The 56,130-nt window shown below is 69.1% G+C and carries 53 protein-coding genes (1 of these 53 only partly in view); 24 read left to right on the top strand and 29 right to left on the bottom strand.

Features of this window, described 5'->3' with window-relative positions; all coding sequences use genetic code 11:
- Window positions 1-10, top strand: the 3' portion of a protein-coding gene (locus tag ACFY01_RS42535; RefSeq protein WP_390741131.1) for a diguanylate cyclase domain-containing protein. It extends 1,133 nt beyond the left edge of the window; the window shows 10 of its 1,143 coding nt (coding positions 1,134-1,143); its start codon lies off the left edge, out of view; it ends in the stop codon at window positions 8-10.
- 276 nt (window positions 11-286) lie between these two features.
- On the top strand, window positions 287-1,825 hold the full coding sequence (gene hutH, locus ACFY01_RS42530; protein ID WP_390741142.1) for a histidine ammonia-lyase: 1,539 nt from the start codon (window positions 287-289) through the stop codon (window positions 1,823-1,825).
- 78 nt (window positions 1,826-1,903) lie between these two features.
- On the opposite strand, the gene ACFY01_RS42525 is transcribed toward hutH, so the two are convergent.
- Together ACFY01_RS42525 and ACFY01_RS42520 are read right to left on the bottom strand one after the other, a co-directional pair.
- On the bottom strand, window positions 1,904-2,704 hold the full coding sequence (locus ACFY01_RS42525) for a hypothetical protein (protein ID WP_390741130.1): 801 nt from the start codon (window positions 2,702-2,704) through the stop codon (window positions 1,904-1,906).
- A gap of 41 nt (window positions 2,705-2,745) precedes the next feature.
- A complete protein-coding gene (locus ACFY01_RS42520; RefSeq protein ID WP_390741129.1) occupies window positions 2,746-3,063 on the bottom strand; it encodes a hypothetical protein in 318 nt (105 codons plus the stop codon).
- A gap of 111 nt (window positions 3,064-3,174) precedes the next feature.
- Between ACFY01_RS42520 and ACFY01_RS42515 the strand changes: the two genes are divergently transcribed.
- The 5 genes from ACFY01_RS42515 to ACFY01_RS42495 all read left to right on the top strand — a co-directional run bounded on the left by ACFY01_RS42515 (window position 3,175) and on the right by ACFY01_RS42495 (window position 10,954).
- A complete protein-coding gene (locus tag ACFY01_RS42515) occupies window positions 3,175-3,534 on the top strand; it encodes a hypothetical protein (protein ID WP_390741128.1) in 360 nt (119 codons plus the stop codon).
- Between the two features lie 219 nt (window positions 3,535-3,753).
- On the top strand, window positions 3,754-5,004 hold the full coding sequence (locus ACFY01_RS42510; protein ID WP_390741127.1) for an Ig-like domain-containing protein: 1,251 nt from the start codon (window positions 3,754-3,756) through the stop codon (window positions 5,002-5,004).
- A gap of 175 nt (window positions 5,005-5,179) precedes the next feature.
- The gene (locus ACFY01_RS42505; protein WP_390741126.1) at window positions 5,180-6,661 is read left to right on the top strand and encodes an ABC transporter permease; all 1,482 of its coding nucleotides are present in this window, start codon (window positions 5,180-5,182) and stop codon (window positions 6,659-6,661) included.
- A gap of 51 nt (window positions 6,662-6,712) precedes the next feature.
- Complete coding sequence (locus ACFY01_RS42500; RefSeq protein WP_390741125.1) at window positions 6,713-7,399, top strand: ABC transporter ATP-binding protein; 687 nt, start codon at window positions 6,713-6,715, stop codon at window positions 7,397-7,399.
- 246 nt (window positions 7,400-7,645) lie between these two features.
- The gene (locus ACFY01_RS42495) at window positions 7,646-10,954 is read left to right on the top strand and encodes a S8 family serine peptidase (RefSeq protein WP_390741124.1); all 3,309 of its coding nucleotides are present in this window, start codon (window positions 7,646-7,648) and stop codon (window positions 10,952-10,954) included.
- A gap of 76 nt (window positions 10,955-11,030) precedes the next feature.
- Here the strand turns inward: ACFY01_RS42495 and ACFY01_RS42490 are convergent, their stop codons facing one another.
- The gene (locus tag ACFY01_RS42490; RefSeq protein WP_390741123.1) at window positions 11,031-11,924 is read right to left on the bottom strand and encodes a helix-turn-helix transcriptional regulator; all 894 of its coding nucleotides are present in this window, start codon (window positions 11,922-11,924) and stop codon (window positions 11,031-11,033) included.
- Window positions 11,925-12,042: 118 nt separating this feature from the next.
- Between ACFY01_RS42490 and ACFY01_RS42485 the strand changes: the two genes are divergently transcribed.
- Window positions 12,043-13,083, top strand: coding sequence for an NAD(P)-dependent alcohol dehydrogenase (locus tag ACFY01_RS42485; protein WP_390741122.1), 1,041 nt, complete (start codon window positions 12,043-12,045; stop codon window positions 13,081-13,083).
- Between the two features lie 78 nt (window positions 13,084-13,161).
- Here ACFY01_RS42485 and ACFY01_RS42480 read toward each other — a convergent pair whose 3' ends face one another.
- Both ACFY01_RS42480 and ACFY01_RS42475 read right to left on the bottom strand, forming a co-directional pair.
- Complete coding sequence (locus tag ACFY01_RS42480) at window positions 13,162-14,439, bottom strand: ATP-binding protein (protein ID WP_390741121.1); 1,278 nt, start codon at window positions 14,437-14,439, stop codon at window positions 13,162-13,164.
- Window positions 14,440-14,552: 113 nt separating this feature from the next.
- Window positions 14,553-15,659 carry a serine hydrolase domain-containing protein gene (locus ACFY01_RS42475; protein WP_390741120.1) on the bottom strand — a complete coding sequence of 369 codons (1,107 nt, stop codon included), beginning with the start codon at window positions 15,657-15,659 and terminating at the stop codon, window positions 14,553-14,555.
- Window positions 15,660-15,910: 251 nt separating this feature from the next.
- Between ACFY01_RS42475 and ACFY01_RS42470 the strand changes: the two genes are divergently transcribed.
- The 3 genes from ACFY01_RS42470 (at window position 15,911) to ACFY01_RS42460 (ending at window position 18,647) form a co-directional block, all read left to right on the top strand.
- Entirely contained in the window at window positions 15,911-17,389 is a 1,479-nt protein-coding gene (locus ACFY01_RS42470; RefSeq protein WP_390741119.1) for a recombinase family protein, read from the top strand.
- Between the two features lie 156 nt (window positions 17,390-17,545).
- The gene (locus ACFY01_RS42465; RefSeq protein WP_390741118.1) at window positions 17,546-18,286 is read left to right on the top strand and encodes a toll/interleukin-1 receptor domain-containing protein; all 741 of its coding nucleotides are present in this window, start codon (window positions 17,546-17,548) and stop codon (window positions 18,284-18,286) included.
- Complete coding sequence (locus ACFY01_RS42460; protein WP_390741117.1) at window positions 18,276-18,647, top strand: hypothetical protein; 372 nt, start codon at window positions 18,276-18,278, stop codon at window positions 18,645-18,647. The genes ACFY01_RS42465 and ACFY01_RS42460 overlap by 11 nt, the downstream gene beginning before the upstream one ends.
- Before the next feature lie 248 nt (window positions 18,648-18,895).
- Here the strand turns inward: ACFY01_RS42460 and ACFY01_RS42455 are convergent, their stop codons facing one another.
- From ACFY01_RS42455 to ACFY01_RS42440, 4 genes are all read right to left on the bottom strand, one after another.
- A complete protein-coding gene (locus ACFY01_RS42455) occupies window positions 18,896-20,266 on the bottom strand; it encodes a replication initiator (RefSeq protein ID WP_390741141.1) in 1,371 nt (456 codons plus the stop codon).
- Between the two features lie 301 nt (window positions 20,267-20,567).
- Window positions 20,568-20,765: a hypothetical protein gene (locus ACFY01_RS42450; protein ID WP_390741116.1), complete on the bottom strand. Its 198-nt coding sequence runs from the start codon at window positions 20,763-20,765 to the stop codon at window positions 20,568-20,570.
- On the bottom strand, window positions 20,762-22,063 hold the full coding sequence (locus tag ACFY01_RS42445; RefSeq protein WP_390741140.1) for an FtsK/SpoIIIE domain-containing protein: 1,302 nt from the start codon (window positions 22,061-22,063) through the stop codon (window positions 20,762-20,764). The genes ACFY01_RS42450 and ACFY01_RS42445 overlap by 4 nt, the downstream gene beginning before the upstream one ends.
- The gene (locus ACFY01_RS42440; protein WP_390741115.1) at window positions 22,063-22,413 is read right to left on the bottom strand and encodes a hypothetical protein; all 351 of its coding nucleotides are present in this window, start codon (window positions 22,411-22,413) and stop codon (window positions 22,063-22,065) included. The genes ACFY01_RS42445 and ACFY01_RS42440 overlap by 1 nt, the downstream gene beginning before the upstream one ends.
- Window positions 22,414-22,578: 165 nt before the next feature.
- On the opposite strand from ACFY01_RS42440, the gene ACFY01_RS42435 reads away from it, so the two are divergent.
- Window positions 22,579-23,358, top strand: coding sequence for a GntR family transcriptional regulator (locus ACFY01_RS42435; RefSeq protein WP_390741114.1), 780 nt, complete (start codon window positions 22,579-22,581; stop codon window positions 23,356-23,358).
- Between the two features lie 410 nt (window positions 23,359-23,768).
- Here ACFY01_RS42435 and ACFY01_RS42430 read toward each other — a convergent pair whose 3' ends face one another.
- Together ACFY01_RS42430 and ACFY01_RS42425 are read right to left on the bottom strand one after the other, a co-directional pair.
- A complete protein-coding gene (locus tag ACFY01_RS42430; RefSeq protein ID WP_390741113.1) occupies window positions 23,769-24,065 on the bottom strand; it encodes a hypothetical protein in 297 nt (98 codons plus the stop codon).
- A gap of 318 nt (window positions 24,066-24,383) precedes the next feature.
- Window positions 24,384-24,941 (bottom strand): ATP-binding protein, encoded by a 558-nt coding sequence (locus tag ACFY01_RS42425; protein ID WP_390741112.1) that lies wholly within the window; start codon window positions 24,939-24,941, stop codon window positions 24,384-24,386.
- Between the two features lie 211 nt (window positions 24,942-25,152).
- On the opposite strand from ACFY01_RS42425, the gene ACFY01_RS42420 reads away from it, so the two are divergent.
- Window positions 25,153-26,526 (top strand): sporulation protein, encoded by a 1,374-nt coding sequence (locus ACFY01_RS42420; protein ID WP_390741111.1) that lies wholly within the window; start codon window positions 25,153-25,155, stop codon window positions 26,524-26,526.
- Between the two features lie 3 nt (window positions 26,527-26,529).
- On the opposite strand, the gene ACFY01_RS42415 is transcribed toward ACFY01_RS42420, so the two are convergent.
- On the bottom strand, window positions 26,530-27,444 hold the full coding sequence (locus tag ACFY01_RS42415; RefSeq protein ID WP_390741110.1) for a phosphotransferase enzyme family protein: 915 nt from the start codon (window positions 27,442-27,444) through the stop codon (window positions 26,530-26,532).
- 564 nt (window positions 27,445-28,008) lie between these two features.
- Here ACFY01_RS42415 and ACFY01_RS42410 point away from each other — a divergent pair.
- Complete coding sequence (locus ACFY01_RS42410) at window positions 28,009-29,541, top strand: PIN-like domain-containing protein (RefSeq protein ID WP_390741109.1); 1,533 nt, start codon at window positions 28,009-28,011, stop codon at window positions 29,539-29,541.
- Between the two features lie 162 nt (window positions 29,542-29,703).
- Here the strand turns inward: ACFY01_RS42410 and ACFY01_RS42405 are convergent, their stop codons facing one another.
- Together ACFY01_RS42405 and ACFY01_RS42400 are read right to left on the bottom strand one after the other, a co-directional pair.
- Window positions 29,704-30,006, bottom strand: a complete 303-nt coding sequence (locus ACFY01_RS42405) for a hypothetical protein (RefSeq protein WP_390741108.1) — start codon at window positions 30,004-30,006, stop codon at window positions 29,704-29,706.
- 451 nt (window positions 30,007-30,457) lie between these two features.
- A complete protein-coding gene (locus ACFY01_RS42400) occupies window positions 30,458-31,051 on the bottom strand; it encodes a DUF4291 domain-containing protein (RefSeq protein ID WP_390741139.1) in 594 nt (197 codons plus the stop codon).
- 106 nt (window positions 31,052-31,157) lie between these two features.
- Between ACFY01_RS42400 and ACFY01_RS42395 the strand changes: the two genes are divergently transcribed.
- Window positions 31,158-31,820 (top strand): hypothetical protein, encoded by a 663-nt coding sequence (locus ACFY01_RS42395; protein WP_390741107.1) that lies wholly within the window; start codon window positions 31,158-31,160, stop codon window positions 31,818-31,820.
- 65 nt (window positions 31,821-31,885) lie between these two features.
- Here ACFY01_RS42395 and msrA read toward each other — a convergent pair whose 3' ends face one another.
- Together msrA and ACFY01_RS42385 are read right to left on the bottom strand one after the other, a co-directional pair.
- On the bottom strand, window positions 31,886-32,599 hold the full coding sequence (msrA, locus tag ACFY01_RS42390; protein ID WP_390741106.1) for a peptide-methionine (S)-S-oxide reductase MsrA: 714 nt from the start codon (window positions 32,597-32,599) through the stop codon (window positions 31,886-31,888).
- A gap of 95 nt (window positions 32,600-32,694) precedes the next feature.
- The gene (locus tag ACFY01_RS42385) at window positions 32,695-33,813 is read right to left on the bottom strand and encodes a hypothetical protein (protein ID WP_390741105.1); all 1,119 of its coding nucleotides are present in this window, start codon (window positions 33,811-33,813) and stop codon (window positions 32,695-32,697) included.
- A gap of 130 nt (window positions 33,814-33,943) precedes the next feature.
- Between ACFY01_RS42385 and ACFY01_RS42380 the strand changes: the two genes are divergently transcribed.
- Window positions 33,944-35,098 (top strand): cystathionine gamma-synthase, encoded by a 1,155-nt coding sequence (locus ACFY01_RS42380; protein WP_390741104.1) that lies wholly within the window; start codon window positions 33,944-33,946, stop codon window positions 35,096-35,098.
- 49 nt (window positions 35,099-35,147) lie between these two features.
- Here the strand turns inward: ACFY01_RS42380 and ACFY01_RS42375 are convergent, their stop codons facing one another.
- From ACFY01_RS42375 to ACFY01_RS42365, 3 genes are all read right to left on the bottom strand, one after another.
- The gene (locus ACFY01_RS42375; RefSeq protein ID WP_390741103.1) at window positions 35,148-35,396 is read right to left on the bottom strand and encodes a hypothetical protein; all 249 of its coding nucleotides are present in this window, start codon (window positions 35,394-35,396) and stop codon (window positions 35,148-35,150) included.
- Window positions 35,393-35,896 (bottom strand): sigma factor-like helix-turn-helix DNA-binding protein, encoded by a 504-nt coding sequence (locus tag ACFY01_RS42370; RefSeq protein WP_390741102.1) that lies wholly within the window; start codon window positions 35,894-35,896, stop codon window positions 35,393-35,395. Before ACFY01_RS42370 ends, ACFY01_RS42375 begins: the two co-directional genes overlap by 4 nt.
- 113 nt (window positions 35,897-36,009) lie before the next feature.
- On the bottom strand, window positions 36,010-36,516 hold the full coding sequence (locus tag ACFY01_RS42365; protein WP_390741101.1) for a MarR family winged helix-turn-helix transcriptional regulator: 507 nt from the start codon (window positions 36,514-36,516) through the stop codon (window positions 36,010-36,012).
- Window positions 36,517-36,679: 163 nt separating this feature from the next.
- On the opposite strand from ACFY01_RS42365, the gene ilvA reads away from it, so the two are divergent.
- From ilvA to ACFY01_RS42350, 3 genes are all read left to right on the top strand, one after another.
- Complete coding sequence (gene ilvA / locus ACFY01_RS42360) at window positions 36,680-37,909, top strand: threonine ammonia-lyase (protein WP_390741100.1); 1,230 nt, start codon at window positions 36,680-36,682, stop codon at window positions 37,907-37,909.
- A 138-nt stretch (window positions 37,910-38,047) separates the two neighbouring features.
- Entirely contained in the window at window positions 38,048-39,073 is a 1,026-nt protein-coding gene (locus ACFY01_RS42355; protein ID WP_390741099.1) for an ATP-binding cassette domain-containing protein, read from the top strand.
- Entirely contained in the window at window positions 39,070-39,927 is an 858-nt protein-coding gene (locus tag ACFY01_RS42350; RefSeq protein WP_390741098.1) for an ABC transporter permease, read from the top strand. Before ACFY01_RS42355 ends, ACFY01_RS42350 begins: the two co-directional genes overlap by 4 nt.
- An 85-nt stretch (window positions 39,928-40,012) precedes the next feature.
- Here ACFY01_RS42350 and greA read toward each other — a convergent pair whose 3' ends face one another.
- Together greA and ACFY01_RS42340 are read right to left on the bottom strand one after the other, a co-directional pair.
- Window positions 40,013-40,513, bottom strand: coding sequence for a transcription elongation factor GreA (gene greA / locus ACFY01_RS42345; protein ID WP_390741097.1), 501 nt, complete (start codon window positions 40,511-40,513; stop codon window positions 40,013-40,015).
- Between the two features lie 169 nt (window positions 40,514-40,682).
- A complete protein-coding gene (locus tag ACFY01_RS42340) occupies window positions 40,683-41,081 on the bottom strand; it encodes a DUF4307 domain-containing protein (RefSeq protein WP_390741096.1) in 399 nt (132 codons plus the stop codon).
- Window positions 41,082-41,182: 101 nt separating this feature from the next.
- Here ACFY01_RS42340 and mca point away from each other — a divergent pair, with 101 nt between their 5' ends.
- Both mca and ACFY01_RS42330 read left to right on the top strand, forming a co-directional pair.
- The gene (gene mca, locus ACFY01_RS42335) at window positions 41,183-42,064 is read left to right on the top strand and encodes a mycothiol conjugate amidase Mca (protein WP_390741095.1); all 882 of its coding nucleotides are present in this window, start codon (window positions 41,183-41,185) and stop codon (window positions 42,062-42,064) included.
- 1 nt (window position 42,065) lies between these two features.
- Window positions 42,066-42,299 carry a hypothetical protein gene (locus tag ACFY01_RS42330; protein WP_390741094.1) on the top strand — a complete coding sequence of 78 codons (234 nt, stop codon included), beginning with the start codon at window positions 42,066-42,068 and terminating at the stop codon, window positions 42,297-42,299.
- Window positions 42,300-42,305: 6 nt separating this feature from the next.
- Here ACFY01_RS42330 and ACFY01_RS42325 read toward each other — a convergent pair whose 3' ends face one another.
- Entirely contained in the window at window positions 42,306-45,503 is a 3,198-nt protein-coding gene (locus ACFY01_RS42325; protein ID WP_390741093.1) for a tetratricopeptide repeat protein, read from the bottom strand.
- A gap of 32 nt (window positions 45,504-45,535) precedes the next feature.
- Window positions 45,536-45,934 (bottom strand): hypothetical protein, encoded by a 399-nt coding sequence (locus ACFY01_RS42320; protein WP_390741092.1) that lies wholly within the window; start codon window positions 45,932-45,934, stop codon window positions 45,536-45,538.
- Between the two features lie 98 nt (window positions 45,935-46,032).
- On the opposite strand from ACFY01_RS42320, the gene ACFY01_RS42315 reads away from it, so the two are divergent.
- Both ACFY01_RS42315 and ACFY01_RS42310 read left to right on the top strand, forming a co-directional pair.
- Entirely contained in the window at window positions 46,033-46,611 is a 579-nt protein-coding gene (locus tag ACFY01_RS42315; RefSeq protein WP_390741091.1) for an ArsR/SmtB family transcription factor, read from the top strand.
- Window positions 46,592-48,694: a thioredoxin domain-containing protein gene (locus ACFY01_RS42310; protein WP_390741090.1), complete on the top strand. Its 2,103-nt coding sequence runs from the start codon at window positions 46,592-46,594 to the stop codon at window positions 48,692-48,694. The genes ACFY01_RS42315 and ACFY01_RS42310 overlap by 20 nt, the downstream gene beginning before the upstream one ends.
- Here the strand turns inward: ACFY01_RS42310 and ACFY01_RS42305 are convergent.
- The 4 genes from ACFY01_RS42305 to ACFY01_RS42290 all read right to left on the bottom strand — a co-directional run bounded on the left by ACFY01_RS42305 (window position 48,691) and on the right by ACFY01_RS42290 (window position 52,588).
- Window positions 48,691-49,422 carry a Mut7-C RNAse domain-containing protein gene (locus ACFY01_RS42305; RefSeq protein WP_390741089.1) on the bottom strand — a complete coding sequence of 244 codons (732 nt, stop codon included), beginning with the start codon at window positions 49,420-49,422 and terminating at the stop codon, window positions 48,691-48,693. The genes ACFY01_RS42310 and ACFY01_RS42305 overlap by 4 nt on opposite strands.
- A gap of 33 nt (window positions 49,423-49,455) precedes the next feature.
- Window positions 49,456-50,091: a TetR/AcrR family transcriptional regulator gene (locus ACFY01_RS42300; protein WP_390741088.1), complete on the bottom strand. Its 636-nt coding sequence runs from the start codon at window positions 50,089-50,091 to the stop codon at window positions 49,456-49,458.
- 2 nt (window positions 50,092-50,093) lie between these two features.
- Window positions 50,094-51,764: a DHA2 family efflux MFS transporter permease subunit gene (locus tag ACFY01_RS42295; protein ID WP_390741087.1), complete on the bottom strand. Its 1,671-nt coding sequence runs from the start codon at window positions 51,762-51,764 to the stop codon at window positions 50,094-50,096.
- Window positions 51,765-51,874: 110 nt separating this feature from the next.
- Window positions 51,875-52,588 (bottom strand): hemolysin III family protein, encoded by a 714-nt coding sequence (locus ACFY01_RS42290; protein ID WP_390741086.1) that lies wholly within the window; start codon window positions 52,586-52,588, stop codon window positions 51,875-51,877.
- Between the two features lie 337 nt (window positions 52,589-52,925).
- On the opposite strand from ACFY01_RS42290, the gene ACFY01_RS42285 reads away from it, so the two are divergent.
- Window positions 52,926-54,749 carry a phosphoenolpyruvate carboxykinase (GTP) gene (locus ACFY01_RS42285; RefSeq protein WP_390741085.1) on the top strand — a complete coding sequence of 608 codons (1,824 nt, stop codon included), beginning with the start codon at window positions 52,926-52,928 and terminating at the stop codon, window positions 54,747-54,749.
- 606 nt (window positions 54,750-55,355) lie between these two features.
- Here ACFY01_RS42285 and ACFY01_RS42280 read toward each other — a convergent pair.
- Together ACFY01_RS42280 and ACFY01_RS42275 are read right to left on the bottom strand one after the other, a co-directional pair.
- Window positions 55,356-55,781 (bottom strand): hypothetical protein, encoded by a 426-nt coding sequence (locus ACFY01_RS42280; RefSeq protein ID WP_390741084.1) that lies wholly within the window; start codon window positions 55,779-55,781, stop codon window positions 55,356-55,358.
- A 52-nt stretch (window positions 55,782-55,833) separates the two neighbouring features.
- Window positions 55,834-56,130: aminotransferase class I/II-fold pyridoxal phosphate-dependent enzyme (locus ACFY01_RS42275; protein WP_390741083.1), on the bottom strand; the 297-nt coding region annotated here is incomplete at its 5' end.

The raw sequence follows: 56,130 nt of genomic DNA, 5'->3' as shown, positions 1-56,130 counted from the left end.
CCGGCCTTGACCGGTGCGTGGACCGGCGCGTGGGTTGTTCCGGTTCGGTGACGCGCGGCAGTACCGTGCGAAGGCGCTGCGTGCGGAGCGGCCCGTGGTGGCCGGGTGGCAGGGGCCCGACGACCCGGTGATCCGGCTGGCCGACGAGCCACCCCCCTAGCAGGCCGAACGCCGCCGCTTCCGCGGCCGCCGGCCGTGATCCGACGGTCGTCCGCGCGGTAAGGGGCTGACCCGTCCCGCACTAGTGACATCCCCGCATTCAATGCGTACGCTCCTGAATATGGATATGCACACTGTGGTGGTGGGGACGACGGGTGTCACCGCGTCCGACGTTCTCGCCGTGGCGCGCGGCGGCGCCCGCATCGAGCTGGCGGAGGAGGCGGTGACGGCCCTCGCGGCGGCCCGCGAGATCGTGGACGCCCTGGCGGCCAAGCCGGAGCCGGTCTACGGCGTGAGCACCGGCTTCGGCGCGCTGGCGACCCGGCACATCAGCCAGGACCTGCGCAGCCGGCTACAGCGCAACATCGTCCGCTCGCACGCCGCCGGCATGGGCCCCAGGGTGGAGCGGGAGGTCGTACGGGCCCTGATGTTCCTGCGGCTCAAGACCGTCTGCTCCGGGCACACGGGCGTGCGGCCCGAGGTCGCGCAGACCATGGCCGACGTGCTGAACGCCGGCATCACCCCGGTCGTGCACGAGTACGGCTCCCTCGGCTGCTCCGGCGACCTCGCCCCGCTGTCCCACTGCGCCCTGACCCTGATGGGCGAGGGCGACGCCGAAGGCCCCGACGGGACCGTCCGCCCCGCCGGCGAACTGCTCGCCGAGCACGGGATCCAGCCCGTCGAACTGCGCGAGAAGGAAGGCCTCGCCCTCCTCAACGGCACCGACGGCATGCTCGGCATGCTGCTCATGGCCCTCGCCGACCTCGACCTGCTCTACAAGTCCGCCGACGTCACCGCCGCCCTCAGCCTGGAGGCACTGCTCGGCACGGACAAGGTGCTCGCCCCCGAACTGCACGCCATCCGCCCCCACCCCGGCCAGGGCGCATCCGCCGCCAACATGCTGGCCGTGCTCAAGGGCTCCCAGCTCACCGGCCACCACCAGGACGACGCCCCCCGAGTCCAGGACGCCTACTCCGTGCGCTGCGCCCCGCAGGTCGCCGGCGCCGGACGCGACACCCTCGCGCACGCCCGCCTGGTCGCCGAGCGCGAGCTGGCCTCGGCCGTGGACAACCCGGTCGTGCTGCCCGACGGCCGCGTCGAATCCAACGGCAACTTCCACGGCGCCCCGGTCGCCTACGTCCTGGACTTCCTCGCCATCGCCGCCGCCGACCTCGGCTCCATCGCCGAGCGCCGCACCGACCGGCTGCTGGACAAGAACCGCAGCCACGGCCTCCCGCCGTTCCTCGCGGACGACGCCGGCGTGGACTCCGGGCTGATGATCGCCCAGTACACGCAGGCCGCCCTGGTCAGCGAGATGAAGCGGCTCGCCGTGCCGGCCTCCGCCGACTCCATCCCGTCCTCCGCCATGCAGGAGGACCACGTGTCGATGGGCTGGTCGGCCGCGCGCAAGCTGCGCACCGCCGTCGACAACCTGACCCGGATCATCGCCGTCGAGCTGTACGCCGCCACGCGTGCCATAGAGCTGCGCGAGGGACTCGCCCCGGCGCCCGCCTCCCAGGCGGCCATCGACGCCGTACGGGCCGCGGGTGTCCAGGGCCCCGGCCCGGACCGGTTCCTCGCGCCCGACCTGGCCGCCGCCGACGCGTTCGTGCGGAGCGGGGAGCTCGTCGCCGCCGTCGAGACGGTCACCGGACCGCTCCAGTAGAACCGCCGGGGCAGAAGCAGTAGAAGTAGTAGAAGAGGGGCCCTGTCCACGGACAGGGCCCCTCTCACATCCCGTACGTCACTTCAGCTTGCCCGCCTGGGCCTTGATCACCGCGGCCGACACCGTGTAGGCCTTCTTGGACATACCCGCACCGATGTTGATGGTGCTGTACGTCGCGACGGTGTTCCCGTGCCGCACGACCTCGCCGTGCAGCGGAACGGCCCCGTCCGGCGTGTCGTTGGTCGCGGTGAAGGCCAGCGACTCGTCACCCGTGCCCGAGGACTTCTCCTCGCCGACCTTGGTGAACTTCCCCTTCTCGCCGTCCTGCTCGCCGGAGAAGCCGCCCGCGCACGCCTTCACCGCGTCGGAGACCGTCCGCACGGCCTTCTCGGCACCGTCGCCGTCGTACGAGGCCAGGGTGACCACGGTGACGTCCGTGTCCAGGGACTTGTTGATGGCGTCCTCGAACTTGCCGTCGGCCAGGTCGTCCAGGGACGTGGCGTCGTCCGTGGGGTCCTTCTTGTCCTCCGTGGCCATACGGCTGGTGTTCGTCGCGGCGTCGCCCGGCGCGATGCCGGTCAGGACCTGGAGCAGCGGGTCGCACTTGGCGTCGTCCGCCTTGACCTTGCTCTTGGCGGGGATGCCCCCCTTGACGGCGCCGACCTTGAAGCCGGGCACCTCGCCCTTGGCGATGACCAGCTTCTGCAACTCCGCGGCGCTCAGCGCCTTCGCGTCCGACGACGAGGCGTTGGAACCGTTGGAACCCTTGGCGTTCCCGGAGCCCTTGGACCCCTCATCGGAGCACCCCGTGACAAGGGCGAACGACAGCACGCTCACTGTGGCAGCGGCGCACAGACGCACGCCCGATGATCTCTTCATGAGCGGACTATGAAACGAAAGTCAAAGAAACGTCAAGCTCGTTAAAACCCCAGGCGTTCGCGACGTACCGAATACACCACGAAACCGGCGCCCACGGCGAGGCAGAAGGTGCCGCCGATGACGTACGGCGTGGTGTCGGGGCTTCCCGTGTCGGCGAGCTCGGTGCCGTCCGTCGCGGCCGAGGTGGTCTCGGTGGTCGCCTCGGACACCGCCCTGGCCTGCTGGGTGAGCTGCGTCGCCGAGGTCTCCGCTCTCGCCGGGGCGTCCTGCGACGCGTTGGCGGACGGGACGAACCACAGGGCGCCCAGGAGGGTGCCCGCGGCGGTGGCGGTCAGCAGCGGGCGGCGAACGGATGACACGGAATATCGATCCCCCTTGTGGCGCTGGCGAATTGGCCGTGTGGGGGCGATGTTAGTGAAAATCGCGGGTCACGGGAAAGTCACGGGAGATTTCCGCCGTACTCTCCCCGCATGAGCACTCCAGAGACATCACGTTTTGTACGGCTTCGGGTGGAAGTGGTGCTCGAAGTCGAGGACGACGAAGCGGTCACCGAGGCCGCGTTGGGCCGGCTCGCCGCGGATCCGGAACTGCCGGACGAGGAGCGCGCCCATGCCCGGGCGGCTGTGACGGAAGACACCGCGGAGGCCCTGGCCTATCTCGTCGATCCGTTCGACCTGGTCGGCGAGGTGCCCGGAGTGGAGCTCCAGCAGGCCTCCTGGTCCACCGAACGGATCGACTACGACCCCGATTCGCCGGATTGGGAGCTCGACGAGGATGATGACGAGGAGGACGACGAAGACGACGCGGACGAACGCGGCGGCATCGGCTGAGCGTCGGGGGGGAACGCGTGACCCCGGACGGCAACCGCCGGCCGGGGTCGTGTCGTCTCAGGGGGCGCACGGCCGACTCCCGTACCGCCCGCCTCGGGGAACGTGGCGTGGCCCACACCTGTCAGGGATGTGGAACGGGGCACACCGGTCGTAGCGTTGAAGGTTCTCAACGGGGGACTCGGGGTTTTTGGGGATTCAGCAACCATGGAGAAGCGTGTGATGACGGACAGTAAGCGGCGCAAGGGCCTGATGGCCGCGTCCGCACTGCTCGGCGGTGTACTGGTGCTCTCGGCCTGTTCCGGCGGCGACGACAAGTCCTCCGGCAGCGGCGGCGGCGACAGCTCGCAGGCCCAGGCCGACGAGGCGGCGGCCAAGAAGTCCTCCGAGGCCCAGATCACGATCACACCCAAGGACGGCTCGGACAACGCGTCCATCAACAACTCCGCCGCCGTCAAGGTGGCCAAGGGCACGCTCACCGGCGTCACCATGACGACCGCCGACGGCAAGGCCGTCTCGGGCCAGCTGGCCGCCGACAAGAAGAGCTGGAAGCCCAGCGTCCAGCTGGAGCGTTCCACCAGCTACAAGGTCGCCGCGGAGGCGAAGGACTCCAAGGGCCGTGTCGCGCACGAGAACGCCTCGTTCACCACGGTCTCCCCGGCCAACAGCTTCATAGCCAACTTCACACCGGAGGACGGCTCCACGGTCGGCGTCGGCATGCCCGTGTCGATCAACTTCGACAAGGCGATCACCAACAAGGCCGCCGTCCAGAAGGCCATCACGGTCAGCTCCAGCGGCGGCCAGGAGGTCGCCTGCCACTGGTTCAGCGCCAACCGCATGGACTGCCGTCCGCAGGACTACTGGAAGGAGAACTCCACCGTCACGCTGAAGCTCGCGCTCGACGGTGTCGAGGGCGCCTCCGGTGTCACCGGCGTGCAGCAGAAGACGGTCACCTTCCACATCGGCCGCAACCAGGTCTCCTACGTCGACGCGAAGACCAAGCAGATGAAGGTCACGCAGGACGGCAAGACCGTCAAGACCATCCCGATCTCCGCCGGCTCGCCCGACAACAAGACGTACGAGGGCGTCATGGTGATGTCGGAGAAGTTCAAGCAGACGCGCATGAACGGTGCGACCGTGGGCTTCACGGACGACGACGGCAAGGGCGAGTACGACATCAAGGACGTGCCGCACGCCATCCGCCTCACCAGCTCCGGCACCTTCCTGCACGGCAACTACTGGGGTGCGAAGTCCATCTTCGGCAGCGTCAACACCAGCCACGGCTGCGTGGGCCTGTCGGACACCAAGGGTGCCAACGACCCGAACACACCGGCCGCGTGGATGTACAACCACTCGATCCTCGGTGACGTGGTCGTCGTGAAGAACACCGGTGACAAGACCGTCGCCCCCGACAACGGCCTCAACGGCTGGAACATGAACTGGGCGCAGTGGAAGGCCGGCTCCGCCGTCTGACGCCTCCCCGCCCCCCTCTCCACACGTGACCGGTGCCGCCTCCAGGGGCGGCACCGGCATTTCCGGGGTCCTTCTGGGGTCCTTCTGGGGACTTTCCGGGGCCGGCCACAGCCTTCTCATGCATCTCTTATTTCGGCCTTATCGAGTCATCACGGTCCGTACCTAGCTTGCGGCCATGTTCTTCACCTACCTGAGGCGCGAACTGCGCCGCCGCAGAAAGGCGGCCCTCGTCGTCGCCTCCGGACTCGCGCTGGGCATCGCGCTGGTCATCGTGGTCAACTCCGTGTCCAACGGCATGGGGAAGGCACAGGACAAGGTCCTCCAGTCGCTCTACGGCCTGGGTACGGACATGACGGTCACCAAGGCGGCGTCGGCGTCCACCGGCACCGCACAGCGGCCGCGCTTCCAGTTCGACGCGCAGAACAAGGACGACGCCAAGTCGCAGAGCAGCGACCGGGTCATGGTGCAGGGCTTCACCACCCTGGCCTCGTCGACGGTCGGCAAGGTCGGCGGCCAGAAGGGCGTCTCCTCCGCCGTCGGCGGGCTGAGCCTGAACGTGGTGAAGGTCAGCGGACAGTTCACCCGCGGCCAGTTCCAGCAGAACCAGAACTCCGGCGGCAGCCGGCAGGGCGGCCCCGGCCAGGGCGGCGGCACCGGCCAGCCGCAGGGTGAAGTGCGGGGCGGCGGCGCCGACTTCGACATCAACCAGTACTCGGTCTACGGCACCGACGTCACCAAGACCGCGCTCGGCCCGCTGACCTCCTCGAAGATCACCAGCGGCCGCACCTTCAGGACGACCGAGACCGACGCCAAGGTGGCCGTCGCCGACTCGGCCTACGCCAAGACGAAGAAGTACAAGGTCGGTTCCACCGTCACCATCAAGTCCGTCAAGTACAAGGTGATCGGCATCGCCACCGCCAGCAGCGGCGACTCGGCGGCCAACCTGTACATCCCGCTCAAGCAGGCGCAGACCCTGGCGGGCGAGAAGAACAAGGTCACCACGATCTACGTCAAGGCGACCGACTCCCAGCAGATCGACTCCGTCAAGAGCACCATCCAGAAGAACGTCTCCGGTACGACCGTCACGACCTCGGCCGACCTCGCCAAGACCGTCTCCGGATCGCTGTCCACCGCCTCCAGCCTCGCCACCAACGTCGGCAAGTGGCTGTCCATCGCGGTGCTGGTGGCCGCGTTCCTGGTCGCCGGTCTGCTCACCTCCTCGGCGGTGTCCCGGCGGGTGCGGGAGTTCGGCACGCTCAAGGCGCTGGGCTGGAAGTCGGGCCGGGTGACCCGGCAGGTCATCGGCGAGGCCATGGTCAACGGCCTGGTCGGCGGCGCCCTCGGTATCGCGCTCGGTCTGGCGGGCGCGTACGTCGTCACCGCCATCAGCCCGTCGCTCCAGGCGCAGCTCGGCGGCACCGGTGGCGGTGGCGGCACGGGCGGTCCGGGCGGCGGCCCCGGCGGCGGGGGCGGCTTCGGCGGCCCCGGGCGGCAGGCGGCCAAGACCCTCGAGGTCGCGCTCACCGCGCCGGTCAGCGTCACGACCATCGTCCTAGCCGTCGGGCTCGCGGTGGCCGGCGGCCTGATCGCGGGTGCGTTCGGCGGCTGGCGGGCGTCACGTCTGCGCCCGGCGGACGCGCTGCGGCGCGTCGAGTAGCCGTCCGCGCACCCCCCTTCTCCCAGTTCTCCCCCAGGAGTTGCACCCACCATGTACGAACTCAGAGGCGTCACCAAGCGTTACACCCGGGGCAAGGACACCGTCCACGCCCTGGACGGCGTCGACCTGACCATCGGCGACGGCGACCGGCTGGTCATCCAGGGCCCCACCGGCGGCGGCAAGTCCACCCTGCTCCAGATGCTCGGCGCTCTGGACCGGCCCAGCTCCGGCGAAGTCGTCCTCGACGGCACCGACCTGGCCAAGCTGTCCGAGGCCCGGCTGACGAGGGTCCGCAGCGAGAACATCGGCTTCGTCTTCCAGTCCTTCAACCTCATCCCGACGCTCACCGCACAGGAGAACGTCGAGACCGCCCTCGTACCGCTCGGCGTGAAGGCGAAGGAGCGGCGCGAACGGGCCGCCGAGGCGCTGAGGTCGGTCGGGCTCGGCGAACGGCTCGGGCACCTGCCGTCCGAGATGTCGGGCGGTCAGCAGCAGCGCGTCGCCATCGCCCGCGCGCTGGTGAAGCAGCCGAAGGTGCTGCTCGCCGACGAGCCCACCGGCAACCTCGACGAAGGCATGCGCGACGAGATCATGGACGTGCTCGAACGCCTGTGGATGGAACACGGGTTGACGTTCATCATGGTCACCCACGACTCCGCCATCGCGAAGAAGGCCCCGCGGCTGGCGACCATCCGCAAGGGTAAGATCACTGTGAAGGAGAACGCCGGCACCGCCTGAGTGCCGTGCTTATAACACCGATCTCCGGCGCGCGACTTCCCGATTCTGTAACGGTGTTCCCCCCGGCGCGTAACAGTTGACGGTAGCGCTTTCTCACACCTCTCTCATGTATTGAGGCGTCTGATCACCCCCCGGCATACTGCGTGTTCCGGGGGGTTGACGCTCATGCGTACGAGACTGCCCCCGGCCGGGTGAACGGGGAATTCGCCCGGTACTCCGTCTCCAGGGGGAGTCTTGCGCAGACAAGTGAAAAGAGCGGCTGCGGCCACCGTTGCCACCGCCGCCGCAGTCGCCCTCGCCGCGGGCATGACCAGCCCGGCGTCGGCGAAGCCCGAGCAGCGGTCGTCCACCGCTGCCGCATCGCTCACTTCCAAGCACCGCATCACCCTGATCACCGGCGACCGGATCGCCGTCGACGCCAAGGGCCGGGTCGTCGGCCTGGAGCGGGCCAAGGGACGCGAGCACATCCCGTTCCAGATCCGCAAGGCCGACGGCCACACCCTCGTCATCCCCGCCGACGCGGCCCACCTGGTCGCCTCCGGCAGGCTGGACCAGCGGCTGTTCGACATCACCGAGCTCAACAAGGCCGCCACCCGCAAGTCCCAGAAGCACGGCCTGAAGGTCATCGTCGGCTACCAGGGCGCCGCCACGGCCGCCAAGTCCGACGTCCGCGACGCGGGCACCCTCCGCCACAGCCTCAAGTCGCTGAACGCGGACGCCGTGCAGACCCCGGCCAAGGAAACGCCCGAGCTGTGGAACGCGGTCACCAACGGCGACAGGACCGCCTCCGGTATCGCGCACGTCTGGCTCGACGGCGTCCGCAAGGCCAGCGACGACAAGTCCGGCCCGCAGATCGGCGCCCCGACCGCGTGGGCGGCCGGCTACACCGGCAAGGGCGTCAAGATCGCCGTCCTGGACACGGGTGTGGACACCACCCACCCGGACCTCAAGGACCAGGTGATCGAGTCCAAGAACTTCTCGACCGCCGCCGACGCCAAGGACCACTTCGGCCACGGCACGCACGTCGCCTCCATCGCGGCGGGCACCGGCGCCAAGTCGAACGGCAAGTACAAGGGCGTCGCCCCCGACGCGAAGATCCTCAACGGCAAGGTCCTGGACGACACCGGCTCCGGTGACGACTCCGGCATCCTCGCCGGCATGGAGTGGGCGGCCCAGCAGGGCGCGAGCGTCGTCAACCTCAGCCTGGGCGGCTACGACACGCCCGAGGTCGACCCGCTCGAGGCCGAGGTCAACAAGCTCTCCACCGAGAAGGGCATCCTGTTCGCGATCGCCGCGGGCAACAGCGGCCCCGAGTCCATCGGTTCGCCGGGCAGCGCGGACGACGCGCTCACCGTCGGCGCCGTCGACAAGTCGGACAAGCTGGCGGACTTCTCCTCCACCGGCCCGCGCGTCGGCGACGGCGCCATCAAGCCGGACGTCACCGCGCCCGGCGTGGACATCACCGCCGCCGCGGCCCCGGGCAGCGTCATCGACACGGACCCCGAGGTCCCGCACCCGGCGCCCGGCTACCTGACCATCTCCGGCACCTCGATGGCCACCCCGCACGTCGCGGGTGCCGCCGCCATCCTGAAGCAGGAGCACCCCGACTGGGGCTACGCCGAGCTCAAGGCCGCCCTGGCCGGCTCCGCGAAGGGCGGTAACTACACCCCGTTCCAGCAGGGTTCGGGCCGCATCGCGGTCGACAAGGCCATCAAGCAGACCGTGATCGCCGACCCGGTGTCGGTGAGCTTCGGCGTCCAGCAGTGGCCGCACACCGACGACACCCCGGTCACCAAGCAGGTCACCTACCGCAACCTCGGCACCAAGGACGTCACGCTCAACCTGGCCGCCACCGGCACCGACCCCAAGGGCCACGCGGCTCCGGCGGGCTTCTTCAAGCTCGGCGCCACCAAGGTCACGGTCCCCGCGGGCGGCAAGGCCACCGTCGGCCTGACCGCCAACACCAAGCTGGGCGGCACCCTCGACGGCGCGTACTCCGCGTACGTGACCGCGACCGGGGACGGCCAGACCGTGCGCACGGCCGCCGCGGTGCAGCGGGAGGTGGAGTCGTACACCGTCACCTTCAAGCACACCGGCCGTGACGGGAAGCCGACCGGCGCCTACGACACCGAACTGTTCGGCTACACCGGCATCGGCAAGGACCACTCCTACGCGGCGCAGCCCGCCGACTCCGGCACCACGACCCTGCGTCTGCCCAAGGGCACGTACCTGCTGGACTCCGAGATCGCCAAGAGCCTCACCAGCTGGGAGGGCGGCCTCGACTGGCTGGTGCAGCCCAAGCTGAGCGTCACCAAGGACCTCACGGTGAACCTGGACGCCCGCACCGCCAAGCCGGCCGACATCACCGTGCCGGACGCGGGGGCCAAGCCGTTCACCGCGTCGATCGACTACATGTACGACCCGGCGGGCGTCGGCATCGGTATCGAGGTGGGCAGCGGCTTCGCCGATCTGCGCATGGCGCACCTCGGCCCGGAGGTGGCGAACGGTCTGACCCAGACCTGGAGCGGCCAGTGGACCAAGGGCGACAACGCCGAGTACGACGTGGCCACCAGCGCGAAGGCCAAGAAGATCCAGGGCGACAAGGTCCGCCACTTCAAGACCGGTGAGCTGGCCACGGTGAAGAACACCGTGGGCGCCTCCGCCCCCAACAAGACCGGCGCGGTCGCCGCCTGGGGCAGCGTGGGCGACGACTTCGTCGCCGGCGAGAGCGTGGAGCAGAAGCTGCCCGGCACGCGCACGGCGTATGTCTCGACCGTCGACGGCGCGCAGTGGGGCTTCGACGTCAGCCAGTACTCCGGGCACGACGCCAACGGCTTCCCGATCGCGGACGCCTTCTACACGCTGGGCAACCCGCAGACCTTCAAGGCGGGGACGACCTACAAGAAGACGTTCAACACCGCGGTCTTCGGCCCGCACCTCAACTCCGAGTACGGCCTGTTCCGTGAGGGCAACCAGATCTACGGCGTCGTGCCGCTGTTCGCCGACAGCAACAAGCACGCCGGTTCCTCGGACTTCACCGCGGTGACCACCACCCTGTACCGCAACGGCACCAAGGTGGGCTCCAACGACGACCCGCTGTTCGGCGGAGGGCTCTTCAACGTTCCCGCCGGTGACGCCGAGTACAAGCTGACCACCTCGGTCAAGCGGACCGTCAAGGTCGCGGCCGCCTCCACCCGGATCGACGCGAGCTGGACCTTCCACTCCAAGAAGCCGGCCGGCGGTTTCGCCCAGCTCCCCGCCTCCACCGCCCACTTCGGCGCCAAGACCGGCCTCGACAGCCGCGTCGAGGCAGGCAAGACGGTCACCTTCCCGGTCACCGTCGAGGGCGCCGCCGCGGGCCGCAACCTGAAGTCCCTCGCGGTGTACGTGTCGTACGACTACGGCCAGACCTGGAAGAAGATCGAGGTCAGGAACGGCAAGATCACCGTGAAGAACCCGGCGAAGGGGAAGGCCATCTCCTTCCACGCCAAGATCGCCGACAAGAAGGGCAACAAGTCGACGATCTCGATCTACAACGCGTACTACGGCAAGTGATCCGTAGGTAGCGCGAGGGGCGTGCCGGAGTTCTCCAGCACGCCCCTCATCGTGTGCGAGGCCGGGCACCGCCCGATCAGCCGGAGGCTCTCGCGCGGGTCGCGTCCGCCCCCCAGCTGGCCAGCAGGCGCAGCGCCTCCGCCGACGGGGAGCCCGGCTCGGCGTGGTAGACGACCATGCTCTGGTCCGCGTCGTCCGCCAGCTTGAACGACTCGAAGTTCAGGGACAGCGCGCCGACCAGCGGATGCTGAAGCCGCTTGAGGCCGTGGCTCTTCTCCTTGACGTCGTGCGTCGCCCACAGCCGCCGGAATTCCTCGCTCTTCACGGAGAGCTCACCGACCAGCGCGGACAGCCGGGGATCGTCCGGATAGCAGCCGGCGTCCATGCGCAGCGCGCAGACGATGTCGATCGCCTTCTGCTCCCAGTCGACGAACAGATCCTGGTACTCCGGCTTCAGGAACACCATCCGCGCCCAGTTCCGCTCCGCCGCCGGCAGCTCCGCCCAGTCCCCGAAGACCGCCGCGGCCATCCGGTTCCACGCCAGGACCTCGGAACGCCGCCCCACGACGTACGCGGGCACCGCGTCCATCGTGTCCAGCAGCTGCCCGATCGCCGTCCGCACCTGCTGTGGCCTGGCCGACGGCTTCTTCTTGTGCTGCTTGCCCTTGGCGAGGTGGGTGAGGTGCGCCTGCTCGGCGTCCGTCAGCCGGAGCGCCCGCGCGATGGAGTCCAGCACCTCCGCCGACACGTTCTGCCCGTTGCCCTGCTCCAGACGCGTGTAGTACGCCACCGACACCCCGGCCAGCTGCGCCAGCTCCTCGCGCCGCAGCCCGGGCACCCGCCGGTGCCGCCCGAAGTCGGGCAGCCCCACGTCCTCCGGCTTCAGCCGGGCCCGCCGGGTGCGCAGGAACTCACTCAGTTCGGCACGCCGGTCGAGGGACGGGCCGGAGGGCTGGGGCTGTGCTTCCATACGCCCCAGTATTCATCGTCGTACGTTCACGAGCCTGACCCCGCCAGTGGTAGGCACGGCAGTCGTACGACGAGGCGTGATCTGGGTGGCGCAGGCGTCGTGGGGCAGGCTGGGGGCCATGACCACTGTTGCTGCATACGCCGCCCCCGCCGCGAAGGCCCCGCTCGAGCGGACCACCATCGAACGGCGGGAGACCGGCGAGAACGACGTACTGATCGACATCAAGTTCGCGGGCATCTGCCACTCCGACATCCACCAGGCCCGGGAGGGCTGGGGCAAGGCGACCTTCCCGATGGTCCCCGGCCACGAGATCGCGGGCATCGTCTCCGAGGTCGGCCCCGGTGTCACGAAGTTCGCCGTCGGCGACCGCGTCGGCGTCGGCTGCATGGTCGACTCCTGCCGTGAGTGCGACAACTGCAAGGCGGGCCTCCAGCAGTACTGCGTCAAGGCTCCCACCTGGACGTACAACGACCACGACAAGGACGGCGAGCCCACCTACGGCGGCTACTCGGAGAAGATCGTCGTCGACGAGAACTACGTCGTCCGCATCCCCGACAGCCTCCCCCTGGACGTGGCCGCGCCCCTGCTGTGCGCCGGTATCACGACCTACTCCCCGCTCAAGCACTGGAACACCGGCCCCGGCAAGAAGGTCGCCGTCGTCGGCCTCGGCGGGCTCGGCCACATGGGCGTCAAGATCGCGCACGCGCTCGGCGCGGAGGTCACCGTCCTCTCGCAGTCCCTGCGCAAGAAGGACGACGGTGTGCGGCTGGGCGCCGACCACTACCACGCCACCAGCGACCCGGCGACGTTCGAGCAGCTCAAGGGCACCTTCGACCTGATCCTCAACACGGTCTCCGCCCCGGTGGACTTCGCCGCCTTCCTGTCCCTGCTGCGCACGGACGGCGCGATGGTCAACGTGGGCCTGCCCGAGGAACCGGTCCAGATCACCCTCCAGTCGATCTTCGGCAACCGCCGCAGCCTCAGCAGCTCCGGCATCGGCGGCATCCAGGAGACCCAGGAGATGCTGGACTTCTGCGCCGAGCACGGCCTGGGCTCCGAGATCGAGCTGATCCGCGCGGACCAGATCAACGAGGCGTACGAGCGAGTGCTGGCCAGCGACGTCCGCTACCGGTTCGTGATCGACACGTCGACGATCTGAGCCGGGGAGTGTCGACGATCCGAGCAGGGACGATCCGAGCAGGGACGATCCGAGCAGGGACGATGCGAGCGGGGGAGTTCAGAGGCGGCTGTACTTCTCGATGTCCTCGGTGAACTCCTCGATCGCCCGCGCGGTGAGCGTCGGCCGGGTGTCGGCGATGGCGGTCATGTAGTCCTCGGTGGTGGCCGGCCGGCCCTCGCGGTGGGTGACTTCGCGTTCGAACGCCGCCTGCGCGCCCTTGCGGGCGGCGAACTCGATGTCGGCCGGGGTGAACAGCTCAGTCGCCTCGACCAGCCGGGCGAGGTCCACGGAGTCGGTGGCGGCGCGGAGATAGCGGGCCCAGATCGCCGTGCGGGCCGTCGGGTCCGGGGGCCCGATGGGCAGGACGTAGTCGAACCGGCCCGGCCGCAGGAAGGCCGCGTCGAGCGAGCGGACCGAGTTGGTGGCGCAGACCAGCAGCCGTGCGTCCGGCTCGCGGAAGACGGGGATGAGCTTGAGCAACTCATTGGTCACCCCGTGCCCGGGGTCGACCGCCTTCCCGGACCGGGCGCCGGCGATCTCCTCGACCTCGTCGATGAAGAGCAGCACCGAGTCCAGTTCCGCCAGATCCGCGAACACCTCCCGCAGCGCCGCCGCCAGACCCTCGTTCGTGTCGGCCGCCAGCCGGGACGGGAAGAGCTCCACGAACGGCCAGCCGAGCCGTGAGGCGACCGCCTTGGCGAAACTGGTCTTCCCGGTGCCGGGCGGCCCGAACAGGATGACCGCCTTGGGTGGCAGGACGCCGTAGCGGTCGGCCAGCGCCGGCTCCGTCAGCGGGAGCACCACACGGCGCTCGACGACCCGCTTCTCCCGTTCCATGCCGGCCATGGCGGCCCACAGCCCCTCGGGCAGCATGCGGCCGCCCAGCGCGGCGAGGACGTCGGCGTCGGCCGCGCCGGGCGGTTCGAACTTCTCGAAGTAGGTCAGAGTGTCGCGGCACCGGAAACCGGAGTTCTCCAGAGCCTTCGTCCCGGCGGCGCCCGCGGGCAGCAGTGCGCTGATGTGGCGCACGCCCAGCGCCCGCAGGCGTCGCTCCAGCTCGGTGAGGAGGGCACTGCCGATCCCGCGCTCACGCCAGCGGGAGGCGAGCGCGACCTGGAGGACCCACCCCCGTTTGCCGTGCGCCTCGGCCACCGCCATGCCGACCAGTTCCTCACCGACCGCCGCGACCACCGCGGGCTGACCGGCCTTGGCCGCCGCCATCACCTCGGACACCGGGAACACGGGGTGTTCGTCGGCCTGGCGGCTCTGGTCCCAGATCTGGATGGCCTGGTCGAGATCGTCGTCGTGGTAGTCACGCAGACGCCATGCGGGCATCGCCACCACCTCGCCAAGCTCGGGAGTCCCATTGTCTCCCGCGGGAGCGCCGGGTGCCGGGGCCGGAGTCGGCAGGCTGTGTGGGGGCGCGAAGGACGCAGACGTTACTGCCATCAAGCCCGCAGACCCTTGAGCCCGTCGTAGGCGGCCATCACCAGTTCCAGTCCCCGGTTGTCGTCCGTGGGTTCGCGCATCTGGTCGGTCACGTACGCCACCGCCATGCGTTCCCCGGGATCGATCATGACGAGCGAGCCGCCCCAGCCGCCCCACCCGAAGGTGTTGCCGAACAGTCCGTAGCCCAGCCCGTAACGGACCCGCATGCCCAGGAGGCGGTCCTCGCCACTGAACTGCTCCTCCCTCGCACGGTCACAGCCCGCCTGCGACAGCAGCCGCACCCCGCCCACCGCGCCGCCGCAGGCCAGCACCGACTGCACGAGGGCGACCGAGCGGGCGTTGCCGAAACCGCTGGCCGCAGGGATCTGCGCGCGGCGCCAGGCCACGCTGTTACCGTCCCGGACCCGTACGGTGGTGCCGGCGGCGGGCGACGCGCCGCTGCCGGGCGCGCTCGCGGCATAGTCCTCGTCCCGGGACGGCGGCGGGACGATGAGCGCCACCCGGTGGTCGTGCTCGGCGCGCAGCCCGATGTGGAAGTCGGCGCCCAGCGGTCCGGCCACCTCCTCCGCGAAGAACTCGCCCAGGCTCCGGCCGGTGATCCGGCGTACGACCTCGCCCACGAGGAACCCCTGGGTGAGCGAGTGGTAGCCGGCCGCGCTCCCCGGTTCCCACAGCGGAGCCTGCGCGGCCAGACGTGCCGTGGCGGACGGCCAGTCGTAGAGGTCCTCGATCGGCCCGTCCCAGTGGGGCAGGCCCGCGGTGTGCGCGAGCAGGTGCCGCACCAGCACGTTCTCCTTGCCCGCCGTGGCGAACTCGGGCCAGTACCGGCCGACCGGTGCGGCCGGATCGAGCTCGCCACGGTCGGCCAGGACCAGCGCGCACAGTGCCGTCATCGTCTTGGTGACGGAGAAGACATTGGTGATCGTGTCCCGCTGCCACGGGATCGCCCGGTCCGCGTCGGCGAACCCGCCCCAGACGTCCACCACCGGCTCGCCGTCCACGAAGACCGCGACCGAGGCGCCGACGTCCCCCTCGTCCAGCAGTCCGGCCAGCGCACTCGGCACCGCGGTGAACAGATCATCGTATGAGCCCTGAATGTCGGCCATGCACCGCATTAGCGCCCATCGGCCCGCCAGGGGCAATCGAATTTCCGTCCCTACCTGTCAGCCGACCGAGTCCATGACGGCCAACATGCGGCGGTCGACCTAGTCCGCATGGTCGATCTGCGGTCCGTGACCGGCGTTCGAGACGATCCCGGCCCGAGCGACATTGCCGAGGTCGCCGCTCATCCCCCGGCCGGCACCACCCCGACCGGGCAGGACACGCCCGTCCCTACCAGGGTGTACTTATGTGACCCATGACGAACTCCACGGGCACGAAGGGCACTTCGGGTACGAGGCGAGCAGCGATCTACTGCCGGATCAGCCAGGACCGGGGCGGTGCCGGTCTCGGAGTCGCGCGCCAGGAGGAGGACTGCCGGGCACTGTGCACCCGCTTGGACTGGGATGTTGTGGCCGTCTACCCGGACAACGACGTCAGCGCCTACTCCGGGGCGCCCCGTCCCAAGTGGCAAGAGCTGTTGGCGGACATCCAGCGGGGCGAGATCGACGCGATCGCGGTGTGGCACGTGGACAGGCTGACACGATCGCCACGCGAGTTGGAAGACGTCATTGATCTCGCCGACCGCCAGGGCATCGAGCTTGCCACCGTGAGCGGAGAGATCGACCTTGCGACGCCGACCGGGCGCATGGTCGCCCGCATGCTCGGAGCCGCCGCCCGTCATGAGGCGGAGCACAAGGCCGAGCGCCAGAAGCGTCAGCGCCGCCAGGCCGCCGAGGCCGGGCGGATAGCCGGGGGAGGGGCGCGCCCGTTCGGATACGAGGAGGACCGAGTGACCATCAGGGAGAGCGAGGCCCGGGTGATCCGGGAAGGAGTCCGGCGCGTCCTCGCGAACGAAAGCCTGGCGAGCATCTGCCGCGACTGGCAGGCACGGGGGATCGTCAGCCCCGCGGGCAAGCCCTGGAAGCCCAGCGGGCTGCGCCGCTTACTGGCGTCGGCCCGGATCAGCGGCCGCCGTGAGCACACGCCGCGCGGTTCGTGGGAGAGCACGCGCCCGCTGCTCGGGGAGATCGTCGCCGATGCCGTCTGGCCGGGCATCATCAGCCATGAGGACTCGGACCGCGTTCGCAGGACGCTGAGCGACCCGGCCCGCCGGCGCAACGTGGAGGGCACGACCAAGCGCAGCTATCTGCTCTCGGGTGTGCTGCGCTGCGGGAAGCCGAAGGCAGATGGGAAGCCGTGCGGATGGGGCATGGTGGGACGTCCCCGAAGCGGGGTTCCCCGGTACTCGTGTCCCAATGTGCCTGGCACGGACGCGTGCGGGGGTACGGCCGCCAACGCCGAACGGACCGACGATCACGTACGGGACATGGTGTTGGCCGCCCTGGATTCGCCTTTGTTCGTGCAGCGGTTGCGCGACCAGGATCACGCAGGCAAGGACCTGTACGACGAGATCCGGGAAGACGAAGAGGAACTTGAAGCCCTCGCACGGGACATGGGAGAGCGGAAGATCAGCCGTAAGGAGTGGATGGTCGCCCGCCAGCCCATTGAGGAGCGACTGAACCTGAACCGGGCCAAACTCGCAAAGGTCTCCAGGACCGCCGTTCTCAGCGGGTTCGTTGGAACCTTCGAGGACATGCAGGAACGTTGGAAGAAGATGAACAACTCCCAGCGCCGAGCCGTCATCACCGCATGCGTGAGGTCGATCGAGGTACGCCCGGCGGACCCGCGGAAGCGGTGGGATCCGGACCGGTTCCTCATCGACTGGATCGCGTAGGCAGAAGTGATCTCTAGCCGGGGTACCTACTGCCAGTACTGATTGATCTCTAGTCCAAACCTCTATTCACACTTCTGCGCGGTTGGCTGACGGTAGCCGCCCGCAGCGCTATGCTCTCTTCACCTGCTGTGGGTTGAATCGGCTAGGGGGGGCTAATTGGCCGAGGAAAGCGAAAAAGACGAGGATGTCAGCCGTCCGTCGATTTATCTAAGTTATCTCAATGAGGCTGAGAATGCCGTGGCGCCTATTAGGGACAGGTTGACGGTAATTGGCTTCAAGGTCTATCCGACCCCTCCCCCTCCAGGATCCGCATGGACTCGTTGGGTACGTGGTCAGGTTAATGATGCTGACGTGGTCGTCGTTCTGCTGACGGGCAACTACTTCTCTGGTGACGGTGTTCTGCTGGAATTGGCGGAAGCTCTCGATTCCGAGAAGAAGATAATTCCGGTGCTTCTGGAGTCTGGCGCGGCGATTCCTGCTGTACTACGTGGATATCAGTCCGTCGTGCTGAGTGGGCGTGCGGATAGCGATGATTACCTAAATCCGCTTCTAGAGGCTCTGAGTGTCAATGAGCCGCCTGTCGACCGAGTAAGTGAGATTGGCCAGATCGAAGCCCAGGAGCGATTGCTTCGCCGTGAAACGGAAGAGCAGGCCCGCAGTATTGAAGAGGTGCATCGTCAGGATCGAGACAAGTTGGCTGATGCATCACTGACTTCAACAGCCTTCGCTAGCGGGACCATGATTGGGATGGCCCTAGGTGGTCCTATTAGTGCGGTCGTAGGGGGGATTGTGGCTGCCGGGATCAGCGCTGCAATTGCTGCAGCGAAGAAACGTCGCTCAAAGAGCGAGTCTTCCGTCGATTCCCCTTCTCCTACCGGAGCGCCGCATGACGCTTGAATCCGGGGGAGGGAAAATTGGTACGGAGACTGCTATTCTTCTTGCTCAAGCTGAGGAGCGACTTCGTCAGGAACGCCTGGTGGCTGACGAGAATATTGCGCGTGCACGCGCTATCAGGCGCCTGCAGGTTTCGGCTGGTTGGACCGGAATCTTGATGCTTCCTGCTATGGCCGTGTTCTGTGTAGTCGTCCTCATGCAGTACGAAACGGTTCCCGGTGAGATGACTGCAGCTGCCTCGGGTGCCCTGTTTGTCGACGTTCTGGGAGTCGTTGTGGCCGCCTACAAGTCTTGGGCAGTGAAGAAGGCGCCGGAAGAACCATTAAAACCTGTAACTGAGGCTCCGGTTTTCCAGCGTCGTTAACGGATGCCTGGACCCTATGTGCCAGCCTGAAGACCCTTTAATGGGGCTGTTTCGCCCGATGATTAGCTTCTTCCGGCAATGTTGCGAGTCTTGGTCGGCTTTTGGTCCTGAGGCGTGCCTGCTCATTTTCGGAAGGGCCGGGAGGAATCAGCCGGAAGGCGCGAGCGGCGTGTTCGATCACCGCCAGGTCCTCGATGACTGGGGGAAGGCCCTGCCGGGCCCGAGACTCGGCTACCCGTCGCCGTAACTCATCCGGCACCAACAGCGCCCCCAGAGGTGGGGAGCACGGCGTCACGTGCCGCTTCCCGAACACTCGGCAGATCTTCGGCGATGCCTGCGGCGATGAGGGCTGCGCCGGGGGTGTGGCCGGAGCCAACGTAGTGCCAATGCCGATCGGTGACAGCGGCGGCGATCTCGGCATGGCCCATGTGGTCGGCGCGTTCGGCGCGCAGAGCCGCGTATGTCGTTGAATAGGCACGGGACTTGGTGAGGATGTGGCCCCGGTAGCCGAGCGTGTGAGCCCAGGCGCGGAGGCGAAGGGACTCGTACTCGGGGAGGCCGCCGAGGCGCCAGCAGGTGCGCATGAGGGTACGGACGTGTTCACTGACGGGTGCCGACTCGATGTCGTCCCAGGTAGTGGGCGGGTGGTCGGTGCCGGCGCCTGTGTCGCTCGCGCCTTTGGTGACGTACTTGGCCACGTACGCGGCGACCGCATCATCGTCGGGCCCGTCGCCGTCGATGCGTAGGGGCCTGGCGTCGACCTGTGCGCCCCAACGCAAGGCCAGCTCGCCCACGGCCAGGCTATAGGGAGTACGGACCAGGACCCGCGGGGCGGAAGTGCGTACGGCGTCGGTGAGCAGTTCCGCAGTGCCCCAGGCCGGGGGTTCGTCGTCCGCCCCGTTCGGGCCGTCCAGGCGGACGACGGCGTGCACGTGAACGGCCGCGCGCTTCTGGTACTCGGCGACGCGGGCGAAGGACAGTCGGGCGTGCTGCGCGAAGCGGGACTGTACGAGGCCGACCGAGGAGGCCAAGCGCCGCCGGACGTCGATGACGAACCGGTCCCACAGCTTGGAGGCGTGCGCGTGCCACAGCACGTGGGCGGTGTAGTCGTAGCAGTCGGGGCACAGTGGTTGGCCGACAGTCGGTGCGTCCAGGGCATGACGGCCGCTGCAACCGAGGGACCGTCCGTGTGCGCAGGTGCCGCCATCGCGGCGGGGACGGCACAGATCCGAGGCCCGGTGTACGGCTCCGAAGGACGGGGCGGTGAGGGTGACGAACAGCCGGGGGCGATGGCGGACGGTCGCGGGGACGTTCTTGCCGCCGAGGAGGCCGGCGCGGACGAGGTGGTAGGTGTCTCCCGCGTGCAGGCGGGAGCAGGCCGGGCAGACGGTCGCGCGTCGGTTCCGGCAGCGGACGAGGAGGCGTTCGCCGGGTTCGTTGCGCGTGTCGTAGTGGTGGATGATCTCGCCGGTGGTGCCGTCCACGGTGGTGGTCGAGCCGGAGAGGTGGACGGGGTGGGCGCAGCCGCCGGTTGCAGTGATCTGCTCGAGCCAGCGGGGGAAGTTCGGGTCTTGGGCGAGGCGTATGGCGTCGTGGTCTGATTCGGGGAGCTGACGCAGGCGCGTCGCGCGGTCGAGGGCGGCGCGCCTGTCAGCCGGAGTGAACTCCGCGGTGATGGTGGTGACCTTCCAGTGCGGGCCGCCGAAGCGGCACGATCGATGGTGGGCGGTGCGCCGTGGGCCATGGGGATCACTCCCGTGCGTGAGTGGGTCGGGTGGGTAGGGGTTCAGCGGATGGTGCCGGTTCCCCGGCAGACGCGGCAGCGCCGCAGCCGACCGGTCCAGGTCCTGCGGGCTCCGTCGCCCTTGCAGTGGGGGCACCTCACGCGAGGCATGGGCATAGCCGTGTCTCCGTTCTTGGTCAGAAGTGCTTGAAGCCGCTGAGGACCCAGGTCACGAAGCCGTTGATCGTGAGGCTGGCGGGTGTCTGGCCCAGGTACATGCCGAACAGGGCGATGCAGGCCGCTTCCCAGATCCGCACGTCGCGGGAGCGGACAAGGAGGACGGTGATGATCCCGAAGACCACGACGAGAGACACGGCGGCACCTGCGCTGATCACTTGTCGTCTCCTTCCAGCGCCGCGAGCGCGCGGCCTAGGGCGGGCAGTTCCGGGGTGGTGGCGCCGTACTTCTGGGTGATCGCGGTGGCGTCTTCCGTGGGTGTGAGGTGGGAGCGGGCGCGGCTCCATCCGCCGTCCGGTCCGGTGCAAACGGCCACGCCGCGTTCCTGCGGTGTGATCGACTGGGCGACGGCCACGGCGTCCTTGTTCAGGTCACCCAAGGTCATTTCAGCTGTGCCGGGGTCGTTGACGCGGTGGCAGATCCGGCCGCCGAGCTGGGCGCGCAGCGCGGTGACGCCAGGGCCGAGATCGGAGCCGACGCGCTGTCCGGCCACGATCAGATGGATGCCGAGCGCGGCCCCGAGCTGCGCGAGACGGAGCAGGAGCGTCGAGCACTGTTCCGCCTCTGCCTTGCTCTCGCGGGTGCCGTCGGAGAGGTACAGTTCCGCGATCTCGTCGACGATCACGACGACCGGCACCGGCCGCAGCTTCTCGGGCAGCTCCCAGATGGAGCGCACGCTGGCCGACCGGCAGGCGCTCATCCGGTCCTGCATGTCGACCACGAGGGCGGAGAGCACGGCGACCGCCTCACGCCTGCACGTCGCCAGCGCGCTCAGCCGTCCGGCGAACAGGCCCAGCTCCATGCCGCCCTTGCAGTCGATGCCGACCAGGGCGACCGGTTGCGGAGTGAGTTGGATGATCAGGCGGGCCAGCAGCGTTGACTTGCCCGATCGGGTGGCCCCGACGATGAGCCAGTGCGGCACCAGTCGCAGGTTCATGACCCAGGCGCCGCCGCTCTCCAGGACGCCGATGAGAGCGGAGAGAAGTTCGGCCGGAGCCTGGGCTAAGCCGGGCCGCTGAAGCGGGTCTGTGGCTGTGGCGGTCAGCAGGACGAGTCCGCGTTCCGGCGAGGTGACGCGTACAGCGTGCACCTTCCACGCGTGGACCAGCGCGTCAGCCGCCTTCATGAAGGTTGCCGGGGTCTGGCCCGCGTGCAGGCGCACGGCCACGGTCAGCCCCAAGCGGGTGGCGCGCGGGAAGGAAATCCGGGGAGCCACGGGCCGCAGCGGATCGCCCTTGACCACCAGGTCGCCGAGCAGCCCCCGCGGCGGGCGGTGCGAGACTGCGAGGTCGTTGAGCATGGCGACCTTGCGCCAGGTGAACATCACGCGGAAGGCGGTGGCCGGGTAACCGATGAGGTACCAGTGCCAGGCCGGACGGTGCCGGCGGACCAGGTCGCCGAGGACGAGCAGCCACGCCAGAATGGCGAGCGCGAAGGCAAGAAGGATCGGTTCCATCACGCGTCACCGCCTTTGGTGTGCGCCGCCGGACCGCCGTGCACGGGCGTGATCGCGTCGGCCCGGAAGCTGACGCCGTGCCGGTCGCCCATCGACCACATGAACGCCGTCAGCCCGGTGACCTTGACGATCTGCCCTTCCTCGATGCCCTTCGGCTGACCGCTCACAGCGATCTCGATGACGGAGATACGCCGCCCGTCCTGCCGCACGGTCACGGCCACGGTCCAGACCGGGTTGCCGTCCCGGTCCCTCTTGACCTCCTGTGTCTCGGAGTTGGTGATCTTTGCTTCGGGCGCGATGGCGCACCGCAGTACGCCCAGACGCGCCGTGTCCACGGGAATGGACTGCATGATCTTTGGCCTCCCTGGCCAGTCGGGACGCCCGTCATGTACGGACGTCACTTGTCCTTACGAGTGATGACTATGGAGTGCTGTACGGCGAGGGTGCAACTACTTATGCTGACGAGTGATGTCGCGCGTGCGACGTGCCTACGACTTCAACCCGGAGATGCCGAGATGTCAGAGATCCAGCGCCCCGGAGCCCTCTACCAGCAGGTGGCCGCAGCGATCCGAGAGTCGATCCTGTCCGGCGAGTTTGCGCCCGAATCCCTGCTGCCGTCCGAGGCCCAGCTCATGGCCCGCTACGGCGTTTCCCGCCCCACGGTCCGTAACGCGGTTGCGGCACTCCGGGCAGAAGGCCTGATCGACGTCCGCCACGGCAAGGGCAGCTTCGTCCGCTCCAGCGGACAGCCCGTCCTCACCATCGAGCGCCGTATCAGCCGCACCGCCGAGGGCAAGTTCGTCATGCCCAACGGCGACACCTGGCAGGAGGCCGAGGCGCCGAGCAGCTACCGCGCCCGCACCACGAAGGACACCGGCCGACTTCTCCAGCTCGGCGAGGAGGAAGCGCTGTTCGGGTGCGACCGGCTCTTGGTCGACCCCGCTACGGGGACGCGCGCGATGCACCGCACGCTGATCCCGTTCGAGGTCGCCGAAGCCGTTCCGCTCCTTGCCGACGAGCCGTGCAAACGCCCCGCCGCGATCTACCGGCTGCTCAGCCAGGACGGACACCCGCTGTCCTGGTCCGAGACCGTACGCGCGCGCATGCCGCTGCCCGATGAGCGGACCACGCTCCAGCTCCCAGACGCGACCCCGGTCTTGCATGTGGCCCGCGTCGCGCACGGAGCCGACGACCGCCCGCTGATCCTTGAAGAGCTGCGCTTCGGGGCGGACCGTGCCGAACTCGCCTACGGGATCACCGCCGACAAGCAGCCCACGCGACGCACCCGCACTTGAGCGCCAACGGCAATCGGTCGAAACAGCCTTCACTTCCTCAAGGGCGCGCCTGCGGCGCGCCGGGTCGCCCGGCCGCCCCGGCCGGGCGTGCGGCGTGGACGCCGGTCCCGTCCGGTCACCAGGCGCCCCCGCCCGCAGCACGTTCGAGAAGTCGAGGCGTCGACCAGTCGTCGCAGGCCGAGGCCGACGGGGCTGGGGGTCGACAGCCTCCGAGACTTTAGGCAGCCACCATGGGGCGAGCCTCGAAGAACAGGGGGCCCATCGGGCACATACGCGGGCAGGACCAGTGCCTGCCCGATTCGCCGGGCCAGCGTAGGGCCCCCTGTTCACTCGCCCCATGGCAGCTCCAGCCCAAAGTCTCTCCGGCCGGCGACGTGCCCAGGCGCGCCGCTCACCAGCGAAAGGCCCCCTCACGCGGCACCACCATTGCCGTCCGCGCGCCCCTCCAGGAGCTGGGCAAGCCTGTCCACGGCGTCCGGCCAGCCCACCAACCGCACAACCCCGCGACCATCCTCGTTCGTCGAGGCGACGGCCCGTACGGCAGACAGCTCCAGTCCCACGCCCAGGAGCGCCCGGTTCAAACGATCGGCCGACTCGCGCGCCGTACGCCAGCCTTCGATGTAGTCGACGCCGGACACCCACAGCCCGGAGTCCACACCCGTGACCTCAAGACCGTCGCCCAACCGGTCCTCACCGAAGCCAGTCACCTTGTCCACCTCTGCCCTGATCTAGGTAACGGATCATCAACTTCCTTGTGCCAGGGCCAAAACGCAGCACGACGGCCCCGGTACCATCAGGTACCGGGAACCGCCGTGTTCCCAGCCGGGCCACCCATCGCTTACCAGGGCAGGGGTGGCCCGGTGTCATTTGTGGTTGTGAGGCGCGGCCCCTCGGCCGGAAGGGGAGCCCCCGGAAACAGGAGAGACCGCGCCAGTGGTCGGAGTGGGTCAGACTCCGGCCGGTGTCCGAGCCGCCGCCAACTCCCGATCGCGAGGGAGTGAGGCAGGTGACGGGCCCGGAGTTCATCAGATGGGCGTGAGCTCGGCTCCACTGTCCAGGTCGAAGCGGCACCAGACCGTCTTGCCGCCCTGCTCACCCGGCGTCCACCAGACAGCCGTCGCCACCCGCTGAGCGATCATGAGCCCACGCCCGCTGTCCGGCAGGACCGCCTCTGACAGTTCCCCCACCAGCTCCGGCGCGAGCCAGTCACCCATGGGGAGCAGCGGAGCCGTCGAGTCCTCATCCGTGACGCCGATGAAGAACCATTTCGGGTACAGCTTGAAGGTCACGTCGATGCGCCGGCAGCCGCCGGGACGGGTCTGGTGGCGATCCGGCACGGCGTGATTCACCACGTTGCCGACCAGCTCCGAGACAACCAGCCGGGCATCGTGCATCACCTCGTCTGCGACCGCACCCCGAAGAAACACAGAAGTCGTGTCGCGCGCGACGCGAGCAGTGCCGGCGCACTCGGCGAAGAGCATCAGCGCCAGGAACCGACCGCCAGAACGCGGATCCGGTGCCACGAACCAGTGCGCGTACGCGTCCAACTCGCTTGCCACGTGCTGGGCTTTCCCCGCATCCATCACGTTCCCTTCCGAGCCTCGACGGCCCTCACGTCACCGCTTGCTGCACGCAAGCCAGTACACGGCGGAAGGCATGTGACCGGGAGCGTTCACCAGGGGGTTCACGTGAACACCGGCAAACGCAAGGGGGGTTCACTAATGGACCCCCCCCAAGGCGAGACTGCTGTGACACGATGGGCACTCGCCGTAATTCTCGGGTTGGCAGGGGAGCATGAGCCGAGAGCCAAACGCGAAGTTGATCGCGATCATGGAAGAGGCGCAGGTCTCGAACAAGGGCCTGGCGAAGCGCATGCAGGAAACCGCCGATCACCGTGGCCTTGATCTCCGGACCACGCATATCTCCGTGCAGCGATGGCGGAACGGATCAGGCATCCGGCCCGAAGCAGCGTCGGTCATGGCGGATGTCCTGGGCACCAAGCTTGGCCGCCGCATCACGTCGGCCGATCTCGGCTTTTTCGATCTCCCGCAGGCCGCCGCGCCTCAGCCGGTCGGCTATCCGAGCACCGTTCCCGATGTGCTCTCCACACTGGGCAGTCTTGCCGACGAGCGGTCTGAGACCCCGGCCGACGACCCGCTGATCGTTGCCGACGGTGACCTTAGCTCCGCTGTCCTGTCATGGATGATCGCGCGCCCCGATGGCATCCAAGCCGATCGCCCCGGACGCCAACGCGTCGGCATGCGCGACGTGCGTGCGATCAGGGACGCCGCAGGCATGTTCATGCAGCTCGACTTCAAGTACGGCGGAGGCCACGGCCACAAGGCACTGCGCCACTACTTCCGCCACGAAGTCCTGCCGCTGCTGGAAGTCACCTACAGCGAAAAGGTGGGCACCGCCTTATTCGGCGCCGCCGCCGAGGTCTCTCAGCTTCTCGCGTGGACCGCGTACGACACTGGGAACCACCGGCTCGCCCACCGCTACCTGTCGTCCACGCTCCGGCTGACGCAGGTCATCGATGACCGCATGTTCGGCGCCCGCATCCTCGGCAACCTCAGCCACCAGGCGAACTATCTCGGCCACCACGCCCAGGCCATCCAACTGGCCCGCGCCGCCGTCGAGGGCGCCAAGGGCCGAGCCACCCCACGCGCCATGTCCAACTATTGGGCGATGGAGGCCCGAGCCCTCTCCAACGCAGGCGAGAAGGTAGGCGCAGCTCGCGCGATGAACGAGGCGGCACGCCACTTCGAGCAGGCCGACAGCGCCGACGACCCCGCATGGCTCGGCTACTTCGACGAAGCGGAACTCACGGGCGAGTTCTGCCACTGCTTCCGCGATCTGCGGATGCGCCGGGAAGCAGTCGAGCAGGCGCAGCGCGCCGTCGACAGCACCGACCCGGCGTACGCCCGCACCCTTGGTTTCTGCCGCATGGTGCTCGCCCAAAGCCAGCTCATAAACGGCGAGTTGGAAGCCGCGGTCGCCACCGCGAGTCTCGCAGTCGACGGCGGAGACTCCCTCCAGTCCTCCCGCTTCCAGCGCTACGTGACCGACTTCCAGGCCGAGGTGAGCCCGCACGCGGCCCACCCCGCCGTGGTCGCCTTCAACGAGAAGGTGAGTGAGGCACTGGCCCGGCTGGACGACGACGAATAGCGGCTACCACGGCCGCCAGTCCCGAGGCGCGTCGTCGTTGCGCAGGGCCGAGATGCGCCGGCGGTACTCGGCAGCCGTCCTCCCGTCCTCCCGCACGTTCTGCATGAGCCACGTCGTCATGCCGAACTCTTGGAGCCGTCGAAGCGTGCCATAACCGTGCCAGTCGTACAGGTCGCGCCCGTAGGCCCGCACGAAGTCGGCGTACTGCTCGTCGGTCTGCCAGCCAAGACTGTGATGCTCCGTGGCCGTGACCATCAGGTCCCATTCCGGGTGATCGAAGCAGAACGCCTCAAAGTCGATCAGGATGACGTGCCCTTGATCGTCCACCATGAGGTTTTGGACGTGAGCGTCACCATGCACAGGTCCCTTGGGCGTCTCGAAGCTCAGCTCTCCGAACTGATCACGCAGCTCACGCCAGCGCTTCCGCAAGAAGGCCCGATCGTCCTCCGGAATCGGGGCCCGGTTGATCCGCAGTTCTTGCTTGTCGAAGGGATCGAACGAGGGAAACTCCACCCCGGCCGGCAGGGTCATGGAGTGGAGATCTCGCAGGATGCCGCCCAGTTCCCCGTACGTTGCCTTACGGTCACCCTCACGGATGAGATGCCAGAAGGTCACCGGGTGACCGTCGACCACGAGTGGCTGTTCGAGGTCATCGAGGATGCGCGCCCCGGGGAAGCCCTCCTTTGCCAGCCACCGCGACACGGCTACCTCGATGCGCGCTTTGGGTAGCCACTCCTCCCCCCGCGCCACACGCACGACCACAGGTACCGAGGCCAGCCGGAACAGAGCGTTCTCCCCGAACCGGATCAGCTCCGCGCCCCCGCCATCCAGCCCCGCCGCCCGGCACGCGGCACTCATCACCCGCGCAGCCCCCGCCGACGTGAACCCTTCTTCCGATCGAGCAGCGTCAACCGCCATGCCCGTACCAGCTCCCCTAGTCGCGCGCGATCAACCAGCGCACGCCCACGGGTGACCAACCCGACGTACACCGGACACACGACCACGACGGTACCCAGGAGAACGCCGTCTGAGCGAGAGAAAGAGCCCTCAGCATGGGAAGCTCAGTAGTTTCGCACGTCCATGCGGACGTCTATGGTCAGGCACCTTCGTCCCGAACGCGATTCCGGATTCTCCTCCCCGGCCCCCCTCCAGAGACCAACCAGCGCAGGTGGGCGCGATAGGCCATCCGCTTTTCAGGCCGCGTGTCGTGGTGCGAGCAGGTCTGGTCGTGCTTGGCGTCAGTGACCTCGGCCGGCTTGGTTGTGTGCTGCCGGTGGCGTACCCCACAGGTCACTGACTGATGAGACAGCCTCTGTAACACCATGAGCCACGTAGCGCGAGGGGCTGACAGCCCGTGATGTTGATAAGAGGGCGACCAGCACCCCAGTGGTGCCGTTGATCAGTACGTCATGCATATCGCTGTTAAACCCGTTGACCAAATGGGAGACTAGGCACGGTACCGGGCGAGCGTCGGGGGGATCGGTGGAGAAGGAAGAGCAGGCGCTGGGGGCGGTCGTGCCTGAGTCGACGCAAGAGCGCGGGATCTTCGATTGTGACGACGCCTATCGCACGCCATCTCAGGCTGACTATCAGCGACTGTTCTCCTCTGCAATTATCGTCCTCGATACGAACGTTCTCATTAATCTTTACAGGTCGAACGAACGCACCCGTAGAGATACGTTCGCCGTACTGAATCAGTTGAGAGGGCAGATCTGGATACCTCATCAGGTGCTTTCTGAATTTTGGAGAAATCGAGATCTGCCATCCGTGCGCGGCCACCATAAGAGTAAAGCCCGCGAAGCTGGCGCGGCTCTCGACAAGGTTTCTCGTTCCATGAAGGACGCCTTGGAGCGCTGGCTAAAAGACGTTCACTTGATGAATGACGGTGAGGCTCACCGACGCGTTAATACGGCAACCCAATCCGTGCTTGAGACTTTTTCCGAGCTAAAAGACTTCATCGAAGATCAGGCCAAGAAAGATGCCCTAGAAGGGACGTCTTCCACTTCTACAGATCCAGTCTTGCGCCAACTGGAGCCACTTCTTCGCGGTAGGATTGGTGACCCGTTCTCTGAGCAGCTTTATGCCGAAGCGCTTAGTGAGGCTGCTAGGCGAGCGACCGAGGAGATTCCTCCTGGATATAAGGATTTCCAATCAGGCAAATCACCCGAACAGGCGGCGGGAGACTACATAATCTGGGCACAAATTCTCGTCGAGGCGGAGCAGCGCAGACGTGAGGTGCTACTGGTGACCGGAGACGTGAAGGAGGATTGGTGGACCTCAAGCGGGAGTCAAGGCTCCGCTCGTCCGAGGACTGAGCTTCGCGTCGAGCTAAAGAAGCGGGCTGGCGTAGATTTGCACATGTTGACACCAAGTCAACTTCTCGCCGAGGCTGACCGTATATTCGGCCTGAAGGTGGATGAGCGCTCTGTTAGCGATCTGGCTACTAGTGAAGTACTTGGCGCGGGAATTCACCTTCCGGTGAAACTGGCCGCAGAAATCCCGTCCCGCCTTCAGCGTGCCCATGACCGTGCCGTTGAAGTGGTGAATGGGACCGGGGTTAAGCGGCTGCCTTACAGCGTTGTCCTGACGAGGGAAGTCCTTCGGGAGCTTAACAGTGCGGTGCGAACAATGGGCGGATCGTCCATTCTCGTAAGATCGAAGGAATATCCAGTCCTGCAGGGCCACCTTCTATTTCCGGTCAGGTACGCCAGTCACCCGGTACCGATCAATCACGTATTGAAATACTTGAATGGAAAAAAGACGCTGCGTGACTTTTTCGGTGAACTGGAAGAGCGTCAGTATGATCTTTCGTTGACCGACCTAACGCGATCCCCTACGGGAATTCCCGGTCTTCTTGGGCCGTCAGGATCCAGCCTGAAAATTGTGGTTATTCCATTCTCTGCGGGCGTTGAATATGGCCTCCATGTTGCATTTTGGGGAACCTTATACAGCAGTAGTACCGGGACCTTCAATTGGCGTGACATGGAGCCGCTTTTTGGCTTTAACGACGTTTGATGTGTTGCCGCCGTTGTACGTGTTGGCGTACGCCAAAAACCCTGTTTCCGCTGGTCACCACTGGTAGAAAGCGACGCTGGCGTCACCCATGGATTTGTAGCGTGACCACCCGATGAGCTCTTTAGTAGGTCGCACCAATTCCGCCTGTGGGCATCAGAAGGATCAGTTGACCGCGACGCCGGGGATGAAGGCCACGAGGCCGGACAGGAAGCTGCCGATCGCGGCCAGCGTGACGAGGGTGGCCTTGCCGTCTGAGAACAGACCGGAGCAGAACGCGCGTACTTGACGTCGAAGGATAAGCATCTTGAGCTTCTGCCACCGGTGCTGGCGGATGTGGCAGCCCATGAGGAGGCCGGTTGCGTTGTTACGGCAGCCGTCGTCCCGTCCCCTGACTGGCGCTCCACAGGTCACCGGCGCTTGAAAGAAAGACCAGAGAAGCACAGCGGCGGACAGAACGACGATCACCGCTGGACCCGCTGCCCTATTGATCCACGCGGCGATGAGTAGAGCGCCAGCCAGGACCCCCCACCACTGCCCTAAACCGCCGAGCCGACTGCTTCTTGCCCCCGAGGTCGCCATGTCTGTAATCGTGGCGAGCGGCTTAGCGAGCCATGCCCTCAGCGGACGGTTTGGCCGAAACCCCGCTCCAGGAAGGCTGACGCCCTGCGGAGCCAATCGCTCGGATGTGGGCCATACGGCCGTGGCACCGTCCCGAGTGATCGGCGGCACGGTCGATGGGTGGGATGTGAGCTTGGTGGGCTACTGCTCCGTGGCTTCCGGCGCCGGAGCGATGCCCGTCGGGCAAGACGCACCCCAGTTCGTCTCGAACGGGTCACTTAGCTTGACCCCCGTCCCGGCGAGCCTGTGCTGCCATGTGACCCGTGGTGGCAGCCGACTTCCGGGCGGGCGTGCACGGTCAGGAGTACAGATGGGTCAGTAGTTCGCCCTCAGCTGGGTATGGCCGCTCCTTGGGTAACAGTCGGGTCGCCGCGTCCAGGTCGCCGTGGTTGACGAGTTCGTGGATCTCGTAGGCGAGCGGAGTCACGTCACTGATGGAGACCGTCCACTCGTCCGCGTAACGCTCTACGGCCTCACCGGAGAGCCCGAGTTGCAGCGCGCGGTAGGGCAGGGGCTGGAGGTGCAGATCACGTTCGGGGTCCCACTGGACGCGGGTCGGTGAGCGCTTCAACTGGCGTTGCCAGGTGCTGCGGTCGGAGTGCAGCCTACGGACGTAACTCGACAGGCACGCGTTGCGCAGCGCCCACTCGAAGCCGTCGCGAGTGATCTCGACGGCAAGAACCGTCTCCTGTCCCGGCTTCGTGCCCCAGCCGCAGCGATACATCATCCACAGGAACGATGGCTTGATCCACGTCATCCGGCTCCGCTTCCACGAGGCGGGAAACCTGCCTTCCCGGACGGCGGGCAGGCCAAGCTCCGGAGGGTACGCCTGATAGACGGTGATCGTGGAGGCTCCGTAGGCCGCGCGGATCTCATGTTGCGGTCGTTCCATGGCGTACAGCGTCGGGCCGGTCCGTGCGGGGAGCCACTGATTTTCGACGCGCATGGGCAACGGGACAGCCGACAGGCGAATCGCCATACCCGGTAGCGTCCCCTTGGTGAACCTCAACCTCATCAACGACGTACCCGACAGGCTGACGCGTAGAGCCCGGAACTTTGTCAGTGTGCACGGCATCAAGGTCGACGTCCGGCCGGTTGAGGAACACAGGCAGTGGTGGCTTGACCGGGACGTCCCGTCTGCGGTGATCGACCGGATGGCGACCTTTGAAGCGCGATGGGGCGGACTGCTCTTGCCGCCCGCTCCGCAATACGACGGAGGCCCCAAGTACTTCGATCCCGACTCGCCTGAAGGCTCACCGGCCGAAGGCTGGTGGTTCGAAGCAGGCACACAGCGGACCGCCGTCCCCTACTCATTCATGATCGGACCGGGCGGTGAGTTCGGCATCCATGCAGGTCGGTGGGTGCCCCTTCACACGACCGTTGAGGGCTGGGTGGAGTCGCTCGCACTGGCCCATCACGCAGCCATGTGGGCGAAGCAGGTCACCAAGGCCACGGGTGACGACGTCGACCGGATTGCTCTGGACTCCTACGAGCCGGTGCGCGAGGTGAGGGGGCTGGCGGACACTTGGTGGCGGGGAACCGACTCGTTGGTGGCGATCTATTCAGGGGAGGCCGAGTGTTTCTCGTTTCTCCGGGGTCGCACAGCGCTCATCTACTCAGGCCTGGACGAGTGGGGGCTGCTCGGGGGAGTCGAGCCGTAGCACTGAACGAGATGCCGTGCCACGGCTCCCCCCCCATCATCAAGTGCCAGGGCTCGCACCACTGGTTACTTGTCGGTCACCTCGGGCGCCGGCGCAATGCCGATCGGGCAGGAGGCTCCCCAGTTGGTCTCGAACGGGGTACTTAGCTTGACCCCCGTCCCTCCCAGCCCGCAGTACCCCGCCGGGTTCTTGTCGAGGTACTGCTGGTGGTACGCCTCGGCCGGGTAGAAGGGGCGGCCCTCGGACGGGAGGATCTCGGTGGTGATCTTGCCGTGGCCGGAGGCGGTCAGGAGCTTCTGGTAGGCGGTGCGGGAGGCCTCGGCGGTGGCGGACTGTTCGGGGGTGTGGGTGTAGATCGCGGAGCGGTACTGGGTGCCCACGTCGTTGCCCTGGCGGAAGCCCTGGGTGGGGTTGTGGGACTCCCAGAAGGTCTTCAGGAGGCGGTCGTACGAGATCAGCTTCGGGTCGTAGACCACGCGGACGGCCTCCGTGTGGCCGGTCAGGCCCGAGCAGACCTCCTCGTACACCGGGTTCTCGGTGTGGCCGCCCTGGTAGCCGACCAGGGTCGTCCACACCCCTGCCGGGAGCTGCCAGAACTTGCGCTCGGCGCCCCAGAAGCAGCCCAGGCCGAAGTCGGCGACCTCCAGACCCTCGGGGTAGGGGCCCTGGAGCGGATTGCCGAGGACGGTGTGGCGGTCGGGGACCTCGAACGCGGGAGCGGGCCGGCCCTTGAGCGCCTGCTCGGCGGTGGGCAGTTGGGGCGTACGGCCGAAGAGCATGAGATCTCCCTGTCGGTCTGGGGTGTGCCGCCCGTACGGAGGCGTCGGCGGCACCCCGCACAACGCTTCCGGCGCCGCCCGGATTCCGGCCCCGGTCAGGTGAGCAGGGTCGCCGGGCTGCCGCCGTTCGCCTCGTAGCCCGCGACGGCCAGGGCGCGGTGCAGGGCGAACTCGGCGGCCGGGTCGGCGGACAGGATCCAGGGGAGGGCGCCGACGTGGCCGTCGACGTGTATCAGCTGGTTCATGGCCTCCGCCCAGCGCTCGGCGCGCACCAGGAAGAAGACCAGCAGGTGGCGGACGTGCGCCTGCATCGGGTCGTCGGGGCGCGCCGCGTGCACCGCGTGGAGCGCGCCGTGGATCGCCTTGGTGACGACCTCGCTCTGGTAGAAGCTGCTGACCAGGTTCACCTCGGGGAGGTGCTCGAACACCGCGAACAGCGGCATCGCGGCCAGCAGGGAGCCCTGCGGGGCACGGGCCGCGGCGGCCTCCGCGAAGGAGTACGCCAGCTCGCGGGAGCCGTGCCACTTCTCGCACCAGTAGTGCAGGGCCGCGAGATGGGCGCCCATGTGGTTGGGGGCGCGGTCCAGGATCCTCAGCCAGAGCTTCTCGAACTCCGGCTGGGAGTAGGCCAGTCCGCGCGCCACCGACAGCTCGACGATGTGCGGGACCGGGTCGCCGGGCGCCAGCAGGGCCGCCTGGGCGCAGGCGTCCCGGGCTTCCTCCATGATGATCCGGAACTCGTCCGAGCCCGGCGTCGACGTGCGCCACGCCTGCTGCACCAGGAACTCCGCGTGCACGGCGGCGCCGCCCGCGTCCTTGGGCTGCTCGGCCCGCCACACCCGCAGCCACTGCCCGCCGGGCGTCTCGTGGACCCCTCCGGGCCGCTGTTGCAGCTCCAGCGCCGCCGCGCCCGCGAAGGCCTGCACGCGCTGCCAGCGCGGCTCGCCCTCGGTCTCGGTGCCGGCCAGCAGCTGCGCCGCCGCGCGGTAGTCCTGCGTGCGCTGCACCAGGTCCAGGACGTCCAGCAGGTCCTGGTCGGGGCCGGGCATCCGGATGTCCAGCTCCTCCTGGCGCACGAAGCCGTAGTCCGCCGGGTCCGCGGCGTCCGGGTGGTCCGGAGACACCAGCTCGATCATCCCGCGCCTGCGCCGCAGCGTCGGGAGCAGCACGAAGCTCATCATGAGCAGCGCAATCAGGACCCAGAGAATCGCCATGCGTCAAGCGAACCAGACGCCGCCGACAATTGGCCAACCGGTTCGCGGCACCTGTGGAAAACCTTCCGCCCCCGCCGTCCGGGGCCCGGCGTCCGTCATCAGCCCCGCGAGCGCATTACGCTCGGTCCCCATGAGCGACAGGCACATCAGTCAGCATTTCGAGACCCTCGCGATCCACGCGGGCAACACCGCCGATCCCCTGACCGGCGCGGTCGTCCCGCCGATCTACCAGGTCTCGACCTACAAGCAGGACGGCGTCGGCGGCCTGCGCGGCGGTTACGAGTACAGCCGCAGCGCCAACCCGACCAGGACCGCCCTGGAGGAGAACCTCGCCGCCCTCGAGGGCGGTCGAAGGGGCCTGGCGTTCGCGTCCGGGCTGGCGGCCGAGGACACCCTGTTGCGTACGCTGCTCAGCCCCGGTGACCACGTCGTCATTCCCAACGACGCGTACGGCGGTACGTTCCGCCTGTTCGCGAAGGTGGTCACCCGGTGGGGGGTCGAGTGGTCCGTCGCCGACACCAGTGATCCGGCCGCCGTACGGGCCGCCATCACCCCGAAGACCAAGGCGGTCTGGGTGGAGACCCCCTCCAACCCGTTGCTCGGCATCACCGACATCGCCGCCGTCGCCCAGGTCGCCCACGCCGCCGGGGCGAAGCTCGTCGTGGACAACACCTTCGCCACGCCCTACCTCCAGCAGCCGCTCGCGCTCGGCGCGGACGTCGTCGTGCACTCCCTGACCAAGTACATGGGCGGCCACTCGGACGTCGTCGGCGGTGCGCTGATCACGGCGGACGAGGGGCTGGGCGAGGAGCTGGTGTATCACCAGAACGCGATGGGCGCGGTCGCCGGGCCCTTCGACTCCTGGCTGGTGCTGCGCGGCACCAAGACGCTTTCGGTGCGCATGGACCGGCACAGCGAGAACGCCACGAAGATCGCCGACATGCTCACCCGGCACGCGCGCGTGACGAGCGTCCTGTACCCGGGGCTGCCCGAGCACCCCGGTCACGAGGTCGCCGCCAAGCAGATGAGGGCGTTCGGCGGCATGGTCTCCTTCCGGGTCGAGGGCGGCGAGGAGGCGGCCGTCGAGGTGTGCAACCGGGCGAAGGTCTTCACGCTCGGCGAATCCCTCGGCGGTGTCGAGTCGCTGATCGAGCACCCGGGGCGCATGACCCACGCGTCCGCGGCCGGCTCGGCCCTGGAGGTTCCCGCCGACCTGGTCCGCCTCTCCGTGGGAATCGAGAACGTCGAGGACCTCCTGGAGGACCTCCAGCAGGCCCTCGGCTAGTCCCGGCTCCCGGCGGGAGACCGGCCGGTCAGCTCACCATCCGGTCAGCTCACCAGCCGGTCAGCGGTGGAGTCGTCTGGGACGGCGGCTCCACCCAGGGGTGTACCCGCGCCGCCCAGACGGTGAAGGCGACGCACGCGGCGCACAGCAGCAGCCACAGCAGGCGGCGGGCCGCGGCCCTGCGGCGCAGCAGGCGGCCGCCGCGCCGCACGGCGTCCGCGTACAGCTCCGGCGGCACCCGCGGCGACGTCCGCTCCATCATGTGCCGCACGGTGGCCTCACGTGCGGACCGGTTCATGACGGCGCCACCTCGGCGCCCGCCACCTTCGGCGGCTGCCTGCGGGGCGGGTCCAGCACGGTGGCCGTCGCGCGGTCGCAGATGACGCAGACCCGCTCCAGCGACAGCCCGAGCAGCGCCGCCACCTGTTCCTCGGCCACTCCTTCGTACAGCCGCAGGACGACGATCAGGCGTTCCTGGGGTGTGAGGACGGCCAGGGCGCCGCGGGGGTGCGGGCGGGGGCGGGCGAAGCCGCCGTACTCGTGCCAGGCGCCGCGGGCGAACCGTGTGGCCAGGTACTGGCGGGCGCAGTCGTACGGGTCCTCCCCGCGCAGCCGGTCCCAGCACGCGTACGTGTGCGCGAGCGCCAGCGTCAGCAGGTGCCGGGCGCGCGGGTTGTCGTCCGGCGCCTCCGCCGTGAGCAGTGTGGCGGCATGCAGCAGCCGCCCGCCCGCACCCGCGACGAACGCCTCGAACTCCCGGGCACGGCGGGCGTGTCCGGACGCCTGCCGTTCTTGCACCGCGCCTCCCCCCGGGGCCGTCTGGTCTCATATGAGGCCAGTGGCGGCCCGCGGTCAAGAGTCGTGCGCCACGCGCGTGTGCGGACCCGCCGCCGGGGGCTGAGCGGGGCGGCTCAGGAGGCCGTCGGCGTCTCCGGCCCCGGGACGCCCTGGACCGTCATGCGCGCGGAGAGCGCGGTGTTGAAGCGCGTCAGGAGCGTGCAGAACGTCTCGCGCTCCTCCGGTGCCCAGTCGTGTGTCAGCTCGGCCATCAACTGGCGCCTGGACGAGCGCACTTCCTCCAGCCGGGACAGCCCGCGCGGCGACAGCTGGAGCACCACCGCGCGCCCGTCCTCGGGGTGCGAGGTGCGCTTCACGAGCCCGGTGTCCACGAGTGGAGCAACCTGCCGGGTGACCGTCGAGGAGTCGATGCCCATGCTCGCGGCGAGCGCCTTGACACCCATCGGGCCTTCCTTGTCGAGGCGGTTGAGCAGCAGGTATGCGGCGCGGTCCATGGAGTTGCGCACCTGCCCGACGCCGCCGAGCCGGGTCTGTTCGGCACGGCGGGCGAACACCGCGACCTCGTGCTGCAACGTGTCGAGGAGACCGGTGTCACCGACGGTCGTCATGTCCATCGACATTTCAGGTGTTGTGGGCATGGCCGGGGGCTCACTTCATGAAGGGGGTGCTGGGTTGGGGGACAGAGTACGCGGCCGGGGGGTGGGCCGTACCGGCGCTGCGCAAACCGGTCTCGGAGCTTGGTCACACCAGTCGCTCACGACTGTGAACTGCGAGACTGGAGTCATGAGCTACAGCACGGCTGACTCCTTCCTGCCCGTGACCCTCGACGACGTGCGCGGCGCACAGAAGATGCTGTCGGGGGTGGCGCGGGTGACCGCGATGGAGGGCAGCCGGCACCTGTCCCAGCTCGTCTCCGCGCCGGTGCACCTGAAGTGCGAGAACCTCCAGCGGACGGGTTCGTTCAAGCTGCGCGGCGCGTACGTGCGGATCGCCGGGCTGCTGCCCGAGGAACGGGCCGCCGGGGTGGTCGCGGCGAGCGCCGGCAACCACGCGCAGGGCGTGGCGCTGGCCTCCGCGCTGCTCGGGGTGCACGCCACCGTGTTCATGCCGAAGGGCGCACCGCTGCCCAAGATCAGCGCCACCCGTGACTACGGCGCCGAGGTGCGCCTGCACGGTCAGGTGGTCGACGAGACCCTGGCCGCCGCCCAGGAGTACGCGGACGAGACCGGCGCGGTGTTCATCCACCCCTTCGACCACCCGGACATCATCGCGGGGCAGGGCACGGTGGGCCTGGAGATCCTGGAGCAGTGCCCGGAGGTGCGCACGATCGTCGTCGGCATCGGCGGCGGCGGGCTCGCGGCCGGCATCGCGGTGGCGGTCAAGGCGCTCCGGCCGGAGGTGCGGATCGTCGGTGTGCAGGCGGCGGGCTCGGCGGCCTATCCGCCCTCACTCGCGGCCGGGCGGCCCGTTGCGATCGAGAACCCGGCGACGATGGCCGACGGCATCAAGGTCGGGCGGCCCGGCGACGTGCCGTTCGGCATCATCGGCGACCTCGTCGACGAGGTCCGCACGGTCAGCGAGGACGAGCTGTCCGCGGCGCTGCTGCTGTGCCTGGAGCGGGCCAAGCTGGTCGTCGAGCCGGCCGGTGCCAGTCCGGTCGCCGCGCTGCTGAGCGACCCCGGGGCCTTTCCCGGGCCGGTCGTCGCGGTGCTCTCCGGCGGCAACGTCGATCCGGTGCTGCTCCAGCGCGTCCTGCGGCACGGCATGGCCGCGCAGGGCCGCTACCTGGCCGTTCGGCTGCGGCTGACCGACCGTCCCGGCGCCCTCGCCACGCTTCTCGGGGTGTTGTCAGTGGTGGACGCTAACGTCCTCGACGTGAGCCATGTACGGACCGATCCCCGGCTCGGGCTCACGGAGGCGGAGGTGGAGCTGCACCTCGAGACGAAGGGACCGGCGCACTGCGTCGAGGTCGGCCAGGCGTTGCGCGAGGCGGGTTACACGGTCATCGCCTGAGGCAGTGGCCTCGGGGTTCACTCGTTCGAGTATTTCCATTGAGGGACGCGATACATCGCGTTAGTCTGTGCCGCGGATCCTCCGAAGCATCCCGACGATGCATCCCGACGAAGCATCCCCGAAGACGTGGAGACTCATATGCCAGGCGCCATCTATGCCGAAGGCCTGGTGAAGACCTTCGGCGACGTAAAGGCATTGGACGGCGTCGACCTCGACGTCCCCGAGGGCACGGTCCTCGGACTGCTCGGGCCGAACGGCGCGGGTAAGACGACGACCGTCCGCTGTCTGACGACCCTGCTGCGCCCCGACCGCGGCCAGGCGGTCGTCGCGGGCATCGACGTGCTCAAACACCCCGACGCCGTACGCCGTTCCATCGGCCTCTCCGGCCAGTTCGCGGCCGTCGACGAATACCTGACCGGCCGGGAGAACCTGCAGATGGTGGGCCGGCTGTACCAGATGAGGGCCAAGGCGGCGAAGACCCGCGCGGAGGAGCTGCTGGAGCAGTTCAACCTCACGGACGCCGCCGACCGGCCCACCAAGACCTACTCCGGGGGCATGCGCCGCCGGCTCGACCTCGCGGCGGCCCTCGTGGTCTCCCCGCCCGTGATGTTCATGGACGAGCCGACGACCGGTCTCGACCCGCGCAACCGGCAGCAGCTCTGGGAGGTCATCAAGCAGCTGGTCTCGGGAGGGACGACCCTGCTGCTCACCACCCAGTACCTGGAAGAGGCCGACCACCTCGCCCATGACATCGCGGTCGTCGACCAGGGCCGCGTCATCGCCAAGGGCACCTCCGACCAGCTCAAGGCCCGCACCGGCGGCGAGCGCGTGGAGGTCGTGGTGCACGAGCGCGAGCACATCGCGACCGCCGAGGAGGTGCTGCACGGATTCGGCAAGGGCGACACCACGGTCGAGGAGCACACCCGCAAGCTCACGGTGCCCGTCACCGGCGGTGCCAAGCTGCTCGCCGAGGTCATCCGCGAGCTGGACACCCGCGGCATCGAGATCGACGACATAGGGCTGCGCCGTCCCACCCTCGACGACGTCTTCCTGTCCCTGACGGGACACGTGGCCGAAGTGAAGGACGAGGAGAAGGGCGCGGAGAACGGCGCCGCCAAGACCGCCGCGAAGAGTGCCGCGAAGACCAAGGAGAACGTGAAATGAGCGCCGTCACCGACACCGTGCCGGTCGCGGCACCCCGCAACCCCCTCGGCCAGTCCGTCCGGGACTCGCTGATCGTCGCCCAGCGGAATCTGATCCGCATGTCCAGGATTCCCGAAATGGTGATTTTCGGGCTCATCCAGCCGATCATGTTCGTGGTGCTGTTCACCTACGTCTTCGGCGGCTCCATGCAGATCGGCGGCAGCACCAGCCCTACCGCCTACAAGAACTTCCTCATGGCCGGCATCTTCGCGCAGACCGTCACCTTCGCCACCGCCAGCTCCGGCGCCGGCATCGCCGACGACATGCACAAGGGCCTCATCGACCGCTTCCGCTCGCTGCCCATGGCGCGCGGCGCGGTGCTCACCGGGCGCACCCTCGCCGACCTGGTCCAGACGGCACTGACCCTGCTCGTCCTCGCCGTGGTCGCGCTGCTGGTCGGCTGGCGTACCGGGACGGTGGGGGACACCAACGCCGGCAAGGTCCTGGCGGCCTTCGGTCTGCTGCTCCTGCTCGGGTACGCGTTCACCTGGATCGGCGCCCTGATCGGCCTGTCCGTGCGCACGCCCGAGGCGGCCACCTCCGGCGGGCTGATCTGGCTCTTCCCGGTGACCTTCACCTCCAACGCGTTCGTCGACACCAGCAACATGACCCCGTGGCTGCGTCACGTCGCGGACTGGAACCCGTTCAGCGCCACCGTCCAGGCGGCCCGCGTCCTGTTCGCCAACGCACCCAAGTCGGCGTCGGACGCCTGGCCCATGCAGCACCCGGTGTGGGCCTCGCTGATCTACTCGGTCCTGATCGTCGTCATATTCCGGACCCTCGCGGTGCGCAAGTACCGCTCGGCGACGGCGTAAGGGCGACCGCATGACAAGGCCCCCGGCGCCACATGGACGCCGGGGGCAGGTCAGGAAACCGTGGGCCGGGCCGGGCCCGAGCCGCTCAGCCCGAGTAGGGCTCGGCCTTGAGGATCCGCACCGAGGCCTTCTTGCCGTTGGGCAGCTCGTACTCCGCGTCCTCGCCGACCTTGTGGCCGATCACACCGGTGCCCAGCGGGGACTGCGGTGAGTACGTCTCGATGTCGGCGCTCGCGTACTCGCGCGAGGCGAGCAGGAACGTCATGGTGTCGTCCTCGTCACCGTCGAAGGCGATCGTCACGACCATGCCGGGCGCCACCGCACCGTCGGTCGAGGCCGGAGCCTCGCCGACCTGGGCGTTCTCCAGCAGCTGGGTCAGCTGGCGCACGCGGAGCTCCTGCTTGCCCTGCTCCTCCTTGGCCGCGTGGTACCCGCCGTTCTCGCGCAGGTCCCCCTCCTCGCGCGCGGCCGCGATCTTGGCGGCGATCTCCGTGCGCGCAGGACCAGTAAGGTACTCAAGCTCATCCTTGAGCTTGTTGTACGCCTCCTGGGTCAGCCAGGTGACGTTCTCGCTGGTCTGGGTCACAGGGTGCTCCTCGTCGGTACTGGGAATACAAAGCATCGCCCTACCCAGAAGAATGTTCCTCCATGGGAGGGCGAAACCACGAGCCTAACAATTCAAGTGCCGAAGGGGGAGGGCATAAGCCTCCAGATTCATGTCAACGCAGGTCAGCGCCTACGTATTCCGCATGACGTCAGTCGGCGTGGCACCCGAGCAACTCGGCTGTGGTGCCCTTGGACAGCGTACGGAGCGTGACCACCTTGTCGATCCGCGTGGCGGATCCGGAGAAGTGGAAGTCCCCCCGGCCCACCACGGCACCGTCGGCGGCCTGGGAGCGCAGCGTGCAGTAGCCGGAGGCGCCGGAGTCCTTGTGGACCTCGAGATGCACCTTGACCGCGGTGTCCGAGGCATCGAAGGTGATCACCTGCGCGCTGATCTCGTTCTGGGCGACGTAGTGGTAGGCGAAGTACCCGACCAGCGCCAGCAGGACCGCACCGAAGACCACCGCGGCGATCTTGAGCTTGCGGTCCGCGCGCTCGTCCGAGGAGCGGCCGTAGCGGCCCTCGGGGAGCCGCGTGCTCGCCGTGCTCATGATCGTCCTCTCCGCGGAATTATTCGCCCGCCGTTTCGGTCACTATAGAAGCCGCCGATCGCACCCGAAGACACGGGGCGCCGACTTACAAGGATTGAGTCTTGACTGACCAACTGCGACTGATGGCCGTCCACGCGCACCCCGACGACGAGTCCAGCAAGGGCGCGGCCACCATGGCGAAGTACGTGTCGGAGGGGGTGGACGTGCTGGTGGTGACCTGCACCGGCGGGGAGCGGGGCTCCATCCTCAACCCCAAGCTCCAGGGCGACAAGTACATCGAGGAGCACATCCACGAGGTCCGCAAGAAGGAGATGGACGAGGCCCGCGAGATCCTCGGGGTCAAGCAGGAGTGGCTCGGCTTCGTCGACTCCGGCCTGCCCGAGGGTGACCCGCTGCCCCCGCTGCCCGAGGGCTGCTTCGCCCTCGAGGACGTCGACAAGGCGGCCGGTGAGCTGGTCAAGCAGATCCGCCGCTTCCGTCCCCAGGTGATCACCACCTACGACGAGAACGGCGGCTACCCGCACCCCGACCACATCATGACCCACAAGATCTCGATGGTGGCCTTCGAGGGCGCGGCGGACGCCGAGAAGTACCCGGAGAGCGAGTTCGGCCCGGCGTACCAGCCGCTGAAGCTGTACTACAACCAGGGCTTCAACCGCCCGCGCACCGAGGCCCTGCACAAGGCGATGCTCGACCGGGGCCTGGAATCCCCCTACGGCGAGTGGCTCAAGCGCTGGAGCGAGATCGAGCGCAAGGAGCGCGTGCTCACCACGCACATCCCCTGCGCGGACTTCTTCGAGATCCGTGACAAGGCGCTGATCGCGCACGCCACCCAGATCGACCCGGACGGCGGCTGGTTCCGCGTCCCGATGGACGTCCAGAAGGAGGTCTGGCCGACGGAGGAGTACGAGCTGGCGAAGTCCCTCGTCGATACCTCCCTCCCCGAGGACGACCTCTTTGCGGGCATCCGCGACAATGCCTGACATGAGCGCGAGCCTGGCACTGACGCACCTCGTCCCCCTCGCCAAGGAGGTCGACGAGAACAAGGTCACCCCCGGCGTCCTCGGCTTCATCGTCTTCGCGGTGATGGCCGTGGCCGTCTGGGGCCTGATGAAGTCCATGAACAAGCACATGCAGAAGGTCGACTTCAAGGAGGCCCCGGACGCCAAGGGGGAGTCCGAAGCCGCCCCCGCCGACGCCAAGCCCCACCAGGGCTGACCGGGGTCACTGCCTGGCCGGCACCGGGACGCCCATCACCTCCCGGGCATGCCGGTCCGGCACCATCCCCAGCCGCCATGCCTGCCAGCCCGCCTCCAGGCTGACGCCCCGCTCCAGGAGCAGCTGGTACGCACCGACGTATTCGTCCAGCTTCTCGTCCCGGCCCGGGTGGCCGGCCCGGGCGAGCTGGGCCAGTTCCTCCTGGGCCACCGCCGTGCCGACCTCCACCCCGCCGGGGGCCGCGTACGGCAGCAGGGTGCAGCGCAGGAAGCGGGCCCAGTCCTCGCCCCGGCGGTCGCCGTACCCGGTGAACAGGCCGAGGGCCTCGTCGCACAGGCTGAGGGCCTGCTGGGTGCGGGCGTTGCCCGCGTCGACGACCGCCAGCTCCAGGCAGGTCCAGGCCTCGCCGTGGTCGACGCCGATCCGCTGGAAGTCGGTGCGGGCGTCGACCAGGAGCTGACGGGCGAAGCCGGAGTTGCGCAGCGAGCCGGTCTGGGCGGCGCGCTGGTCGCGCGTGACGCGGGCCGAGTGGTGGCGGGCGCAGGCCAGGCCGTAGACGTCCCGCATCCGCGAGAACATCGTGCGGGAGCGCTCCAGCTCCCGGACCGCCTGGTCCAGATTGCCGGTCTCCTCCAGGGCCAGGCCCAGGTAGAAGCCCGTCCAGGCCTCGCCGCGCACATCCTCGTTCTCCCGGTGCCGGGCGGCCGCCTGACGCAGGCCCTCCTCCGCCGGGGACGCGTCGCCGTCGACCAGCCGGGCCCGGGCCAGCTGCGTCAGGGCCCAGGCCTCGCCGCGGGCGTCACGGGTACGGCCGTAGCGGTCGAGGGCGGCTCCCAGCTCCCTCTCCGCCCGTGGCACGTCGCCCATGCGCAGGGCCAGCTGGCCGAGCTGGAAGTGGGCCCAGGCCTCGCCGTGCACCGAACCGCCCTCGCGGTGCAGGACCAGGGAACGCGTCAGCAGGTCCAGGGCTTCCGGCAGGCGGGCGCGGTCGCGCTGCACCGCGGCCAGCGCGTGCATCGTCCAGGCCCGGTCCGTGGCCAGCTCGGGCGCCGCCTGGAGGCCCAGGGCCTCCTCCAGCTTGGCCGCGGCCTCCGTGAGGTTCCCCTGGTGGTGCAGGGTGATGCCGAGCGAGCACAGGGCACGGGCGGCGCCCGCGTCGTGATGGGCCTCCAGATAGAGGTCGACCACTGACGTCAGGGTGGTGCGTGCCTTGTCCAGCTCGCCGAGCTGACGGGCCGCGATACCGGTGCGCCACTGCACGGAGCGCACCAGCAGGCCCTGGTCCACAGCCTGGGCGAGCTCGCTGATCTCGCCGAGGCGGTAGAGGTCGCCGCGCAGCAGGCAGTAGTCGCACAGGGCGCCGAGCAGGTTCAGCACCGCCGACTGGTTCACGCCCTCCGCATGGCGCAGCGCCGCGGTGATGAAGCTCGACTCGTCGTCCAGCCAGCGCAGCGCCTCGTCGAGGGAGGTGAAGCCGTGCGGCCCGAAGCGGTCCGAGCGGGTCGACATGTTGCCGTCGACCAGGCGGAGCACGGAGTCGGCGAGTTCCGCGTAGTTCACGATCAGGCGTTCCTGCGCGGCCGTCCGCTCGGCCGGGTCCTCCTCGTCCAGCAGACGGGCGTGGGCGAAGGCACGCACCAGGTCGTGCAGCCGGTAGCGGTTGCCGCGGACGTGGTCGATCAGGCCGGCCCGGGCGAGGGCGGCGAGGTGACGGCCGGCTTCGGGCTCGTCGGTGGCGAGCAGCGCGGCCGCCGCCGCGGCGCCGAGGGAGGCGCGGCCGGCCAGCGCCAGCCTTCTCAGCAGCCGCCGGGCCGGTTCCGGCTGGTCGGTGTAGCGCAGCCACAGCACGCGCTCCACCGGCTCGACCGGGCCGTATGCCGCCAGGTCCGAGGCCAGCTGAGGGGCCGATCGCGGGCCCAGGCAGGAACCCGCGACGCGCAGCGCCAGCGGCAGGCCGCCGCACAGCTCCCGGATCCGGTCGCTGGACTGGGCGTCGTAAGGCCCCGAGGCGTCCTGCGCGGCCGCCTCCAGCAGTTCGTCCGCGCCCGCCGCCTCCAGGGGCTCGACCGGGAGCTGGTGCACCCACGCCAGCAGGTCCGCCGGCAGGTCGAGAGGTTTGCGCGCGGTGACCAGCACCAGGCTGTCGGAGCGGTCGGGGACGAGGGCGCGGACCTGCTCGGCGTTCGAGGCGTCGTCCAGCACGATCGTCACCGGCAGGCCGGTCAGCTGCTGGTGGTAGAGCTCGCTCAGCCGTTTGACCTGCTGGTCGGGGGAGGACCGCTCGCGGAACAGCAGCTGTTCGCGGGGGGCGCCGAGCCGGTTGAGCAGATGCAGCAGCGCGTCCCGGGTGGACAGCGGCGGCTCCTGGCTGTCGCCGCGCAGGTCGACGACGACCGCGCCGCGGAAGTGGTCCTTCAGGTCGTGCGTGGCACGGACCGCGAGGGTCGTCCGGCCCGCGCCGGGAGCCCCGTACAGGACGACCACCGTCGGCCGCGTCTCGGTCGTCGCCCGGGCGGACTGCACCCACTGCCTGATCCGCGCCATCTCCTTCCGCCGCCCCGCGAACGGGCCCTCGGCGTCCGGTAGTTGCGCGAAGGACTGCTCGAGCACCGTGCGCCTGCGGGCCGCCGCGCTCTTGTCCGCGCCGCGCAGCTGGGGCCCGTTCTTCTTCGAACCCGTGGAGGCGCTGAGCACCCGCTGCTGGTCGAGGAAGGGACGGATGCCCCGTACCTCCAGCGCGGTCAGCCACTGCAGACGCAGCTGTTCCGGGCCGCCCGGCTGGCCGGCCGCGCCGGCCCGGTGGTGGGCCGCGGGCAGATGGGAGCCGGCGACCTTCACGACGGTGGCCGCCGCGCCCACGACGCCGACGGCGACACCCGCGCCGAGCGCGGTCGCCGCGCCGGTGCCCAGCGACAGGTCGGCCACGGTGGCCGCGACCGCCGCGACTCCCGCCACCAGCAGGGGAGTACCGGCGCCCTCGCGCGCGTAGCGCTGGCCGAAGGTGAGCCGTCCCGCCTCCCCCTCGTCGAGGGCGCGCGTGTACGCCTCGTACTCCTCGGCGGCCGTCCTGGAGATCGAGTCCAGCGCGCCGCGTGCCCGCGAGAGCAGTACCTGCCCGTCGATCCGTCCGCCCGAGCGCCGTACCTCCTCCTCCACGGCCCGCGCCACCAGCCGCTCGGCCTCCGCCCGATGGCCGTCCCGCATGTCCCGTCCCCCTCCGGCGGCAACTCCTTTGCCTATGAGTGTCCTTCGGGGGAGCCGGGAGCGCGAGAGGGCCGACGATCACGCAGCGCCAGAAGCACGCAGGCGGTGGCGAGCGCGGCCTCCGCCACCGCGCAGGCGGCGGCCTGGAACAGGGCGGCACCCGAAGGCGCCGTGGTTATGTCGAACCAGGCGTCGAGGACCGCGACGGCGGCCGTCGCGGAGGCGGTGAGGCGGGCTCGGGCGTCACCGCGCAGACCCAGGAACGCGGTGGCGGCGCAGCCCGTGGCCATGAAGACGTCGAGGCCGATCCAGGCGAGGGACCAGTGCCGGACCTCGGTGCTCGCCGGGAGGGTCAGGCCGAGCACCACCATCCACGGCACCAGCAGGGCCGCGGCCACGCCGAGCAGGGTCAGGATCCGTTTCGATCGCATGCCCCCACACTAGACCGCAGAGAAAATTCTGCAAAGAAAATTCTGCGAAAGTCAGGGACGGCTCAGGGATGTCTCAGGGATAGGGATACCGTGACGGCATGACCGAGATGACCAGCCTTGAGCGCACCGCTCTGTACAAGTCCCTCGGCAACCCCCTGCGCCGCCGGATCCTCGACTACCTCGGCCGGCACGGCGAGGCGAACTCCACCGTGCTCGCCCGCGAACTCGGCGAGAGTTCCGGCACCACCAGCTACCACCTGCGCAAACTCGCCGAGCAGCGGCTCATCGAGGAGATCCCGGAGAAGTCCGGCGGCCGCGAACGCTGGTGGCGGGCCCTGCCCTTCAGCCACACCACGCCCGACCCGGCCACGATGTCCCCCGAGGAGTACGCGGCCGCCGAGCACCTCGCCCTGCTCAGGATCGAGGTCGACACCAGACTGTTCCGCCGCGCCCACGAGGAGTACCGGGGACCGCAGGGCTGGGCCCAGGTGCAGCGCACCGGCACCTGGATGACCAAGGAGGACCTGCACGCCTTCGTCCGCGACTACCAGGAACTCCTCGACCGCTACGGCCACTCCGACGAGGACGTCCCGGAGGGGGCGCGCCGGGTGAACCTGCGCTTCTACGCCGCCCCCGACGCCGTGGGAGAGTGGAACGGTGAACCGACTGGCCCATGAGACGTCCCCGTACCTGCTCCAGCACGCCGACAACCCCGTCGACTGGTGGCCCTGGTCGGCCGAGGCCTTCGAAGAGGCCCGTGCGACCGGCAGACCCGTGCTGCTCAGCGTCGGGTACAGCAGCTGCCACTGGTGCCATGTCATGGCGTCGGAGAGCTTCGAGGACCAGGCCACCGCCGACTACCTCAACGACCACTTCGTCAGCGTCAAGGTCGACCGCGAGGAGCGCCCCGACGTCGACGCCGTCTACATGGAGGCCGTCCAGGCGGCCACCGGCCAGGGCGGCTGGCCCATGACGGTCTTCCTCACACCGGACGCCGAGCCCTTCTACTTCGGCACCTACTTCCCGCCCGCCCCCCGGCACGGCATGCCCTCCTTCCGGCAGGTGCTGGAAGGCGTCCGGCACGCCTGGAGCGAGCGCAACGACGAGGTGACCGAGGTCGCCGGGAAGATCGTGCGGGACCTCTCGCAGCGGGAGATCGGCTACCAGACCGCGCAGGTCCCCGGCGAGGAGGAACTCGCCCAGGCACTCCTCGGCCTCACCCGCGAGTACGACCCGCAGCGCGGCGGGTTCGGCGGTGCGCCCAAGTTCCCGCCGTCGATGGTCCTCGAGTTCCTGCTGCGCCACCACGCCCGCACCGGCGCCGAGGGCGCCCTCCAGATGGCCCGGGACACCTGCGAGCGCATGGCGCGCGGCGGGATCTACGACCAGCTCGGCGGCGGCTTCGCCCGCTACTCCGTCGACCGCGACTGGACCGTGCCGCACTTCGAGAAGATGCTGTACGACAACGCCCTGCTCTGCCGGGTGTACGCCCATCTGTGGCGGGCCACGGGCTCGGAGCTCGCCCGCCGGGTCGCTCTGGAGACCGCCGACTTCATGGTCCGCGAACTGCGCACGGCCGAGGGCGGGTTCGCGTCCGCGCTGGACGCCGACAGCGAAGAGGAGGTCCCGCGCGAAGCGCGTCCTCAGAAGGGCGGTGGTGGGAGACGGGAGGGCGGTTCGGGCCGGCACGTCGAGGGCGCTTACTACGTGTGGACGCCGCGGCAGCTGACGGACGCGCTCGGCCCCGAGGACGCCGAACTCGCCGCCCGGTACTTCGGCGTGACCGAGGAGGGCACCTTCGAGCACGGGCAGTCGGTCCTGCAACTCCCGCAGCAGGACGGCGTGTTCGACGCCGACAGGGTCGAGTCCGTCCGCGAGCGCCTGTTGCGGGTGCGCGGCGAGCGCCCCGCCCCGGGCCGCGACGACAAGGTGGTCGCCGCCTGGAACGGCCTCGCGATCGCCGCCCTCGCCGAGACCGGCGCCTACTTCGACCGCCCCGACCTGGTCGAGGCCGCGGTCGGCGCCGCCGATCTCCTCGTCCGGCTGCATCTCGACGAGCACGCCCGTCTGGCCCGCACCAGCCGCGACGGCCGGGCCGGTGCCAACGCCGGTGTGCTGGAGGACTACGCCGACGTCGCCGAGGGGTTCCTGGCACTGGCGTCCGTGACCGGCGAGGGGGTGTGGCTGGAATTCGCCGGGCTGCTCCTCGGCCATGTGCTCACCCGCTTCGCCGACCCGGAGAGCGGCGCCCTCTATGACACCGCGGCCGACGCCGAGACGCTGATCCGCCGTCCGCAGGACCCCACCGACAACGCCGCCCCGTCCGGCTGGACGGCCGCCGCGGCCGCCCTGCTGGGCTATGCCGCCCACACGGGTTCCGAGGCCCATCGGGCCGCGGCCGAGAAGGCGTTGGGCGTCGTGAAGACGCTCGGCCCGCGTGTGCCGCGGTTCATCGGGTGGGGACTGGCCGCCGCGGAGGCCCTCCTCGACGGGCCTCGGGAGGTCGCCGTCGTCGGCCCCTCGCTCGACGACCCGGCCACAAGGACCCTGCACCGTACGGCACTTCTGGGCACCGCCCCGGGCGCGGTCGTCGCCGTCGGCACCGTGGACGGTGACGAGTTCCCGCTCCTCGCCGACCGCCCCCTCGTGGACGGCGAACCGGCGGTGTACGTCTGCCGCAACTTCACCTGCGACGCCCCGACGACCGACCCGGAGCGCCTGCGCGCCGCCCTGAGCCGCTCGAGCGGGACCAGTGGCTAGTCCCGGTCCGTGAACTCCGCGAGGGCGCGCTCCACGATGGCCTCCAACTGGTCGTGGTGCGCGCCCTTCCAGTAGGCGCGACCGCACTCGGCGCACTGGGCGAAGACGTCGTACGAGCGCTGGGTGCCGTGCTTGAGCTGGTCGGCGACCTCCTCCTTCGTGGCGTCGCGCAGCACGCCGTTGCACGCGGTGCAGCGGGTCCAGGGGCGCAGGTCGGGGTGGAAGCGGCCGAGGACGTCGCGGAGCTGGTCGTCGGGGCGGGTGCTGTAGACGTATGCGCCCGCCCACAGTTCGCGGCGGCGCAGCAGGCCCCGGTCGCGGCTGAGCATGACCCGCTGCTCGGCCGCCGAGCGGGCGGCCAGCGCCGGGTCGCCGATGTCCGTCGACTCGTACGCCGTGTCCACGCCGAGCAGGCGCAGCCGGCGGGCGAGGGTGCCGAGATGGACGTCCAGGAGGAAACGCAGGGGAGCGCCGGGGACGAGCTGGGGGCGCTGCACCGCCCGTACGTCCACCCGCTCGCCGGCCGCCGGGACGTGTGAGGCGGGCACCTCGCGGCCGTCGACGACGAGCGCGCCGACCTCGGTCAGCGGGACGCCGAGGGACTCCACGACGTGGCCGAGGGTCGAGACGCCGTCGGTGGGCAGCGGGGTGGCGCCGAGACGCCTGGCGTGCGGCACGAACAGCCGCAGCTCGGGGGCGACTTCGACGTGGATCTCGGGACCGTTCACCTGGTCAGGATCGCACGGGGAGGGGGCCGGGCCTCAGCGGTTTTCGGTGGGCAGGCCGCGTTCCATGACGTCCAGGGCGCGGTCCACGAGGTCGCGGAGGTCTCCCTGGTAGCCGTTCTCCGCCCAGTACATGGAGACCTCCATCAGCCCTCCGACGAGGGACATCGCCCGGACCCGGACCTCCAGGGAGTCGGGTGCCAGGCCGGCGCGGTCCGCTATCGCCTCACGGAGCAGCCGGCCGGTGGCCGACATGCTCTCCATCATCCGGGAGCGGACCGCAGGCACCTCGACCCCGAGGCGGGCCCGCAGCCGGGCCACCTCGGGGTCGTCCTGCATTCCGGCGGCGACGGCCTCGCGCATCACGTGCCGCAGGGATTCGGCCCACGGTTCGTCTGTGGGCCGGGCGCGCAGTTCCTCGAGGAGGACCGGGTCGTACTCGTCCGTGAGGACGATGTCCTCCTTGGTCGGGAAGTACCGGAAGACGGTTGACGGCGAGACCTCGGCCCGGTCGGCGATCTGCTCGATCGTGGTGGCCTCGTAGCCCTGCTCCTCGACCAGGGCGTACGTCGCCGTGCGGATCGCCTCACGGGTCTTGATCTTCTTCCGCTCCCGCAGGCTCAGCTGCGGGCGGTCCGCCGGGGAGGAGGTGCGTGCCGTCATGCTGGCCATTGTCAGGCCTCCAGCTCGGAGGCCGCCACGCCCGGGGCGGACGCCGGGGGCTCCGCGGCGGTCGCGGGTCCCTCCGGGGCGGGTGCTGGGAGCTGCGCGGGAAGCTCGCCGAGCTCGGCCGTCGCGGCGGCCTCGCCGGGCGTGGCCGGAGCGGGACGCTTGCCGTCGGCGCTCGGCGCGGTGGGCAGGAACGCTCCGGCGAGCAGTGCGGTGACCAGGGAGGCGATGCCGCAGACCAGCAGGACCAGGCCCATGCCGTGTACGTAGGCGCCGTTCGCGGAAGCCGCCAGGTGGGCCGACTGCGCCTTCTCGGCGACGATGTGCGCGGCGACCACCGACTCACCGGCGGTGTGCGCGGCCTCGCCGGGCAGCCCGGTGACGTCCAGCCGGTCGCGGAAGACGCTCGCCAGCAGGCTGCCCAGCAGGGCGATACCGATCGCGCCGCCGACCTGGCGCAGCGTCATCAGCAGTCCCGAGCCGCTGCCGGCCCGGTCGGGGGGCAGGGCCGCCAGCGCCCCGTCCATCGCGGGCACCACCGAGAAGCCGAAGCCGAGACCGGCGATCGACAGCCACAGCGCGGTGAAGCCGTAGCCGGAGTCCACGCTCGTACGGCTGCCGAGCAGTGCGGCGAAGGCGAGCACCACCAGGCCCGCGCTGACCACGGCCCGCGCCCCGAACCGGGCGACGACCGGCTGTGCGCCCTTCGCGGCGACCATCAGCCCGCCCATCATCGGCAGCAGCCTGAGGCCGGTGCCGAAGGCGTCGTGCCCGAGGACGGCCTGGAGGTACGGCGGCAGTACGAACATCAGGCCGGACAGGACGAACATCACCAGGGTCGCGGCGATGGTGTTGAGCAGGAAGCCGCGCTGGCCGAGCAGCGTCATGTCGAGCATGGGCCGGGTCATCCGGCGCTCACGCAGCACCAGTCCGGTCAGGAGCACTGCGGCGGCGGCGAACATCCCGGCGACCAGCGGGTCGCCCCAGCCGCGGTCGGGCGCTTCGATGATCGCGTAGATGAGGGTGCCGAGGCCGGCCGCGGTGAGCGCGGTGGAGAGCACGTCGACCTTGGGGGAGGCCGGGTCGCGGGTCTCGGGGAGCAGGAAGACGCAGGCCGCGACGCCGATGCCGACCATGGGCACGTTGATCAGGAACACCGAGCCCCACCAGAAGTGGTTCAGCAGCCAGCCGCCGATGATCGGGCCCAGCGGCATGCCGAGCGCGGAGGCGGCGGAGATGACGCCGACGGCCTTGGTGCGCTCGTCCGGCCCGAACAGCGAGGGCAGGATGGACAGCGCGAGCGGGGTGATCAGGGCGCCGCCGATGCCCATGAAGGCGCGGGCGGCGATCACCCAGTTCACGTCCTCGGCCAGCGAGCCGACCAGCGAGCCCGCCAGGAAGACGCCGAGGCCGGCGATGAGCATCCGGCGGCGGCCGAAGCGGTCGCCGAGGAGTCCGGCGGGGAGCATCAGCGCCGCGAAGACGATGACGTACGCGTCCGCCATCCACTGCTGTTCGCCGGTGCTGGCCCCGAGCTGCTCCGCCATGGTCGGCAGCGCCACATTGAGGATCGTCATGTCGAAGCCGAGCACCAGCATGCTCGCGACCAGGGCTCCGAGGGCCCACCAGCGGCGGGGGTCACGCCGCGTCTCTTCGATGTTCGTGATAGTAGCCATGAAATGAGAGTAGCTCTCAAATCCAGGTCTCCGTCAATAACCAGCGAGTGTCATGGCATGAAAAATGGCCACGGCTCTCGCGAGCCGTGGCCACTGTGCGGAGTGGAGCTTCAGCGGTGTGTGTATGCCACCAAAGAGATGCCCACGTAGTGGACGACGAAGGCGGCGAGGGTGAGGGAGTGGAACACCTCGTGGAAGCCGAACCAGCGCGGTGACGGGTTGGGCCGCTTGATCCCGTAGATCACGCCGCCCGCGCTGTAGAGCAGGCCGCCGACGACCACCAGGACCAGGACGGCGATGCCCCCGGTGCGCAGGAAGTCGGGCAGGAAGAAGACGGCCGCCCAGCCCATCGCGATGTAGCAGGGGGTGTAGAGCCAGCGCGGGGCGCCGACCCAGAAGACGCGGAAGACGATGCCCGCGGCGGCGGCCGCCCAGACGCTCCATAGCAGCCACTGCCCCTTGCCGCCGGGCAGGAGCAGCATGGTCAGCGGGGTGTAGGTGCCCGCGATGATCAGGAAGATGTTGGCGTGATCGAGTCTGCGCAGGATGCCGTCCATGCGCGGGCTCCAGTCGCCCCGGTGGTACAGCGCGCTGACGCCGAACAGCAGGCAGGCGGTCAGTACGTAGATCCCGCAGGCGATGCGGCCACGGGTGGAGTCGGCGAGGGCGGTGAGTACCAGGCCCGCGATGAGCACGGCCGGAAACATGCCCAGATGCAGCCAGCCGCGGAGCTTGGGCTTGACCGGGTGCGGCAGGGAGAGCGCGACGGGACCGCGGCCGGCGGCCGGCCTGTCCGTGGGCGCGTCGGGGACGGACGCAGTCATGACCGGCATCGTATCTACGGAACCGTAAGTTACGGCAGAGTCCCGGTCGATGACCGGCCGGGAGTGTCCATCCTCTCACGGGCGATCCGGGGCCGCGACGCAAAAAGTCTCTCAGGCGAACCCAACGTGCACGCAAAGGATCCCGGAGTTATCCCGGAAGGGTGCGGCTAACCGTGGTGTTCCTCACGTCGCTCACTTGTGAGGCGCTCTGGACAGATGCGCAGTAGCATCGGATGATCAAATGAGTGCGGTCGGCACCGGATGAGCGGCTACGAAGCGTCCGGGCCGCAGCCCCCACGGGGCCTAAAAGGACAAAATCCCTCATTTAGGAGCAATCGTGGCGCGCGACATCGCGGCTCCCCCCGTCATCCCCACCAAGCACCAGGAACTGATCTCGTGGGTGAACGAGATCGCCGAACTGACGCAGCCGGACAACGTGGTCTGGTGTGACGGATCCGAGGCCGAGTACCAGCGGCTGAGCGAGGAGCTCGTCGCCAAGGGGACCTTCAAGAAACTCGACCCCGTCAAGCGCCCCCACTCCTACTACGCCGCCTCGGACCCGACCGATGTCGCCCGGGTCGAGGACCGGACCTTCATCTGCTCCGAGAAGGAGGAGGACGCGGGTCCGACCAACCACTGGAAGGCGCCCGCGGAGATGCGGGACATCTTCCAGGGGGAGAACGGCCTGTTCCGCGGCTCGATGCGGGGCCGCACGATGTACGTCGTGCCGTTCTGCATGGGCCCGCTCGGCTCGCCGCTGTCCGCGCTCGGCGTGGAGATCACGGACTCGGCGTACGTCGCCGTGTCGATGCGCACGATGACGCGCATGGGGCAGCAGGTCCTGGACGAACTCGGCGACGACGGCTTCTTCGTCAAGGCCGTCCACACCCTCGGCGCCCCGCTGGAGCCCGGCCAGGAGGACGTGCCCTGGCCGTGCAACTCGACCAAGTACATCTCGCACTTCCCCGAGAGCCGCGAGATCTGGTCCTACGGCTCCGGCTACGGCGGCAACGCCCTGCTCGGCAAGAAGTGCTACGCCCTGCGCATCGCCTCCGTCATGGCGCGCGACGAGGGCTGGCTGGCCGAGCACATGCTGATCCTCAAGCTCACCCCGCCGCAGGGCGAGTCGAAGTACGTCGCCGCGGCCTTCCCCTCCGCCTGCGGCAAGACCAACCTCGCCATGCTGGAGCCGACGATCTCCGGCTGGACGGTGGAGACGATCGGCGACGACATCGCCTGGATGCGGTTCGGCGAGGACGGCCGGCTCTACGCGATCAACCCCGAGGCCGGTTTCTTCGGCGTCGCGCCCGGCACCGGTGAGCACACCAACGCCAACGCGATGAAGACGCTGTGGGGCAACGCGGTCTTCACCAACGTCGCCCTCACCGACGACGACGACATCTGGTGGGAGGGCATGACCGAGGAGCAGCCCGCCCACCTGACGGACTGGAAGGGCAACGACTGGACCCCGGCGTCCGACACCCCGGCCGCCCACCCCAACGCCCGCTTCACCGTCCCGGCCTCGCAGTGCCCGATCATCGCGCCGGAGTGGGAGGACCCCAAGGGCGTGCCGATCTCGGCGATCCTGTTCGGCGGCCGCCGGGCGTCGGCGGTGCCGCTGGTGACGGAGTCCTTCGACTGGAACCACGGCGTCTTCCTCGGCGCCAACGTGGCCTCCGAGAAGACCGCCGCCGCCGAGGGCAAGGTGGGCGAACTGCGCCGCGACCCGTTCGCGATGCTGCCGTTCTGCGGCTACAACATGGGCGACTACATGGCCCACTGGGTCGACGTGGCCAAGGACAAGGACCAGTCCAAGCTGCCGAAGATCTACTACGTCAACTGGTTCCGCAAGAACGACGAGGGCAAGTTCGTCTGGCCCGGCTTCGGTGAGAACAGCCGCGTCCTGAAGTGGATCGTGGAGCGCCTGGACGGCAAGGCGGAAGGCGTCGAGACCCCGATCGGCGTGCTGCCGACCCGGGAGGCCCTCGACACCGACGGCCTCGACCTCGCCGACTCCGACCTCGACTTCCTGCTCAAGGTCGACAAGGAGGTCTGGCGCGAGGAGGCGGGCCTTATCCCCGAACACCTGGGCACCTTCGGCGACCACACCCCGAAGGAGCTGTGGGACCAGTACCACGCCCTGGTGGCCCGCCTGGGCTGACGTGACGCTCCGCGGTGCGCTCCGCTGGGGGCCGGATTCGCAACAGGTGTGTTGTGGGCCCGGCCCTTCGGCGTGCGTGCCTTGGGCGGGGGTGGCAGTGGGCTCGGGGTTGCTCGCGGTATCCGGCACCGCCGGAAACCGCCGCCGTGGCTGAGCGCCGTTGTGGCGGATTCGAAATTGCGGCGGATCAAGGGGTGCGGCGGGTTCGAGGTGGCGGGCGGTTCGAGGTGGTGGGCGGTTCGAGGTGGTGGTGGTCTCAAAGGGCAGCTGATGGCTCTGCTCGCGGCAACCTGGGCTCGGCGGCACCTTGAACCCGCCGTATCCCTTGAACCCGCGTTACCTGTCGAACCCGCCGCCCTGGATCCGCCGCACCCCTGGATCCGCCGCACCCTTGAACCCGCCGTTCCTGAATCCGCCGCAACGGCGCCAAGCCGCAACGGCGTTGACCGGCGGTCTGCACATCGCCCGGCCACGGCAGCAGGCCTGGCCGCGGATGAACACACCGCCAACCAGAAACACCGCCGAAGCCAACGCAGTGCTGTGGCTCCCGGTCCGCGCGTCGCTGCGGGTGCACGCGGACCGGGGCCGTCGAGGGACCCCGGGGGGTCAGTGGGCGGCGCTGATCGGTTCCTGGGCCGCCGCGTGGGCGTCCATCCGCTCGGCCGCGAGGATCGCCGCCGCCGTGTCGGCGCGGGAGGCGGCGACGACGAGGGCGCGGCCCGCGAGGGCGTGGGCCCGCTGGTGGAGCGCCGACGGCTCACCCGCGGGAGGCGTGGACGCGCGGAGCGGACCGCGACCGCCCCGCAGGCGCGACACCTGCGCGGCGAGCCGTTCGGCCGCCGTGTCCAGGTCGGCCGAGGGGGCCAGCGCGCGCAGTTCGTCCGTGACCGCGAGGAGCGCCGCGAGGTGGCCGGCGAGCTGGATGTCCAGCTCCTCCTCGCGCGACCGGTGGGGGAAGTTCGAGGTGCTGCCGGCCATCGTGCTGCTGGGGACGGACCTGCGGGAAGGCCCGGTGCGGATCGGCTCGTACATGGGAGATGGCCTCCTGTGCTCTGACAGGAAGCCATCCTAGCTTAGATTTCGTCTAAAGTTGGCTGTAGCCATCGAGGAAGGTTCCGATCCGGGTCACCGCGTCCCGCAGATCGCCCACCGACGGCAGGGTCACCACCCGGAAGTGGTCCGGCTCGGGCCAGTTGAAGCCGGTCCCCTGGACCACCATGATCTTCTCCTGGCGCAGCAGGTCCAGGACCATCCGCCGGTCGTCCTTGATCTTGAAGACCTGTGGATCCAGCCGCGGGAAGAGGTACAGCGCCCCCTTCGGCCGTACGCACGTCACGCCCGGGATCTGGGTGAGCAGGTCGTAGGCGGTGTCCACCTGCTC

This window comes from Streptomyces sp. NPDC001480 (assembly GCF_042894725.1).
In the GTDB taxonomy this organism is placed as follows: domain Bacteria; phylum Actinomycetota; class Actinomycetes; order Streptomycetales; family Streptomycetaceae; genus Streptomyces.
Note: the sequence above shows the minus strand (reverse complement) of the source record. Positions and strands in the feature narration are given on the sequence as shown.

Bases quoted from the DNA above. Each gene is read 5' to 3' on its own strand.
- ACFY01_RS42290 (WP_390741086.1), bottom strand. From the start codon at position 52,588: ATGACTGCGTCCGTCCCCGACGCGCCCACGGACAGGCCGGCCGCCGGC.
- ACFY01_RS42480 (WP_390741121.1), bottom strand. From the start codon at position 14,439: ATGCCCGCATGGCGTCTGCGTGACTACCACGACGACGATCTCGACCAG.
- ACFY01_RS42515 (WP_390741128.1), top strand. From the start codon at position 3,175: ATGAGCACTCCAGAGACATCACGTTTTGTACGGCTTCGGGTGGAAGTG.
- ACFY01_RS42475 (WP_390741120.1), bottom strand. From the start codon at position 15,659: ATGGCCGACATTCAGGGCTCATACGATGATCTGTTCACCGCGGTGCCG.
- ACFY01_RS42525 (WP_390741130.1), bottom strand. From the start codon at position 2,704: ATGAAGAGATCATCGGGCGTGCGTCTGTGCGCCGCTGCCACAGTGAGC.
- ACFY01_RS42470 (WP_390741119.1), top strand. From the start codon at position 15,911: ATGACGAACTCCACGGGCACGAAGGGCACTTCGGGTACGAGGCGAGCA.
- ACFY01_RS42400 (WP_390741139.1), bottom strand. From the start codon at position 31,051: ATGGAACGACCGCAACATGAGATCCGCGCGGCCTACGGAGCCTCCACG.
- ACFY01_RS42320 (WP_390741092.1), bottom strand. From the start codon at position 45,934: ATGCGATCGAAACGGATCCTGACCCTGCTCGGCGTGGCCGCGGCCCTG.
- ACFY01_RS42505 (WP_390741126.1), top strand. From the start codon at position 5,180: ATGTTCTTCACCTACCTGAGGCGCGAACTGCGCCGCCGCAGAAAGGCG.
- ACFY01_RS42510 (WP_390741127.1), top strand. From the start codon at position 3,754: ATGACGGACAGTAAGCGGCGCAAGGGCCTGATGGCCGCGTCCGCACTG.
- ACFY01_RS42365 (WP_390741101.1), bottom strand. From the start codon at position 36,516: ATGTCGATGGACATGACGACCGTCGGTGACACCGGTCTCCTCGACACG.
- ACFY01_RS42445 (WP_390741140.1), bottom strand. From the start codon at position 22,063: ATGGAACCGATCCTTCTTGCCTTCGCGCTCGCCATTCTGGCGTGGCTG.
- ACFY01_RS42425 (WP_390741112.1), bottom strand. From the start codon at position 24,941: ATGGATGCGGGGAAAGCCCAGCACGTGGCAAGCGAGTTGGACGCGTAC.
- ilvA (WP_390741100.1), top strand. From the start codon at position 36,680: ATGAGCTACAGCACGGCTGACTCCTTCCTGCCCGTGACCCTCGACGAC.
- ACFY01_RS42380 (WP_390741104.1), top strand. From the start codon at position 33,944: ATGAGCGACAGGCACATCAGTCAGCATTTCGAGACCCTCGCGATCCAC.
- ACFY01_RS42375 (WP_390741103.1), bottom strand. From the start codon at position 35,396: ATGAACCGGTCCGCACGTGAGGCCACCGTGCGGCACATGATGGAGCGG.
- ACFY01_RS42355 (WP_390741099.1), top strand. From the start codon at position 38,048: ATGCCAGGCGCCATCTATGCCGAAGGCCTGGTGAAGACCTTCGGCGAC.
- msrA (WP_390741106.1), bottom strand. From the start codon at position 32,599: ATGCTCTTCGGCCGTACGCCCCAACTGCCCACCGCCGAGCAGGCGCTC.
- ACFY01_RS42350 (WP_390741098.1), top strand. From the start codon at position 39,070: ATGAGCGCCGTCACCGACACCGTGCCGGTCGCGGCACCCCGCAACCCC.
- ACFY01_RS42485 (WP_390741122.1), top strand. From the start codon at position 12,043: ATGACCACTGTTGCTGCATACGCCGCCCCCGCCGCGAAGGCCCCGCTC.
- ACFY01_RS42500 (WP_390741125.1), top strand. From the start codon at position 6,713: ATGTACGAACTCAGAGGCGTCACCAAGCGTTACACCCGGGGCAAGGAC.
- ACFY01_RS42415 (WP_390741110.1), bottom strand. From the start codon at position 27,444: ATGGCGGTTGACGCTGCTCGATCGGAAGAAGGGTTCACGTCGGCGGGG.
- hutH (WP_390741142.1), top strand. From the start codon at position 287: ATGCACACTGTGGTGGTGGGGACGACGGGTGTCACCGCGTCCGACGTT.
- ACFY01_RS42435 (WP_390741114.1), top strand. From the start codon at position 22,579: ATGTCAGAGATCCAGCGCCCCGGAGCCCTCTACCAGCAGGTGGCCGCA.
- ACFY01_RS42460 (WP_390741117.1), top strand. From the start codon at position 18,276: ATGACGCTTGAATCCGGGGGAGGGAAAATTGGTACGGAGACTGCTATT.
- ACFY01_RS42385 (WP_390741105.1), bottom strand. From the start codon at position 33,813: ATGGCGATTCTCTGGGTCCTGATTGCGCTGCTCATGATGAGCTTCGTG.
- ACFY01_RS42295 (WP_390741087.1), bottom strand. From the start codon at position 51,764: ATGGCTACTATCACGAACATCGAAGAGACGCGGCGTGACCCCCGCCGC.
- ACFY01_RS42300 (WP_390741088.1), bottom strand. From the start codon at position 50,091: ATGGCCAGCATGACGGCACGCACCTCCTCCCCGGCGGACCGCCCGCAG.
- ACFY01_RS42340 (WP_390741096.1), bottom strand. From the start codon at position 41,081: ATGAGCACGGCGAGCACGCGGCTCCCCGAGGGCCGCTACGGCCGCTCC.
- ACFY01_RS42325 (WP_390741093.1), bottom strand. From the start codon at position 45,503: ATGCGGGACGGCCATCGGGCGGAGGCCGAGCGGCTGGTGGCGCGGGCC.
- ACFY01_RS42330 (WP_390741094.1), top strand. From the start codon at position 42,066: ATGAGCGCGAGCCTGGCACTGACGCACCTCGTCCCCCTCGCCAAGGAG.
- ACFY01_RS42280 (WP_390741084.1), bottom strand. From the start codon at position 55,781: ATGTACGAGCCGATCCGCACCGGGCCTTCCCGCAGGTCCGTCCCCAGC.
- ACFY01_RS42440 (WP_390741115.1), bottom strand. From the start codon at position 22,413: ATGCAGTCCATTCCCGTGGACACGGCGCGTCTGGGCGTACTGCGGTGC.
- ACFY01_RS42420 (WP_390741111.1), top strand. From the start codon at position 25,153: ATGAGCCGAGAGCCAAACGCGAAGTTGATCGCGATCATGGAAGAGGCG.
- ACFY01_RS42315 (WP_390741091.1), top strand. From the start codon at position 46,033: ATGACCGAGATGACCAGCCTTGAGCGCACCGCTCTGTACAAGTCCCTC.
- ACFY01_RS42490 (WP_390741123.1), bottom strand. From the start codon at position 11,924: ATGGAAGCACAGCCCCAGCCCTCCGGCCCGTCCCTCGACCGGCGTGCC.